Annotated in this window: 53 protein-coding genes and 2 pseudogenes (1 of these 55 only partly in view); 28 read left to right on the top strand and 27 right to left on the bottom strand. The window is 62.2% G+C overall.

Annotated features, from left to right (window positions below; translation table 11 throughout):
* Both RI03_RS19725 and RI03_RS19730 read right to left on the bottom strand, forming a co-directional pair.
* Positions 1 to 266 (bottom strand): helix-turn-helix domain-containing protein (locus RI03_RS19725; protein WP_026046908.1); only part of this gene is annotated, 266 nt, incomplete at its 3' end.
* A 6-nt stretch (positions 267 to 272) separates the two neighbouring features.
* On the bottom strand, positions 273 to 662 hold the full coding sequence (locus RI03_RS19730; protein WP_010219431.1) for a response regulator: 390 nt from the start codon (positions 660 to 662) through the stop codon (positions 273 to 275).
* On the opposite strand from RI03_RS19730, the gene RI03_RS22425 reads away from it, so the two are divergent.
* Both RI03_RS22425 and RI03_RS24205 read left to right on the top strand, forming a co-directional pair.
* Complete coding sequence (locus tag RI03_RS22425) at positions 661 to 1,053, top strand: response regulator (RefSeq protein ID WP_010219432.1); 393 nt, start codon at positions 661 to 663, stop codon at positions 1,051 to 1,053. The two genes, RI03_RS19730 and RI03_RS22425, sit on opposite strands and share 2 nt — an antisense overlap.
* Before the next feature lie 315 nt (positions 1,054 to 1,368).
* A complete protein-coding gene (locus tag RI03_RS24205; RefSeq protein ID WP_170318428.1) occupies positions 1,369 to 1,533 on the top strand; it encodes a hypothetical protein in 165 nt (54 codons plus the stop codon).
* An 894-nt stretch (positions 1,534 to 2,427) separates the two neighbouring features.
* Here RI03_RS24205 and RI03_RS19740 read toward each other — a convergent pair.
* The 10 genes from RI03_RS19740 to RI03_RS19785 all read right to left on the bottom strand — a co-directional run bounded on the left by RI03_RS19740 (position 2,428) and on the right by RI03_RS19785 (position 13,783).
* Positions 2,428 to 3,846 (bottom strand): carbohydrate porin, encoded by a 1,419-nt coding sequence (locus RI03_RS19740; protein ID WP_010219434.1) that lies wholly within the window; start codon positions 3,844 to 3,846, stop codon positions 2,428 to 2,430.
* A gap of 117 nt (positions 3,847 to 3,963) precedes the next feature.
* On the bottom strand, positions 3,964 to 5,499 hold the full coding sequence (locus RI03_RS19745) for an FGGY-family carbohydrate kinase (RefSeq protein WP_010219436.1): 1,536 nt from the start codon (positions 5,497 to 5,499) through the stop codon (positions 3,964 to 3,966).
* Positions 5,496 to 6,569, bottom strand: coding sequence for an alcohol dehydrogenase catalytic domain-containing protein (locus tag RI03_RS19750; RefSeq protein ID WP_026046900.1), 1,074 nt, complete (start codon positions 6,567 to 6,569; stop codon positions 5,496 to 5,498). Before RI03_RS19750 ends, RI03_RS19745 begins: the two co-directional genes overlap by 4 nt.
* Positions 6,570 to 6,577: 8 nt before the next feature.
* A complete protein-coding gene (locus tag RI03_RS19755) occupies positions 6,578 to 7,558 on the bottom strand; it encodes an ABC transporter permease (protein WP_081504296.1) in 981 nt (326 codons plus the stop codon).
* A complete protein-coding gene (locus RI03_RS19760; RefSeq protein WP_010219441.1) occupies positions 7,545 to 9,050 on the bottom strand; it encodes a sugar ABC transporter ATP-binding protein in 1,506 nt (501 codons plus the stop codon). Before RI03_RS19760 ends, RI03_RS19755 begins: the two co-directional genes overlap by 14 nt.
* Positions 9,051 to 9,059: 9 nt before the next feature.
* Positions 9,060 to 10,088: an ABC transporter substrate-binding protein gene (locus RI03_RS19765; protein WP_238542467.1), complete on the bottom strand. Its 1,029-nt coding sequence runs from the start codon at positions 10,086 to 10,088 to the stop codon at positions 9,060 to 9,062.
* Positions 10,076 to 10,987 (bottom strand): AraC family transcriptional regulator, encoded by a 912-nt coding sequence (locus RI03_RS19770; RefSeq protein ID WP_010219443.1) that lies wholly within the window; start codon positions 10,985 to 10,987, stop codon positions 10,076 to 10,078. The genes RI03_RS19765 and RI03_RS19770 overlap by 13 nt, the downstream gene beginning before the upstream one ends.
* Positions 10,988 to 11,787: 800 nt before the next feature.
* The gene (locus RI03_RS19775) at positions 11,788 to 12,159 is read right to left on the bottom strand and encodes a hypothetical protein (protein ID WP_010219444.1); all 372 of its coding nucleotides are present in this window, start codon (positions 12,157 to 12,159) and stop codon (positions 11,788 to 11,790) included.
* A 192-nt stretch (positions 12,160 to 12,351) separates the two neighbouring features.
* The gene (locus tag RI03_RS19780; RefSeq protein ID WP_010219445.1) at positions 12,352 to 12,969 is read right to left on the bottom strand and encodes an FMN-dependent NADH-azoreductase; all 618 of its coding nucleotides are present in this window, start codon (positions 12,967 to 12,969) and stop codon (positions 12,352 to 12,354) included.
* 19 nt (positions 12,970 to 12,988) lie between these two features.
* Positions 12,989 to 13,783, bottom strand: a complete 795-nt coding sequence (locus tag RI03_RS19785; protein ID WP_010219446.1) for a DODA-type extradiol aromatic ring-opening family dioxygenase — start codon at positions 13,781 to 13,783, stop codon at positions 12,989 to 12,991.
* A gap of 74 nt (positions 13,784 to 13,857) precedes the next feature.
* On the opposite strand from RI03_RS19785, the gene RI03_RS19790 reads away from it, so the two are divergent.
* Positions 13,858 to 14,757 carry a LysR family transcriptional regulator gene (locus tag RI03_RS19790; protein WP_026046901.1) on the top strand — a complete coding sequence of 300 codons (900 nt, stop codon included), beginning with the start codon at positions 13,858 to 13,860 and terminating at the stop codon, positions 14,755 to 14,757.
* Positions 14,758 to 14,903: 146 nt separating this feature from the next.
* On the top strand, positions 14,904 to 15,398 hold the full coding sequence (locus tag RI03_RS19795; protein WP_138995766.1) for a hypothetical protein: 495 nt from the start codon (positions 14,904 to 14,906) through the stop codon (positions 15,396 to 15,398).
* 636 nt (positions 15,399 to 16,034) lie between these two features.
* On the opposite strand, the gene RI03_RS19800 is transcribed toward RI03_RS19795, so the two are convergent.
* The 3 genes from RI03_RS19800 to RI03_RS19810 all read right to left on the bottom strand — a co-directional run bounded on the left by RI03_RS19800 (position 16,035) and on the right by RI03_RS19810 (position 19,099).
* Positions 16,035 to 17,039, bottom strand: a complete 1,005-nt coding sequence (locus tag RI03_RS19800; RefSeq protein ID WP_010219449.1) for a glycoside hydrolase family 43 protein — start codon at positions 17,037 to 17,039, stop codon at positions 16,035 to 16,037.
* On the bottom strand, positions 17,036 to 18,028 hold the full coding sequence (locus RI03_RS19805; RefSeq protein WP_238542470.1) for a glycosyl hydrolase family 43: 993 nt from the start codon (positions 18,026 to 18,028) through the stop codon (positions 17,036 to 17,038). The genes RI03_RS19800 and RI03_RS19805 overlap by 4 nt, the downstream gene beginning before the upstream one ends.
* Before the next feature lie 126 nt (positions 18,029 to 18,154).
* Entirely contained in the window at positions 18,155 to 19,099 is a 945-nt protein-coding gene (locus RI03_RS19810) for a Gfo/Idh/MocA family protein (protein ID WP_010219451.1), read from the bottom strand.
* A 215-nt stretch (positions 19,100 to 19,314) separates the two neighbouring features.
* Between RI03_RS19810 and RI03_RS19815 the strand changes: the two genes are divergently transcribed.
* The 5 genes from RI03_RS19815 to RI03_RS19835 all read left to right on the top strand — a co-directional run bounded on the left by RI03_RS19815 (position 19,315) and on the right by RI03_RS19835 (position 27,248).
* On the top strand, positions 19,315 to 21,093 hold the full coding sequence (locus RI03_RS19815; RefSeq protein ID WP_010219453.1) for an IlvD/Edd family dehydratase: 1,779 nt from the start codon (positions 19,315 to 19,317) through the stop codon (positions 21,091 to 21,093).
* Positions 21,090 to 21,941: an SMP-30/gluconolactonase/LRE family protein gene (locus tag RI03_RS19820; protein WP_010219455.1), complete on the top strand. Its 852-nt coding sequence runs from the start codon at positions 21,090 to 21,092 to the stop codon at positions 21,939 to 21,941. The genes RI03_RS19815 and RI03_RS19820 overlap by 4 nt, the downstream gene beginning before the upstream one ends.
* 17 nt (positions 21,942 to 21,958) lie before the next feature.
* Positions 21,959 to 23,107 carry an aldose epimerase family protein gene (locus RI03_RS19825; RefSeq protein ID WP_010219456.1) on the top strand — a complete coding sequence of 383 codons (1,149 nt, stop codon included), beginning with the start codon at positions 21,959 to 21,961 and terminating at the stop codon, positions 23,105 to 23,107.
* A 16-nt stretch (positions 23,108 to 23,123) separates the two neighbouring features.
* Positions 23,124 to 24,260 (top strand): cellulase family glycosylhydrolase, encoded by a 1,137-nt coding sequence (locus RI03_RS19830; protein WP_010219457.1) that lies wholly within the window; start codon positions 23,124 to 23,126, stop codon positions 24,258 to 24,260.
* 153 nt (positions 24,261 to 24,413) lie between these two features.
* Positions 24,414 to 27,248 carry a TonB-dependent receptor gene (locus tag RI03_RS19835; protein ID WP_238542468.1) on the top strand — a complete coding sequence of 945 codons (2,835 nt, stop codon included), beginning with the start codon at positions 24,414 to 24,416 and terminating at the stop codon, positions 27,246 to 27,248.
* A gap of 12 nt (positions 27,249 to 27,260) precedes the next feature.
* Here the strand turns inward: RI03_RS19835 and RI03_RS19840 are convergent, their stop codons facing one another.
* Positions 27,261 to 27,980, bottom strand: coding sequence for a FadR/GntR family transcriptional regulator (locus RI03_RS19840; protein WP_010219459.1), 720 nt, complete (start codon positions 27,978 to 27,980; stop codon positions 27,261 to 27,263).
* A gap of 106 nt (positions 27,981 to 28,086) precedes the next feature.
* Here RI03_RS19840 and RI03_RS19845 point away from each other — a divergent pair, with 106 nt between their 5' ends.
* The 3 genes from RI03_RS19845 to RI03_RS19855 are packed head-to-tail and all read left to right on the top strand — an operon-like array spanning position 28,087 to position 31,188.
* Positions 28,087 to 29,667: a sodium/sugar symporter gene (locus RI03_RS19845; protein WP_010219460.1), complete on the top strand. Its 1,581-nt coding sequence runs from the start codon at positions 28,087 to 28,089 to the stop codon at positions 29,665 to 29,667.
* Positions 29,658 to 30,545 carry a 2-dehydro-3-deoxygalactonokinase gene (locus tag RI03_RS19850; RefSeq protein WP_010219461.1) on the top strand — a complete coding sequence of 296 codons (888 nt, stop codon included), beginning with the start codon at positions 29,658 to 29,660 and terminating at the stop codon, positions 30,543 to 30,545. The genes RI03_RS19845 and RI03_RS19850 overlap by 10 nt, the downstream gene beginning before the upstream one ends.
* Positions 30,535 to 31,188, top strand: coding sequence for a 2-dehydro-3-deoxy-6-phosphogalactonate aldolase (locus tag RI03_RS19855; protein WP_010219462.1), 654 nt, complete (start codon positions 30,535 to 30,537; stop codon positions 31,186 to 31,188). The genes RI03_RS19850 and RI03_RS19855 overlap by 11 nt, the downstream gene beginning before the upstream one ends.
* A 27-nt stretch (positions 31,189 to 31,215) precedes the next feature.
* Here the strand turns inward: RI03_RS19855 and RI03_RS24890 are convergent, their stop codons facing one another.
* Positions 31,216 to 31,767, bottom strand: a complete 552-nt coding sequence (locus RI03_RS24890; protein ID WP_010219463.1) for a hypothetical protein — start codon at positions 31,765 to 31,767, stop codon at positions 31,216 to 31,218.
* Between the two features lie 62 nt (positions 31,768 to 31,829).
* Complete coding sequence (locus tag RI03_RS24895) at positions 31,830 to 32,966, bottom strand: sialidase family protein (protein WP_238542469.1); 1,137 nt, start codon at positions 32,964 to 32,966, stop codon at positions 31,830 to 31,832.
* Between the two features lie 157 nt (positions 32,967 to 33,123).
* Here RI03_RS24895 and RI03_RS19870 point away from each other — a divergent pair, with 157 nt between their 5' ends.
* Both RI03_RS19870 and RI03_RS19875 read left to right on the top strand, forming a co-directional pair.
* Complete coding sequence (locus RI03_RS19870) at positions 33,124 to 33,669, top strand: RNA polymerase sigma factor (protein ID WP_010219465.1); 546 nt, start codon at positions 33,124 to 33,126, stop codon at positions 33,667 to 33,669.
* A gap of 50 nt (positions 33,670 to 33,719) precedes the next feature.
* Positions 33,720 to 34,097: pseudogene (locus tag RI03_RS19875) on the top strand (ROK family protein); the annotation flags it as partial.
* A 371-nt stretch (positions 34,098 to 34,468) separates the two neighbouring features.
* Here the strand turns inward: RI03_RS19875 and RI03_RS24900 are convergent.
* Positions 34,469 to 34,744: a hypothetical protein gene (locus tag RI03_RS24900; protein ID WP_338009646.1), complete on the bottom strand. Its 276-nt coding sequence runs from the start codon at positions 34,742 to 34,744 to the stop codon at positions 34,469 to 34,471.
* Positions 34,648 to 34,959 (bottom strand): TetR/AcrR family transcriptional regulator, encoded by a 312-nt coding sequence (locus tag RI03_RS24905; RefSeq protein WP_238542472.1) that lies wholly within the window; start codon positions 34,957 to 34,959, stop codon positions 34,648 to 34,650. The genes RI03_RS24900 and RI03_RS24905 overlap by 97 nt, the downstream gene beginning before the upstream one ends.
* On the opposite strand from RI03_RS24905, the gene RI03_RS24380 reads away from it, so the two are divergent.
* From RI03_RS24380 to RI03_RS19920, 9 genes are all read left to right on the top strand, one after another.
* A complete protein-coding gene (locus RI03_RS24380) occupies positions 34,949 to 35,194 on the top strand; it encodes a hypothetical protein (RefSeq protein WP_010219468.1) in 246 nt (81 codons plus the stop codon). The two genes, RI03_RS24905 and RI03_RS24380, sit on opposite strands and share 11 nt — an antisense overlap.
* Positions 35,195 to 35,263: 69 nt before the next feature.
* Positions 35,264 to 37,810, top strand: coding sequence for a TonB-dependent receptor (locus RI03_RS19885; protein ID WP_010219470.1), 2,547 nt, complete (start codon positions 35,264 to 35,266; stop codon positions 37,808 to 37,810).
* Between the two features lie 35 nt (positions 37,811 to 37,845).
* Positions 37,846 to 39,672 carry a flavin-containing monooxygenase gene (locus RI03_RS19890; protein WP_010219471.1) on the top strand — a complete coding sequence of 609 codons (1,827 nt, stop codon included), beginning with the start codon at positions 37,846 to 37,848 and terminating at the stop codon, positions 39,670 to 39,672.
* Positions 39,669 to 40,466 (top strand): SDR family oxidoreductase, encoded by a 798-nt coding sequence (locus RI03_RS19895; protein WP_010219472.1) that lies wholly within the window; start codon positions 39,669 to 39,671, stop codon positions 40,464 to 40,466. Before RI03_RS19890 ends, RI03_RS19895 begins: the two co-directional genes overlap by 4 nt.
* Positions 40,467 to 40,740: 274 nt before the next feature.
* A complete protein-coding gene (locus RI03_RS19900; RefSeq protein ID WP_010219474.1) occupies positions 40,741 to 41,952 on the top strand; it encodes an aldehyde dehydrogenase family protein in 1,212 nt (403 codons plus the stop codon).
* Positions 41,953 to 41,961: 9 nt separating this feature from the next.
* The gene (locus RI03_RS19905) at positions 41,962 to 42,351 is read left to right on the top strand and encodes a hypothetical protein (RefSeq protein ID WP_010219475.1); all 390 of its coding nucleotides are present in this window, start codon (positions 41,962 to 41,964) and stop codon (positions 42,349 to 42,351) included.
* On the top strand, positions 42,348 to 43,775 hold the full coding sequence (locus tag RI03_RS19910) for an MFS transporter (protein ID WP_026046903.1): 1,428 nt from the start codon (positions 42,348 to 42,350) through the stop codon (positions 43,773 to 43,775). Before RI03_RS19905 ends, RI03_RS19910 begins: the two co-directional genes overlap by 4 nt.
* On the top strand, positions 43,772 to 45,421 hold the full coding sequence (locus RI03_RS19915; protein ID WP_010219477.1) for an AMP-binding protein: 1,650 nt from the start codon (positions 43,772 to 43,774) through the stop codon (positions 45,419 to 45,421). Before RI03_RS19910 ends, RI03_RS19915 begins: the two co-directional genes overlap by 4 nt.
* Positions 45,422 to 45,536: 115 nt before the next feature.
* The gene (locus tag RI03_RS19920; RefSeq protein WP_010219479.1) at positions 45,537 to 46,586 is read left to right on the top strand and encodes a phosphotransferase family protein; all 1,050 of its coding nucleotides are present in this window, start codon (positions 45,537 to 45,539) and stop codon (positions 46,584 to 46,586) included.
* A 177-nt stretch (positions 46,587 to 46,763) separates the two neighbouring features.
* On the opposite strand, the gene RI03_RS23825 is transcribed toward RI03_RS19920, so the two are convergent.
* From RI03_RS23825 to RI03_RS24910, 3 genes and pseudogenes are all read right to left on the bottom strand, one after another.
* A complete protein-coding gene (locus tag RI03_RS23825; protein WP_010219480.1) occupies positions 46,764 to 46,907 on the bottom strand; it encodes an IS3 family transposase in 144 nt (47 codons plus the stop codon).
* Positions 46,908 to 46,951: 44 nt separating this feature from the next.
* Entirely contained in the window at positions 46,952 to 47,506 is a 555-nt protein-coding gene (locus tag RI03_RS23075; RefSeq protein WP_010219481.1) for an IS5 family transposase, read from the bottom strand.
* 26 nt (positions 47,507 to 47,532) lie between these two features.
* A pseudogene (locus RI03_RS24910) lies at positions 47,533 to 47,709 on the bottom strand (transposase); the annotation flags it as partial.
* 452 nt (positions 47,710 to 48,161) lie between these two features.
* On the opposite strand from RI03_RS24910, the gene RI03_RS19935 reads away from it, so the two are divergent.
* Positions 48,162 to 48,464: a hypothetical protein gene (locus tag RI03_RS19935; RefSeq protein WP_010219483.1), complete on the top strand. Its 303-nt coding sequence runs from the start codon at positions 48,162 to 48,164 to the stop codon at positions 48,462 to 48,464.
* A 69-nt stretch (positions 48,465 to 48,533) separates the two neighbouring features.
* Complete coding sequence (locus RI03_RS19940; protein ID WP_010219484.1) at positions 48,534 to 48,860, top strand: WGR domain-containing protein; 327 nt, start codon at positions 48,534 to 48,536, stop codon at positions 48,858 to 48,860.
* Here RI03_RS19940 and RI03_RS19945 read toward each other — a convergent pair.
* Positions 48,853 to 49,944: a hypothetical protein gene (locus RI03_RS19945; RefSeq protein ID WP_010219485.1), complete on the bottom strand. Its 1,092-nt coding sequence runs from the start codon at positions 49,942 to 49,944 to the stop codon at positions 48,853 to 48,855. The two genes, RI03_RS19940 and RI03_RS19945, sit on opposite strands and share 8 nt — an antisense overlap.
* Before the next feature lie 154 nt (positions 49,945 to 50,098).
* On the opposite strand from RI03_RS19945, the gene RI03_RS19950 reads away from it, so the two are divergent.
* The gene (locus RI03_RS19950; RefSeq protein WP_010219486.1) at positions 50,099 to 51,355 is read left to right on the top strand and encodes a site-specific integrase; all 1,257 of its coding nucleotides are present in this window, start codon (positions 50,099 to 50,101) and stop codon (positions 51,353 to 51,355) included.
* A gap of 369 nt (positions 51,356 to 51,724) precedes the next feature.
* Complete coding sequence (locus tag RI03_RS19955) at positions 51,725 to 52,168, top strand: hypothetical protein (protein WP_010219487.1); 444 nt, start codon at positions 51,725 to 51,727, stop codon at positions 52,166 to 52,168.
* An 874-nt stretch (positions 52,169 to 53,042) separates the two neighbouring features.
* Here the strand turns inward: RI03_RS19955 and RI03_RS19960 are convergent.
* On the bottom strand, positions 53,043 to 54,686 hold the full coding sequence (locus tag RI03_RS19960) for an SIR2 family NAD-dependent protein deacylase (protein WP_010219488.1): 1,644 nt from the start codon (positions 54,684 to 54,686) through the stop codon (positions 53,043 to 53,045).
* A 548-nt stretch (positions 54,687 to 55,234) separates the two neighbouring features.
* Entirely contained in the window at positions 55,235 to 55,933 is a 699-nt protein-coding gene (locus RI03_RS19965; RefSeq protein WP_202949387.1) for a glutathione S-transferase family protein, read from the bottom strand.
* Positions 55,934 to 56,023: 90 nt separating this feature from the next.
* On the opposite strand from RI03_RS19965, the gene RI03_RS19970 reads away from it, so the two are divergent.
* Positions 56,024 to 56,920, top strand: a complete 897-nt coding sequence (locus tag RI03_RS19970) for a LysR family transcriptional regulator (protein ID WP_026046906.1) — start codon at positions 56,024 to 56,026, stop codon at positions 56,918 to 56,920.
* 79 nt (positions 56,921 to 56,999) lie between these two features.
* Here RI03_RS19970 and RI03_RS19975 read toward each other — a convergent pair whose 3' ends face one another.
* A protein-coding gene (locus RI03_RS19975) for a winged helix-turn-helix transcriptional regulator (RefSeq protein WP_010219492.1) crosses the window boundary here: on the bottom strand, positions 57,000 to 57,003 show its final stretch. Its footprint extends 365 nt past the window's final position; 4 of the gene's 369 nt are visible here — the last part of the coding sequence; its start codon lies beyond the right edge, outside the window; its stop codon occupies positions 57,000 to 57,002.

A 57,003-nucleotide genomic window follows, 5' to 3' on the forward strand; every position in this document is an offset into this window, starting at 1 on the left:
GGACCGGGGGCTTTGCCGTCGAGCAAGCCGTCGGGCCCGCTGGTATTGAAGCGCAGCACCCAGTCTCGAACCGTCTGCAAACCAACGCCGCCGACCTGTGCCGCCGCGTGCCGCGCACCACCATCGTAAATCACCGCCAGCGCCAGCAGCCGCCGGACCTGATTGGCGTCACCGCTCAAACGCGCCAACCTTCGAAGACCAGACCCGTCGAAATCGTCCCTTAGCCCAACCGCTGATGCCACCGCCAACCTCCCACCGTTTGCGATGTTGAATCAGATCATGACCGACTTGGGAATCCCCGGCGCTGAGTCACTCCGACTTGGATAAGGCAATAATTCGATTTCGAGTTGACGTATTGTGAAGGGCTTACATAGGTACCGGATACCTTCCTGCAATCCATTAGGCTTTGGATTACCGGACATCAGCACGATAGTGGCAGGCATCTGCATCGTGTCGCTGACTATAAATTCGACGCCTGACAGGCCAGCGCCTAGGTCGTCGTCGCAAAGCAGCACGTCGACATCTCCGCCAGCAAGCCAAGCACGTGCTGCGTCGACCGAAGCGGCTTCGATGACGGACATGCCTAGCTCGCGCGCAAGGCACGCGATCATCTGACGGACTATCGCATTATCATCTACAATCAATAATTTAGCAGTAGCCATGCTCACCGTCCTCGGTTCAGTATGTGTCTCAAAGGCTTTGGGGACGCAGACGATGTCTCGTGACCGTTCAGTTATTCTCGTCGTCGATGATGAGGAGAGGATACGAAAGTTGATCGGCGAGCAGCTGGAGGATGAAGGCTACGAGGTGATGTTGGCGGCTAACGGCGACGACGCCTTCGAGATACTGCAAGGTACGTCCCGCATAGATCTGATTGTGACCGATGTGAGAATGCCTGGCGCAATGAATGGTTTCGACTTGATCGAAAGGGCGCTCGCCAGCCGTCCCGACCTTCGGACGATTATCATGTCGGGTTACACAGGCGAGACACCAACGTCGGGGCTTGCCGACCGTTTTTCAGAAGCCATTCACTTTGAGGTCTCTCGAAACTGAAGTGAAAACCTCTTAGCTGCCTGAGACGATTGCTACGGGGAGTCGCGGCACGAAAGTGAGTTTTTCGTAAACTAGTACGCCTTAACGGCTGGGTTTGGCGGCTTGCAGAAAGTCCGCTTCTCCCCATATTGACGCTGGAGCGGGCCGTTGAACCGCACCGCTAATCGAAGACGAGATGAGCGGGAGTCCCGTATCGATGATAAGATACTTCACAGTCTCGCGAGATTATCGCGACGCACGAAGCTAGTAGCTGACGAGTGGCGTCGGATGGCTTTAGGCCGCCTACAACGAGCCGGATATTCAGCGCCTGCTAAGTTGGATGATCGCCCGACGCACTCGGTCCATGGCAAGCGCGCCATCGACATCATTCGCGGCAATTTTGGAGTTCACCTGGAACGACGCCTCATCAGCCGCTCGCTCAGCGAAGCGATTGATCATTTCGGATGCTCGCGCACGCACTGCGATATCGTTTTTGGCTGACACGAACGAATCAACCAAGGTCTTTTGGTGACGTTCCGATCCTAGCAGTGCTTTGCGGTGGGCGGAGGCATCAGCGTGGCCAACTGGCCCTGCGGTCGATCTGTCTTAGGAATATTGCTAGAGGCGTCCGTGAGGCTTCACGCCTCGGATACCGCGATCCCAACGAACGAGCCGCCTTCGGGGCCGTCGCATCCGGCATCCCTGACGATCGGCGATCTGGGTTTGAACGTCCGTCTCGCGAACACGCTGGGCGCGGCATCGCCGGCCGGACGGGGCGGGGAAGTATTGGACGATGGCGCTCATCCGCTCCGGTCCAAGCTCCGCGCCCGCGATCTCAAAGAGCTTGCGGAAGCCCGGCAAGAGGCGAGGGCCTAACCATAGACGGGAACGTCTATGCAAGATCTGGCGCTCCATAGTCGCGGACGTCTATATTTCCTCGAGGAATATCGGGCTGGCATGATTTGACCTGGCTGTTGGCCTCGGCGTGTCCTTGGCGTTCAATCGGGGGGCGTTGCGGGGGGCTGTGCCCTGCTGAGAAGGTAGAGCAAGACGCCGATCGACGGCTCGATCGTAGGGACAGACTTCTCCCCCAAACTATTTTCGGGACCGATTTGGAATTGGGTTTTCTCGGATTAAAGGCGGTCAACTGGGCCTATCAGGCGGTCATCGCGAACATGCCTCCCCATGATACCTACATCGAAACGCACTTGGGCTCGGGCGTCGTTATGTTGCGGAAACTGTGGATCGGCGCCGATTGGGCCCCCAGCTACGTAAGGCTTCGACGCAGCCTCAATAACTTGGGGAGATTTTACCGGGGTCCCGGTTTTTGGCGCCGATCCACATCTCCGAGCCACCTCCTTTGACCGGAATGCCGCTCGCGACAGCTTGCGGAGGCTAGAACGTGATCACGTTCTTGAGTCCGAGAATTACCGCGTCCTTGTTTGCCGCCGTTCCGCCAGGGTGCCTGACGTATTGGACGTTGGGTCGGATCGCGATCGCCTTGCCGATGTTGAGGCTGTAATACACCTCGACCGGGATCTCCGACCGCTGGACCGGCGCGGCAAGGTTGAAGGTGGCGTTGCGCAGCAGCTGCGCCTGCCGCAGGACGTCGCTAACACGCGAGCGCCCGACCGCGATGCCGATCTCGTCGAACGGACGACTCGCGAAGGCACCTACGTAGAAGAGGCCGACGTTGATCACCTGGTTCACCGCGACGACGCGGTGGTCCGTCTGCACGAAGTTCGCGAACGCCGTCAGTCCTCTGGACGAGCCGTCCCGTCCGCCAGTGAGCTGCTGCTGAGCCTGCAGCCAATATCCGAAATAGCCCTTGTGCGTCAGCGGACTGGTGCCAGTGACGACCTGGGGCAGCCCGTTGGCGTCGAGGAACAGGTCGCTCCGTCGGGCACTAGAATACCAGAACCCGCCCTTGAACGTGCCTGGAAGTCCCGCCGGGCCCAGCTTGGGCGTCCAGGCGAGTTCGGTCATTGTGTCGGAACCGATCGAGCGCGACGTGTTGAAGCTGAAGCCGCCGGACTTGTCGGCGAGCTTCGTGTTGATGTCGTAGACGCCCACCTTGAGCGACACGTCCTTGGCGAGCTTCAGCTTCGCCCGGACGGCCCATTGGCTAACCGGATAGGCGAAGAAGTTGTCGCCGGCGATGTGGTCGGGTGTGAAGTAGCAGAAGGTGAGGTTCTGGAACTTGCACGAGAACGCGACGAAGTCGTCGCCGATGTCCAGACGGCCGCCCTTGACGTTCAAGGTGCCTCCGAACAGGTCCTGCGCGTAGGATAGTTCCGATATGCGAGCGACGTTTCCGCGGCCGAAAATCTCCTGCACCTCCTGCAGCGTTCCGAGCTGCGCGATGTCGCTCAGGTTCTTGCCGTTGCGGTCGCTGATGTTCAGGGTGAAGACGCCGCCGGTGAGCCCGGCGAGCTTGCCCATGTCGGCCTTGACGGCGAACGACAGCTGGTCCGCGTAGGCGACCTTCTCGCTCGTGCCGCCTGCCGGATTGTAGGCCACCTCGTTGACCAGCCCGAACGACAGGCTGACGCCCCGGGCGGCGAGGCTGTTTCGGATGCCACCGAGATCGCCCATCAGATAGTCCGACTGCGGGAACGGCTGCTCGCCTTCCGGCACGCGCGCGGGTGCCGCCGGGGCCGGCAGGTCCTGGACGGGAGAGAGACTCTGGTCCCCCGGGGCTTTGTCACGCGTCTGCGGGGCGGAGGCGGTCGGCGCGACGGTCTGCGCCACGGCGGGCATGGTCGCGCTAACCGCAAGCACCGCCGCCGTCATCGTCATGAGTTCGCGTATCATATCGGGTTTTCCTTCCTGTCGACGACCGGCACGCGAATGCGCTCGCCACCGCGGGGCTTTGCGGCGTCGGTCTATCGTTATGTTTCTGGCTGCCCCGTGGAGGTTGGCGGGCCGGACTCAGCCGTCGGGCAGGTGGAGCGCGTGCATGCTCGGCTTGAGCGACGGATACAGGCCGCGGTAGATCTCAAACTGCCTGTTGTAGGTCTCGACCGCTGATGCGTCAGGCGTCGCGCGGTCGTCGAGAGCGTGCCAGCGGGCGTGGCCAAGCGACTGCAGACCGATGCCCAGAGCGGCGAGACGACCGGCGCCGAGCGCCGCCTCCACGTTCTGCGCGATGGAGCGGATGGGTCGGTTGGTGACGTCTGCGATGATCTGTAGCCACGTGTCCGAGCGCGCCGCGCCGCCGACGACCGTCAGTGCCTCTTCCAGCGTGCCGACAGCGTCCGCGCCGGCCAACATGTTGTGCCGCAGGGCGAACGCCACGCCTTCGAGCACGGCGCGGTACATGTGCGCTCGCGTGTGGAAGAGGCTCAGACCCACGAACGAGCCGCTGGCGCGCGCGTCCCAGATCGGACTGCGCTCTCCCATGAGGTAGGGGAGGAAGACCAGCCCGTCGGACCCCGGCCGGATCTCGGCGGCGGCGGCGTCGAGCGCGGCGAGCGAGGCGGGATGGTCGGGCACGTCGCAGCACTGCGCCTTGAACCAGGTGACTGCGGCCCCTGCCGTGATCGCGCCTCCGAACGCGTAGAGGTCTCGATCCGCGTTGACGACGTTGGGGAAGCTGACGAGGCCGTGACGGGCGTCGATGGACGGGGTCACCGCACCCCAGCACATGCTCGTGCCGATCATCGCGACATGGTGTCCAGGTTCGGTCGCGCCGGCCGCGAAGGTCGCCACCGCCGCGTCCACGCCGCCCGCGACCACGGGCATCCCCTCGGCCAGACCCAGTTCGGAAGCCCATCGGGCCGAAAGCCCGCCCACAACTTCGGCGGATCCCACAAGCCGCTCTGGCAGCTTGTCCCGCCGGATGCCGAGCGCGGCCAGCATCTCCGCGGACCACGTCCGCGCAGCCAGGTCGTAGATGCCGCCGATGTTGCCGGCCGACGAGTGGTCGACGGCCGTAGCGCCGGTCATGGCCCTGATCACGTAGGCGTTCGGAGGAAGGAGCTGATGGGTCCTCGCCCAGACGTCCGGCCGCTCGTCCCTAAGCCAGAGCATCTTCGTGAAGCCGTAGTAGCTGTCGACGCCGTTGCCGGTGATCGCCTTCAGCCGGTCCATGTCGATGTCGCGCCGGACCGAAGCGACCTGCGTCTCCGCGCGCCGATCCATCCAGATCAGGCAGGGATGGATCGGTTCGCCGTTCGCGTCGACGGGAACTCCGGACCCTCCGTAAAGGCTGCTGACGCACAGGGCGGCGATGTCCGCAGGACGCAGGCCTGGCACTTTCGCGCGAGCCCGCTCGACGGCGCCCGCGACCGCGTCGCGAACCGCAGCGAGCCAGACCGTCGCGTCCTGCTCCGCCCAGAGCGGGCGCGGTGTCGAGGGTGCGTAGCCGATGTCGTGGCCGGACACGACCTGACCGGACGCGTCGAGGACCAGCGCCTTGGTGCTCTGGGTGCCGATGTCGACGCCGATGACATAGGTGTCGCTCATGTCGACGGGCTCAGCACGACCTTGATCGACTCCAGGGAGTCGGCGACCGCGATGGCTTCCGCCCATTGGATCAGAGGAAACCTGTGCGTGACGATGCCGTTGGACGTGATCAGGCCGCGTGAGAGCAGGTCGATCGCGATCGGATAGCAGTAGGGGCCCAAATGCGCGCCGCGGACGTCGAGCTCCTTCCGGTCCCCGATGATCGACCAATCGACCGTGGTGTCGCTCCCGAACACGGAGAACTCCACGAACCGGCCGAGGCGGCGGATGAGGTTTAGTCCCTGCACGACGCCGGCAGGCGATCCGGTCGCCTCTATGTAGACGTCGCAGCCGTAACCGTCCGTCAGCCCGTGCACGATCGCGAGTGCGTCGTCCGTCGCGGGGTTGATGACGACGTCGGCGCCGAACGTGGTCGCGAGCGCCAGCCGTTCTGGGACCATGTCGATAACCACCAGCTTGCGCGGGGTCTGGAGCCTTGCCGCCTGCACCATCATCAGGCCGATCGGTCCCGCGCCGGCGATCACGACGACGTCCTCGAAGCCGATCGTTCCGCGCCGGACGGTGTGGAGCGCGCAGGCGAGCGGCTCGATGATCACCGCGTCGTCGTCCGGAATTTCGGCCGGGATGAGGTGCACGCGCGACGTTCGCGGCAGGCGCATGAACTGCGCCATCCCACCGTCGGCCACCAGGCGTTGGAAGCCGAAGATGTTGTGGACCTCGCACATCCAATATTGGCCGGAGCGGCAGTAGCGGCAGCGTTCGCACGGCACGATCTGCTCGGCGATCACTCGGTCGCCGACGGCGACGCCGAAGTGTTCGCCGGCACCTTCGCCGAGCTCGTCCACCACGCCGAAGAACTCGTGGCCGGGTACGACTGGCGCCTTCACCCAGGGATCGTCTCCCCAGAACATCTTCGCCCCCGACCAGCATTTGCAGTCGCTCGCGCAGATGCCGCAGGCCGTCACGCGGATGACGAACTCAAGCGCGCCCGCCGTGGGATGGGCGATCTCTTCGACGCGGTAATCCTTCGGGCCGTGGCAGACGACCGCCGTCATGGTTTTCTGTGTCATTGGGATTCCTAGCGACGCTCGCGGCCGATGTAGATCGCGAGAAGGATGATGAGGCCCTTGGCGACGGTCTGGATGTACGGGTTGACCCCCATCATGTTCAGGCCGTTGTTCAGGACTCCGAGGAGGAGGGCGCCGATCAGGGTTCCGGCCAGCGAACCGCGCCCACCGGCGATCGAAGTGCCGCCGAGGACGACGGCAGCGATCGCGTCGAGTTCGAACCCTTCGCCTGCGTTCGGCTGGCCGCTCATGAGGCGTGATGTGAGGACCAACCCTGCGAGCGCCGCCGTGAGGCCACTGAGCGTGTAGATCACGAGCTTGGTCCGGGGCACGCGTATGCCAGAGAGGCGCGCGGCCTGCTCGTTGCCGCCGAGCGCGTAGACGTGACGTCCGAACGGCGTCCGTCCCAGCACGAAGACCCCGAGCGCGTAGACTAGGATCATGATCAGGACCGGCGTGGCAAGCCCGATGACGGAGCCGTTGCCGATCCAGCGCATCCATTCGGGCAGCCCGGCGATCGGATAGCCGCCGGTGTAGAGCAGCGCGAGACCACGGCAGATCCCCATGGTCGCCAGGGTCACGATGATCGGCGGCATTCCGAGCCGCGCCACGCAGGTGCCGTTGCCCAGACCGACGAGTAGGCCGATGCCGAGCCCCGCGGGGATCGCGACGATTCCGGGCTGACCGCCGGACAGCAGACCGGCCGTCACGGTGCCGGCAAGCGCCATCACCGCGCCGACCGAGAGGTCGATGCCTCCGGTCAGGATCACGAAGGTCATGCCGACGGCGATGAGCGCGTTGATCGATACCTGCCGCAGGATGTTCGCGATGTTGTCCGCCGACAGGAAGGTGGAACTGGCCAGGGACATCACCACGCAGACGACGAGAAGCCCGGCGAGCGCGTACAGCGTGGGCGAGGGTGAGGTAAGGCTTCGCAGCAGGCCAGGGACGCCTGTGCCGGGCGTGAAAGCTGTGCGGTTAGGCTGCGACATGCCGCGCCTCCGCTGTCGCATGAAGCATGATCGTCTCGGGCGAGAGCTCCGAGGATTCCAATGTCGCCATGATGCTGCCTTGTGAGAAGACCGCAACGCGGTCGCATAGCCCGACGATCTCGCCGATCTCGGATGAGATGAGCACGATCGCGTAGCCTTTGGAGGTCAGCTCCCGCAGGAGCCGGTAGATCTCGAACTTGGCGCCTACGTCGATGCCTCGGGTAGGCTCGTCGAAGAAGAGGATCCGCGCGTTCTGGTTGAGCCAGCGACCGATGACGACCTTCTGCTGGTTGCCGCCTGAGAGGTTCTCGACCCGTGCGAAAGGTCCGGACGCCTTGATCGAGAGGCTGTCCATCATCGCCCGCGTGGCCTGATCCTCGCGACCGCGGTCGATAAGGAGGCCGCGTGTCGCATAGTGGCGCTCGTTGCCAAGCGACATGTTGTCCCGGACCGAGAAGCTGGTCACCAGCCCTTGGGTCTTCCGGTCCTCCGGAAGCATTCCGATGCCTACGGACAGGGCTTCGGCCGGACTCGCGATCTTCGCCTCGTGACCATCGACGACGATCCGCTTCCGATGTGCGTCGAGGGCGCCGACGACGGCGAGTGCGGTCTCGGTCCGCCCCGAACCAACCAGGCCCGCGAAGCCGAAGATCTCTCCCCGACGGACGGTGAACGAATTGACGGGCGAGCGTGCGGTGAGTTGCAGATCCTCGACCGAGAGAAGCACCTCGCCGGCGGTGCCGGCGCGCGGAGGGAAGCTCGTCTCCAGCCGCCGTCCGATCATGAGCGACACCAGGTCATCGATGCCGGTCGCGACGACCTCGCGGTGGCCCGCCACGGCGCCGTCGCGCATGACCGTGACCCGATCGCATATCTCGAAGATCTCGTGCAGGTGGTGCGAGATGAAGATGACCGCGACACCCTGGGCCTTCAGCGTCCGGACGGTGGCGAAGAAGTGCTCGGTGTCCGCCGGCGTCAATGTCGCGGTAGGCTCGTCGAGGACCAGGATGCGGGCATCGAGCGCCAGCGCCTTCGCGATCTCGACGAACTGCTGCTGTGCGACGCTCAGGCGTCGGACCTCGACGCCGAGATCCATCGAGACGCCGAGCCGTTCGAAAAGTTCGGTCGCTCGGCGCTTCATCGCCGGCCTGTCGAGTGCGCCGCGGCGCACCTTCTCCCTACCGAGGAAGATGTTGTCGACAGCGTTGAGCTGGGGGATCAGGCTGAATTCCTGGAACACGGTCCCGACGCCCGCCGCGACCGCGTCGCCGTAGCCAGCGAAGCGTCGTTCGAGCCCGTCGATCACGACGGTTCCGGCGTCAGGCTGGTGGATCCCCGATAGGATCTTCATCAGCGTGGACTTCCCCGCGCCGTTCTCGCCGAGCAGCGCATGGACCTCGCCGACCTCGACCTGGAGATCGATGTCCCGGAGGGCGGGCACGCCGGCGAAGGCCTTGCTGATGGACGTGAGTTGAAGCGCGGGGGTGGTCATCGCGTCATATCACCAGTGGAAGGTCTTGGCTTGGGCGGCATCGACGAGCTTGACGTCGAGCGGGACCTCCTTCGGAACGGTGGCACCCCACTTCTTGGCGAGCGCCATGGCGAGCCCGATGCGCACCATGTCGCCCGGGAACTGGGCCGCGGTCACGATGAACTTGGAGTTTGGCTTCGCGATCGCCTGCACTGCCTCTGGCGCACCGTCGACCGAGCTGAGCTTGATGTCCTTGCCGCTCGCGTCGATCGCCGAGAGGACGCCCATCGAGCCGCCGTCGTTGACGCTGAAGATCCCCTTGAGGTTGGGGTGCGACTGAATCATGTTCTCGGAGACCGACAGCGCCACGTCGCGTTCCTGCTTGCCGTTCTGTGTCTCCACCAGCTTCACGCCGGGGAATTTGCCGAGCGCTTCCTTGCAGCCCCGGACGCGCTCCAGGATGGGTACGACGGCGATGCCGTCCAGGATCGCCACCTCGCCCTGTCCGCCGATGGCCTTCGCCATGTATTCGCACGAGATGCGTCCGGCATCGAAGTTCTTGGAGCCGACGAATGCATCGACCGGCCCTGCGGCATTGGCGTCGACCGCCACCACCGGCAGTCCGGCGGCATGCGCTGCTTGGATGGCGGACTGGATGCCGGCCGAATCCGTCGGATTGACGAGCAGAACGTCGACCTTCTGCTGGATCATGTCCTCGACGTCGCTGATCTGCTTGGTAACGTCGTGCTTGGCGTCGGTCACGACGACGGTCGCCCCGACGGTTCCGGCGGCGTCTTCGAGCGCCTTGCGCATCGTGACGAAGTACGGATTGTTCAGCTCCTGGAAGGACATGCCGATCTTGAGCGGCTTGCCCGTCTTCCGTTCCGGCTGACTGCCGGGACTCTGCTGCGAGCAGCCGCCAAGCGCCGACGCCATCAGCGCCCCGGCGGAAATGCCGAACGCGATCCGCGTCGAGCTACGATTTACGATACCCATGATCATCCTCCCTGTTGTCGCCGGTCGGTTCGTCGCCGGCAGATTGATAGTCAGCTGGCCCACTCGGGCTCGGCGGCGTTCTCGCGCCGCAGCTTGCGGTATTCGCGCGGACACATTCCGGTCATCGCGCGGAACCGGCGGTTGAAGTTTGACAGGTTCTGGAAGCCGACGTCGAAGCAGACTTCGATGATCGGCCGCTCGTCGTGCGCCAGCATTTCTCGCGCTCGGTTGATTCGCATCTCGGTAACGTAGGAGACGAAATTGCTCCCAGTCGCGCGCTGGAAATGACGTGAGAACGTACTCGCCGACATGCCCGTCAGCGCAGCCAGATCGCCTTCGCGCAACTCTTCCACAAGGTTGACCGCGATGTGATCGAGAATGAAGTTCATGGGCTGCGCCATGAGACCCTTCGGATCGCGCTGGTAGCTGACGCTCGCGAGCAGACGGTGGTCGGATGACCGGCTGAGCACGTCCATCAGATCGAAGAACGCGCCGAGGCGACCCGGTCCCGACGCATTCAAAAGGCGCCGGAAGACAGGCTCTACCTGGGAACTTGTGCCTGAGGCAAACCGGATCCCCCGCGCGGCGTCCGTGAGGATGCCGCGCATCGCGTCAGTCTCAGGAAAGAGCGCGAGGAACCGGTCAGCAAAATCTTGGGAGAACTGCAGGACGAGCCCACGTTCGGGTATGACGGTCCCGGGTGCGACGTCGCTCAGCCAGTTGTGCGGGACGTCGGGCCCGGTCAAGACGAGATCTCCAGGAGCGAACGGGCCGATGTAATCGCCGACGAACGCGCGGCCGGTCGTCGCCGTCACTAGATGAAGCTCATATTCCGGGTGAAAGTGCCAGCGCACCGTCTTATAGGGGTAGCCGTGCGCCCAGGCTTTGAAGGACTGACTCGTCGAGACGGCAACGACCTCGAGATCGGGTTGGGACGCAACCGTTGCGGGCTGGGCGACCATTAGTTGGTGACCCTCGTTTTGTCGCACGCGCCTGTCCCGAACTTGTCGCTCACGTTCACGAGCCTCTCCCTTGGCGAGCCGGATCTCTCTCCCGCTTCTGCATTGGGACAGTTACGCCTTGATCTTACCCATCCTCTACTGCCCTCTTTGAGCCGCACCGATACTTTTTTGCAGTCCGGTAGCTGCTGATGGCCTCGCCCGGAACGAACGCGTCAGCGCTCGCTGCGGGGACAGTCTGCTCCTATTCCTTGCCCGGAATATGGTTCAGCACCGTCTCTTAACCTCGCAGTCTGATCCAGACGGTATCTGTCTGCCGACAGCATTACGATCTCCGCTGAAGTGGGCAAGGTCCTCGACGTGATACCGGGCACACCGACTACGGGTCGATCTACTCCAGTCTTTAGAAACGCTGATTTCGGACCGCCGAAGGTGTTTACCGCTTTCGAACAGGCTAGATCATCATGGACACGCGGACTGACCTCTATATTTTCCGTGTCGACGCACGTCGGTCAAAATGGATTTCCTCGCGCCGGCTGGATTTTTGTTTGCGGCCTCGGTTCTGTCGCGCATGTAGCGCATGATTGCGGACATTCTTCAGCGGTTGTGCGGGGGAACAATCATCACGGACCAAAGCGGTGAAAGCAAGAGCGGAATCCATCAAGCCGAAACGCCGAACACGCTATACGGGCTCCCAAAAGCGTTCCCAGTATTTTGCCTAGTGGTTGCCGAACAAGCGGTTATTCGCGGAACCGCGGCTATCTTGCGAGCGATCTTACAGACAAAGACGGGCAGCTACTGCGCTATGCATTCAAATGCCGCAGCTGCTTGAACATGTCCGTGTAGCTGGAGAACACGCCATCTACATAATATGCGAGTAGGGGCGTGTCGGAGTGCGCGTGATCCGCGGTCGATGCGAACCGTTCGATAAGATGATCGGTGCCTGTAGCGAGCTTACCGGCTTCGAACTCCACCGCCGGAAACGTCGCGGTCTGGGTCTGCCCTACGGCTTCCATCCGCGCTCGCAGCTGCAGATGAGTCTCGTCGCCGTCGTCGAAGACGATGTATTCTGCGTCTGGCGCAATACGAGACTCCGTCAGGAAGATTCTGAGCTTGAGGCAGAACGGGCAGTTGCGCTTCAGGTATATCGTGGGTTTCGTCGAAGCTGCGGTCACGGGATTGTCCTTTGTCGATGGTTACATTGGCCGACTGAAGCAACAGTTGGAGCCCGGTCAGAGGCATGGGTCTGCGGCAAGCCGAAGGGTGGCCGGCCCGGAGTTTAATGACGTTTCTGGCGCGGACGCTCCATGCACGGCAGGATACGCACGAAGTGTCCGATCGTTTTGGAGGTCCCAAGACGGTCTGGGTCAGGCGCCAGCCGCTATGGCGATCTCGGGTTCGAGGGTTGCGACGAACCCGTCCATCGTCCGCTCGCCCATGTCGACGACCTTAGCTCCGCCTCCCGCAACGATCGTCACGTCGGTGATGCCTATTACGCCGAGAATGAGCCGCAGATACTGGGCGGCAATGTCGCGGTCGCGGATCGGAGATCCTTCGGTGTAGACGCCTCCGGACGCGATCAGCACGGTTGCCTTTTTGCCGGTGACGAGGCCGCTGCCGTCAAACCCGAGGGTCAGGCCCTTGCGGACGATGTGGTCTACCCAGGCCTTCAGCGCGGCGGGCACGTTGTAGTTGTACACGGGCGTTGCGATGACGAGGTGGTCGGTGGCCAGGATCTCGCCGACGAACTCGTCGGAAAGGCGTAGCGCCTCCTTCATCTCGGGCGAGTGCATCTCTGTGGGCGTGAAGTAGGCCTGAAGCCATGGCGCGGTGACGAACGGCAGATCGGTGGTCATGAGGTCGCGTTCGACCACCTGGCCGCCAACATGGGCGGCCTGCCAGTCGGCCACGAAACGACGGGTCATGGTGCGCGAGATGGATTGCGCGCCACGCGGACTGGTTTCGACAACGAGAAGTTGGGTCATTTGTAGTTCTCCTGATAAATTAACCGAAGCGGAAGCCGGAGATCGGCTTGCCAAGAGCGTAGCCATGGAAAGCGATGTGTCCGGCCTCGCCGGACGCGGCGCCGGCCGCCACCATCAGCGGCAGCAGGTGGTCCTCGTGCGGCTGGGCCTGCCGCGCCCCGGGCGCCTGCGCCCATTCGGCCAGCGAACGATCGCGCGTTTCGCCCGTCACCATCGCCCGGCGCAACCAGTCGTCGAAGGCCTCCGCTTGGGGATCGGCTCCGCCGTCCCCGCCCATGAAGCCCCTCATGTTGTGGTAGGTCTGGCCGCTGCCCACGATCAGCACGCCCTCGTCGCGCAGCGGCTTCAAGGCGCGTCCGATCGCGACATGCCGGGCGGGATCGAGCCCGTGCTGCAGGGAAAGCTGAACCGTAGGGATGTCCGCAGCGGGGAACATTACCTTGAGAGGCACGAACACGCCGTGGTCCCAGCCACGCGACCTGTCCGCCCTGCTCTCGATCCCCGCTTGCCCGAGCAACTCGAGGACGCGCAACGCCAAGTCCGGAGAGCCGGGAGCCGGCCAGGTCAGCTGGTAGGTGTGGGCTGGAAAGCCGCTGTAATCGAAGAGAAGCTGCGGCGCGGCGCCGGCGTTCACCGTCAGGCACTGCTCCTCCCAGTGGCCCGATATCACGAGGATCGCGCGCGGTGCCTCCTCCAGCGTGCCGGAGAAGCCGCGAAGGTAGTCCTCCAGCTCGGTCCAGGTATCCCGCATTGGGCCCGGATCAAGGAAGAAGCAGGGACCACCGCCGTGGTTGATAAAGAATGTCGGTTGCATTTGACCGATGTAGGCAGCTGAGCCACAGCTTGGGAGCGATCAATTTCCGATCGTTTCCATCGGCGGAGGTGATAGTGCTTGGTAATCTTAGCCTCGACCAGCTCCGTGTACTTGTCGCCATCGCGGATACCGGGAGCTTCTCCGCCGCAGGTCGCGACCTGAGGCGCGTGCAGTCGGCGATCAGCCAGTCGGTCGCGACGCTCGAGGCGATTCAGGGCGTGGCGCTGTTCGACCGCAGCGGCCACAAGCCGCAGCTGACGGCAGTCGGTCGCGTGCTCGTGGACCAGGCGAGGATGGTGCTGGCGAGCGCCGCCCGCTTCGAGTCGGTTGCGGCAGGCACCCGGAACGGCCTTGAACCCGAACTCGCACTGGCGATCGATCCTCTCGTGCCCACCGCGCCGCTGATCGAAAGCCTCAGCGCGCTCAGCGACACCTTCCCGCACCTTCCGGTCACCTTCTCAACGGAAGGTTTAGGCGGCTCGCTCCGGCGCCTACGCAGCGGATCCACCGCGCTCGCGATCTGCCTGCTCTTGCCCGACATCCCCGACGACATCGCCGCTTACCCGCTGCTCCGGATCGCGATGCAGCCGGTGGTCGGGTCAGAGCATCCCCTGGCATCGCTCGGACGTCCCGCCACGCGCGGCGATCTCGAACCCCACGTCCAACTAGTGCTGTCCGACCCGGTGGATCCCGGCGGGCCGGCCTACGGAGTTGCAGGAGCGCGTCTCTGGCGCTTCGTCGACCTTGGTCGACGGCTCGACTTCCTGCTTGCGGGGTTCGGCTGGTGCCGAATGCCCGGTCACCTCGTCTCGGCTCACGTCGCGGAAGGACGATTGGTCGGGTTGGATATCGAGAACGACTCAACACCTCGCGAGGGACTCACGATCTATGCAGCACACCGGCGGGACCGCGCGCTAGGTCCCGCCGGGCGCTGGCTGCTAGACAGGCTGCGGCAGCGCCTATCGTCGCCGTGAACACCGCATTTGGCCATGCGGCTTATCGCTACTCGCCACCGCGGCGGGGGATGGGCTGAATGAGGGGTTTTGGGGGTAGATCGGCGCCCCGGAGTCCAACCTGTATCGTCATCGACCTTATTCCGGATGGATACCAGTTGGTCAAAATGAAGGAGTTCATTCTCGATCAGCTGGCCTTCGGTGCTCGGAAGGAGGTCATCGCCGCCTTCTGGGAGTACGTCCTCTGGTTGGAAATCGCCTGCAAGATAATCGAGAAGGATAAGGTCAGGGCTTATCGGGATTCAAGGCTCACTGCAGGCTTCCAGAAGCTGGAGAGCGCCTTCATCCGCCTTTTTGAGACGGCGCGAAGGCGTGCCGTCACCTTCAATCGGGAGTCGATAACTGAGGACGACTACTTCGCAGCACTCAACGAGCTGGGGTGGCAAGTCCTTGAGGACCTTGATCGCGAGATTGTTGATCTTCGACCCAAGGGATTGGAGCTGCTGTTCGAGTTGCTTTCCCAGAGCGACGGATTAACGCCTGAGAAGTTTAGGTACTTCTGCGGGAAGAGCATCAATAATGCCGACGACATCAATCGCCTGCTCGACATCATGATCTGGGGCGGAAGCATCGGCGTGATTGAGGGCGGTGTCACGCGGTAAATATTTAATACCGGATACAAGCGGCAGTACCTTCCCGCGAAGATGAAGCCGAACCCTCGGATTGAACTGGTGCTCCATCCGACCCTCATGGCGGCGATCCTCTGACCTCATAACCGCGTCCGTGCCGCATTCCTTACGCAGAAGGCGGCGTATCAGAGATCGAATATCGTGACTTCGCTAAACAAAATCAGATCCATGAGGCATTGGCAATTGAGCGGCCTTGCAGGTATAGAGGGCACCGCATTTTCTAATACTTTGCGCTTAGCGAATGTTACGGCAGAATACTTGTTGGGTTTGTTCGGCACGTTGGTGATGAGTTGATAAGCGCCAAGCTTTCGCTGGCGGATGGCAGCTAACCGCCGTTCCTAGGTCGCACAAGGAGCAAATTCAGCCGTTGGAAAGCTGCTGTTTCACAGATGAATGAATGGCCGGAAGTCGAACGTGGGAAAGGGCGCTCGAATGTCCACAAGTGGGTCGTCGCGGCGGTCGATCAACCTCGCCGCCCGAAGCGCTGCCGAGAAACGGCTTCGTGCGTAACATGATGAGATCCAAAATGGGACAGGTTTGGGGCTTCGGTCGCAACGATGCGCTACAGGCTTGGCTACAGGAGCAACATCGCGGAAGGGAGCGACCACATCAGCGGGGAGGAGCGAAGATTGGCGTTCCTTGCGCAGACCAGCTGACGCGTTGGATCCGGGGCGCGCGTTTTGCCGTGCACTTCATGTCAGGCGCGGGATTGGCATGATAGACGATCCAGGTCTCTCGTCCGCCGGCGGAGGTGAAGAAGCCATTATGGCCCGGCGCGTAGATCCCCGCGGCAGGGGCCTTTGCCACCACCGGGCGGGGTGCCTTGCGCCAGACTACGGGATCGAGCGGATCGCTCCCGCGCGGGGCACTGAGTAAGCCGATCGCGTAATCGTCCGACCAGCACGCGCTGGCGGAGTAGCTCAGGAAGAGGTCGCCTTTCGGTCCGGCCAGAAATTCGGGCCCCTCGAGTATCTGCCGTCCGCCGCGGCGCTCCCAGTCGCGATCGGGGCGCGCGATGATGCTTTCTGCTCCGACCAATGTCCACGGATTGACCATTTCGACGATCGCGAGGTCGCTGTCTGGCCCGACATAAGGCGAATAGACGAAATAGCGTTTGCCGCCATGGCTGAAGGTAGTGCCATCGATGCCGGGCTGCGCCGTCTTCAGGCGGCCGCGGTCGATCCATGTCCCGCGCGTCGGGTCCGCGTCGCTATTCTCCAGAACGAAGATACCGCGATGCGCATCGTCGTCATGGCCGCTCTCGGCGGCGGTATAATATATGTACCAAGCGCCGCCGATACGATGCAGTTCGGGCGCCCAGATCGATTGCGCGTTCGGGCCGGTCTTGGGCGGCGTCCACACAGTAACTTCCGGCGCGTCCGCCAGTCGCGCGAGGTCCCTGGTCTTGCGGATCGCCAGGCGGTCGCCGAGCGTGTTCATGTAGAAATAGGTGTCGCCCTGCCGGGCGATCCACGGATCGGGTCCCGACGGCAGCAGCGGATTGGTAATTTCCGTTGCGGCGGCTCGGGCCTCGGCGGCCGTCGTGGGCGGAGCCAGCGCCGCCAGCCCGGCGATGCTCAGCAGCGCAAGCGGGCGGATCCGAGTCACGTTCATTTGTCCGGGAATGCGGCGACGACCGCGTCATATTGCGCGCGCGAGATGCCGATCATTGATCCGTGGCGCAGCCCGGCGGGCATCTCGTAGCGATTCCATTCGGGCACGCCGCTATTGCCCGACACCTGGAACCACGGCCCGGCGAGCTTCGGTGCCATCGACAGCCCGTAGCTGGTCCCGGCATATTGCTCGTAATACAGCATCCACTCCTTCCCGCTCGGCGCCCGGATTAGCGTCGGCGCTTCGCGGAAGTTGGGGCTGAGCGGGCGACTGGGCAGCGGATAAGGGCCAAGCAGCTTGGCCGCGCAGCTCATTCGTACCGTCTTGCCGGTGGTCCATGCGTAGGATGGGTAGCGTTCGTCCTTGATGATCGCGCAATAGCCGCCTTCGACATCGTCGTTCGGCGTGATGATCGTATCGATCGTCGCCATGTTCCAGGCGAACAGCCGGCGTGGCGGCGCGGCGAAGGTCTTGAGGTCCTTCGACTGGACGTACAGCGTGCGCTGGCTGCCCCAATAGCGTTCGGGATCTTCCTCGGAGCCTTCGAGACTGGGCGTGTGCCAGGTCAGCAGGAACTGACCCGACGGCTTGTCGAAGAAGAGCTTCGGTGCTCCGATCCGCTGCAGCGGGTGCGGATACCCAGGGACCGCCTGCAAGTCCGGTTGATAGGTGCCATAGGGCGTCCAGCGCACCAGATCGTCCGAGACCCAGAAGTGGATCAGGGGATCATCGTCGCCCTTGTTGCCGACGAGATAATAGCGCCCGTCGCCGCCCCGCGCCACCGAGGCATGGCCATGATAGTCGGCCGAGACGGGCTTGCCGGCGTTGACCTGCCGCCAGTGCAGCCCGTCGAGGCTGACCGAATAGTACAGGACGCCGTAGTGTTCCTTGGTCATGTGGAGAAAGAGATAGGCCTTCGCGGGATCGACATACGGCGTGACCGGCCCGCCCGGAGCGACCTGGGCGCCCACCCCGCTGCCGGAGACCACGGCCAAGGCCAGACCTACGCCCAACCCGGCGTGCACGATCGATCGAACCAGACGCATCGCTCCAAATCGCTCCTCTATCTTTAAGTCATACAAATACGATTATATGGGTCATGTCTAGCGTGTCTGTTAGAAATCGAAAGGCTGGGCACGCTCTTGGCGCGATACGAGAAAGGCGTCCGCGACAAGTTGTAGCGGACGCAGATCGACGTCGCTTTGGCCGGCGCGGACGAGCGCAGCGAAGCGGTCATAGAGGCGCGGATATTCGCCAGCGTCGGCGCCAAGGGCTATCTCGGCGTTATCGATGAAGAGGCGCTTGCCGCCCTCGTTGAGGTGAAGCGTTCCGCCGGTCGTCTCGACCGTGATAGTCCAGCTTTGTGTGCCCGTTTGGAGGAAATCGAGATCGAGAAGCACCGGCGCGTCGTTGGTCAGGCGCAGCGCGATCTGCGCGGCGATCGGGGACGCGCGATTGGCGGGGACGAAGATCGTGCCGCTCTCGACGATGAGATCGTGCGGGAGGATCCCGGTCGCGATCGACACAGCGTTGATACCGGGATCGAACACGCCGAAGCCGCCGGCTGCAAGGATCCACTCCTGTCCGGGATGCCAGACGCGAATGTCTTCGCGCCAGTGGATCGCGACGTGTGTCACGGTGCGCCGTGCGAGCCAGTCGCGGGCTGCATCCACGCCCGCGGCTTCACGCGAATGCCAGCTGGCAAAGAGGGTCACCCCCCGTTCGGCGGCGAACCTGCGCAACGCAGCGACCTCGCTCACCGTTGCGCCGGGCGGCTTTTCGATCATCACATGCTTGCCCGCCGCGATCGCCGCGCGGACGATACGATCACGACCATTGGGCGGCGTGCAGATTGACACCGCGTCGAGCGGGGGCCCGTCGGCGAGCATCGCTTCGATGCTTGCGAAATCAGGATGGTCGTCGAGCGCGGCATGGCGGCTCGCGGCGGCGACGAGGACGAAGTCGTCGGAAGCGGCGATCGCTGGGAGATGCTGGTCGCGCGCGATCTTGCCTACGCCGACGATACCGAGTCGCCACGGCTCTGCTCGAAGAGGCGTCATCTTATGAACCGATCTCGCGGGACTCGCTCGGCAGCCGCATTATCTCTCTCCGCGATTTTCTTTTATCCGATAAATCGGCTTTCTATCGATTGGTCGCTGGGCTATCAACCGCAAAAGCGTTGCCGCGCGCTCGGCACGCAGGTGTAGCTTGGGGAGGCGAAGATGGTCGGCTATTCAACCGCGCGGCGCGGGAGCGTCGTAAAGTGAGCGACGGAATGGTGAAGTTGCGGTCGCGCGCATGGTTCGACAACACCGCCAATCCCGACATGACCGCGCTCTATATCGAGCGGTATCTTAATTACGGGCTTAGCCTGGAAGAGCTCCAGTCGAACCGGCCGATCATCGGCATCGCGCAGTCGGGCTCCGACCTTGTGCCGTGCAACCGCCACCATCTGGTGCTCGCCGAGCGCGTCCGCGACGGCATTCGCGATGCGGGCGGTATTCCGATCGAATTCCCGACGCATCCGCTGCAGGAGACGGGCAAGCGCCCGACCGCCGGGCTCGACCGTAACCTCGCCTATCTGACGCTGGTCGAAGTGTTGTTCGGCTATCCGCTCGACGGCGTCGTGCTGACAATCGGGTGCGACAAGACCACGCCTGCCGCGCTGATGGCGGCGGCGACGGTCAATATTCCTGCGATCGCGCTGTCGGTCGGGCCGATGCTCAATGGCTGGCACAATGGCGAGCGCACCGGATCGGGCACGATCGTATGGAAAGCGCGCGAGCTGCTCGCGGCGGGCGAGATCGACTATAAGGGCTTCATCGAGCTCGTCGCTTCGTCGGCGCCTTCGACCGGCTTCTGCAACACGATGGGCACCGCGACAACGATGAATTCGCTGACCGAGGCGCTGGGCATGTCCTTACCCGGCTCGGCGGCGATCCCGGCGCCGTACCGCGATCGGCAGCAATGCGCCTGGGAGACCGGGCGGCAGATCGTCGAGATGGTCCATGCGGACTGCAAGCCCAGCGACATCCTCACCCGCGCCGCGTTCCTCAACGCAATCAAGGTCAATTCGGCGATCGGCGGATCGACCAACGCGCCGATCCACCTCAACGCAATCGCGCGCCACATCGGCGTCGAGCTGACGCTGGCGGACTGGGAGGTGGTGGGGTCGGACGTGCCGTTGATCGTCAATCTGCAGCCGGCGGGCCAATATCTCGGCGAGGATTATTATCGCGCCGGCGGCGTGCCCGCTGTCATGGGGATGTTGCTCGCCGCGGGCGAGATCGACGGCGAAGCCGTGACCTGCAACGGCAAGAGCGTCGCCGAAAATGTCGGCGGCAAGGCGACTGTGGATGTCGACGTCATCCGGACGCTTGCCGACCCGCTCATGCCGGCCGCGGGGCTATCGGTGTTCGGCGGCAATCTGTTCGACGGCGCGGTGATGAAGCTCAGCGTCATTTCAGAAGAGTTTCGCGACCGCTATCTGCGCAATCCGGCGGACCCCGAGGCGTTCGAAGGCCGCGTCGTCGTATTTGATGGGCCCGAGGATTATCATCACCGGATCGACGATCCGACACTGGAGCTAGACCAAAACACTGTGCTGATCATGCGCGGGGCAGGGCCGGTCGGCTATCCCGGCGGCGCCGAGGTCGTCAACATGCGACCCTCCGCCGCGCTGATCCGCGCCGGCGTCCACGCGCTGCCGTGCATCGGAGATGGGCGGCAATCGGGGACGAGCGGATCCCCGTCGATCCTCAACGCGTCGCCCGAGGCTGCAGTCGGCGGGGGACTGGCGGTGGCCGAGACCGGTGATCGGATCCGGATCGATCTCAAGACGCGGCGCGTCGATCTGCTTGTTTCCGAGGCGGAGATGATGCGGCGCCGGAACGCGCTCACGGCCGTCGAACAGACGCTCGCCCCGGCGTCGCAAACCCCGTGGCAGGAAATCCAGCGTGGTATCGTCGGCCAGTTCGATACCGGCGCGGTACTCGAGCCGGCGGTCAAATATCAGCGGATCGCGCAGCAGGGACTGCCGCGGGACAGCCATTGATCGCGCCGCGCGTGATCCCACGCGATCGGCGCGACGTGCTGGGCGAGGGGCTGTTATGGTCGGAGCGCGAACAGGCGGTGTATTGGACCGACATTCTCGGGCGCCGCGTCAACCGCCTGCGGCTCGCGGACGGCCGCGTCGATAGCTGGGAGATGCCGGGGACGATCGGCTGGATCGTTGAGCGCGAGGACGTGCCCGGTTTCATCGCGGGGCTGGACCGCCGCATTGTCGCGCTGACACTCGATCCGCTGACGATCGTGCCGCTCGCCGATCCCGATCGAGGCGGCAACCGCATGAACGACGCCACGGCCGACCCGGCCGGGCGGCTGTGGGCCGGTACGATGGCGCTCGACGGCGCGCAGCCGACCGGCGCGCTCTACCGGATCGACCAGCAGGGTACCGTGACGCGGGTCGACGATGGCTATCGTATCGCAAACGGTCCTGCGATCACGCCCGACGGCCGCACGCTCTTCCATACCGACAGCGCGGTGCGCACCGTATACCGCTTCGTCGTGGATGCCGATGGCGGGCTCGGCCCGCGCGAAACCTTCATCGCGTTCGAGGCGGGCTGGGGTGACCCGGACGGCATGACGCTCGACGCCGAGGGCGGGCTGTGGATCGCCTGCTGGGGCGCGGGCTGCGTGACGCGCTTCGCCCCCGACGGGCGGCGCGACCGTTCGATCGCGCTGCCCGCGTCGCAGATCACCAATTGCCTCTTTGCCGGGCCCACGCTCGACCGCATGTTCGTGACTTCGGCATCGGACGGCGTCGACGAGCCACACGGCGGCGCGCTGTTCGAAGTTCATCCCGGCTGTATCGGCACGCCGACCCAACGCTATCGCGGATAAGATCAGAGGAGAGCAATGTGAAACGACAAAATGGTGCGGCACTGGCCGCGAGCGCGCTGGCCCTGGTTCTGGCGAGCCCTGCGGTCGCCGGCGAGGCGAAGCAGAGCAGCTTCGGCACGCTGCCCGACGGCCGCCCCGTCGCCGCGGTGACCTTGACCAATGCGCACGGCGTATCGGCACGCGTGATCGCGCTTGGCGCCGCGCTGCAGTCGATGATCTTGCCCGATCGCAACGGCAAACCGATCGATGTCGCGGTGGGGTACGACACGCTCGAGGGTTATGCCACCAAGCCCGAATTCTTCGGGGCGACGGTCGGTCGTGTCGCCAATCGCATCGCCGGCGGCCGTTTCACCTTCGACGGCCACACCTATCACACGCCGGTCAATAACGGCCCTAATTCGCTGCACGGCGGAACCAAGGGCTTCGACAAGGTGCTGTGGGAGGTCGTCAACGTGAAGAGCGGCCCGACCGCTTCGGTGACGTTGTGCTATGTCAGCCCCGATGGCGACATGGGCTATCCCGGCACGCTGACCACCTTCGCCACTTACGCGCTCGACGAGCGCAATCAGCTGACGATCGAATATCGCGCCACCACCGACAAGCCGACGCTCGTCAACATTTCGAACCACAGCTATTGGAACATGGCCGGCGCGGGCTCGCCCGGCGGCGCGATGGGGCATCTCGTCACGATCCCGGCCGAGCGCTACACGCCGACCGACGCGACGTCGATCCCGACCGGCGCCCTGCCGAGCGTGGCGGGCACGGTGTTCGACTTTCGCACGCCGCATCCGGTCGGCACGCGCGTGCGCGACGGGCGCGATCCGCAGATCGTCTATGGTCGCGGCTATGATCACAATTGGGTGATCGGCACCGCCGTCACGGCGCAACCGCATCTAATGGCCAAGGTGACCGAGCCGCAGTCGGGCCTCGGCTTCGAACTGTGGTCGAACCAGCCGGGGTTGCAATTCTATTCGGGCAATTTCTTCGACGGCACCGTGGTCGGCAAGGGCGGGCAGATCTATCGCATGGGCGATGCGATCGTGATGGAGCCGCAGCTCTTCCCCGACGCGCCCAACCAGCCGAAATTCCCGTCGGCACGGCTGGATCCCGGCCAGACCTATCGCAACGTCATCATCTACAAATTCACCCTCGATGCGAAACGCTGAGGTGCGGGAGGCTATCATGACGAGATTCACCGTACTCCTGTTCGGCACGGCGGCGATCGTCGCCGCGGCGAGCGCCCCCGCGGAGGCGCGCGAGCGCTGGACGCCCCAGCAGGCCAACGGCTGGTACGCCAAGCAGCCCTGGCTGGTCGGCTCCAACTACACCCCCGCCTCGGCGATCAACCAGCTCGAAATGTGGCAGGCCGCCACCTGGGACCCGAAGCGGATCGATGCCGAACTGGCCCTGGCGCAGGGCATCGGCATGAACACGATGCGCGTGTTCCTGCACGATCAATTGTGGGAGCAGGACCCGGAGGGCTTCAAGCGCCGCATCGAACAATTCCTGACGATCGCCGCGCGGCACAAAATCAAGCCGCTGTTCGTTTTGTTCGACAGCTGCTGGGATCCCAATCCGGTGCTGGGTCCGCAACATCCGCCGATCCCGGGCGTGCACAATTCGGGTTGGGTCCAGTCGCCGGGCCTGCCAGGGCTGCGCGACCCGGCGCGCTACCCAAAATATCGCGCTTATGTCACGGGCGTAATCGGCGCGTTCGCCAAGGACGACCGCATCCTCGGCTGGGACCTGTGGAACGAGCCCGACAATCCCGCCGATCAATATAAAGGCCAGGAGGGCAAGGAGCCGCTGGTGCGCCACCTGCTGGCGCAAGTGTTCGACTGGGCGCGCGCTGCGGAACCGATCCAGCCCGTAACGAGCGGGGTATGGTGGCACGACGACTGGTCGCCGGGTGCCAAGCTGACCGCGATGGAGAAGCTCCAGCTCGAACAGTCGGACGTCATCACCTTTCACGACTATGGCTGGCCCGAGCAGTTCGAAGGCCGCGTGAAGCAGCTCAAACTTTACGGTCGCCCGGTGCTGTGTACCGAGTTCATGGCGCGCGGCAACGGATCGACCTTCGACGGATCGCTGCCGATCGGCAAGCGCTACAATGTCGCGATGATCAACTGGGGCTTCGTCGATGGCAAGACACAGACGCGCCTTCCGTGGGACAGCTGGAAGAAGCCCTATACGATGGATGAGCCGACCTTGTGGTTCCATGAGGTGTTTCACGCCAATGGAACGCCGTATCGCCCGGCCGAAACCGCCTTGATCCGGCGCCTTGCGACCGCGTCGAAGACGGTCGTGCCGCCTCAATAAGCGCAAGTCAGCGGACGTCTTGAAAACGGCGTCCGCTGCACCGCCAACTATTGCCGTGGTCTGACAAATATGACTTGTCCTATCGAAGCCGTTTCGATAGGCACAGGCCTCAGCCGAATGGAAAAGTCGGCGAGTCCTTCAGGAGGGGTAGAAATGATTTCGAAAATCGTGGTACTTTCGTCTGTTTCCTTGTTCGCCCTGATTCCCGCGGCACCCGCTTTCGCTCAAGAGCAAGCACCGGCGCCATCTCAAGCCGCTGCGCAGGAAGATAGCGCCGCCAGCGACATCGTCGTAACCGGAATCCGCGCCTCGCTCGCCAAGGCGGCTGACATCAAGCGCGATTCCTACAACGTCGTCGATTCGATCGTCGCCGACGACATCGGCAAGCTGCCCGATCGCACCGTCGCCGCCGCGCTCCAGCGCGTCCCTGGCGTGCAGGTCACGGTCGGCGACAATAATGAAATCGTTAACCCGATCATCCGGGGTCTGCCCGACATCCTGACCACGCTCGACGGGCGCGAGATTTTCACCGGGACGGGTCGCGGTTTCAGCTATCAGGATCTGCCGGCGGAGGCGTTGGCGGGTGCCGACGTCTATAAGTCGAATTCGGCCGAACTAATCGAAGGCGGCGTCGCCGGCGTCATCAATCTGCGCCTGCACAAGCCGTTCGACTTTAAGGGCTTCACGCTCGCCGGCAATGCGCGCGCGGTGTATAGCGGCAATGCGCAGGAGGTTAATCCGGTACTCGGCTTGCTCGTTTCGGACCGCTTCGAAACCGGACTCGGCGAGATGGGCCTGCTGGCCGACGTGTCCTATTCACACAACGTGTTCGACCGCCCGGTTGCCTTCAATTGCGATTTCCGCAGCGGCACGCAGGGCCCTTCAGGAGCCGCCGGCGTCATCGCGCCGACGTGCGTTGGCGGCGTTGAGCAGCAGGGCACGTACGAGCGCAAGCAAGCCAACGTAGCCTATCAGTGGAAGGCCGCGCCGGGCCTTGAGATCTATGCCAACGGCCTATACACGCGCTACAGCAACAAGTCGGCAAGTTATTTTCAGATCGACGATGTGTTCAGCGGCACCTCCTTCAGTAATGTACAAAAGACGAACGAGTGCAAGAATTATGCTGTCAACAGCGCGGGTTTCTATGATCCCGCCGGCACGGTTCAGAACCTATGCACCGCCAGTTCGTTTACTTCGACCGGGCACGGCGGCTTCACCAGCACGCAAGCGCATTACGATCGAACCTCGGTGTATATTATCTCAGGCGGCGCCAAGTATACGTCGGGCAATCTGAGCCTAAACGGCGACGTTTCGTACCAGCATTCGCAGGTGCGCAACCAGAACTTCATTCTCGACATCTTTAAATCGGGCAACGGCATCACCACCGACGTGGCGACCAACGTCAACGGCGGCACCGTCTACACCGACACGGTCAACGGCCTGGGCGACCCGACGAATTTTGCGCTGTCGCCGCTGAACCAGGACAACATCCGCGATCGCGGCAAGGAGTTTGCCGCAAAGATCGACGGAACCTATCGGGTCGGCAGCATCCTGGACAATATTCAGTTCGGGGCGCGCTATGCCGATCACAGCGCGACGCATCAGCAATCGCTCGGCGGCGTGTGCCCCGTCGGCGTGTGTGGGACGCTCATTGCGAACGTACCGTTCCTTGATTCAAACTTCCTCGTCCACGCGCTGGGTACGCCGACGATCAACAATGGCTTCGGCATCATCGTTCCGAACCAGGACGAACTGCGTGACCCTGCCGTTCAAGACAAACTGCGGGCGCTTTATGGGCTCAATGCCGGCTTCCCCAATTTCACGCCAGATCGCTCCTTCTCTGCGTCCGAAAAGACTTATTCGGCCTATCTCCAGGCCGCTTACAAGGTCCCGATCGGCGGACCGATCACGCTTGATGGCCAGATCGGTGGGCGATACACGCGGACCGAACGTCAAATCGCGGGTGCGTCGTTCGTGACCCCGGCGTCGACGACGGCGGTGCCCAACCCGGTGCCCGTTTTGACGCCGTTCGGTGCGAGCACCACCGACAACGACTTCCTGCCGAGCGCGAGCGCGCGATTGCGGTTCGGCGGTGGCCTGCAGGCGCGCGCCACCTACTCGCGCGCGATTGCACGGCCGAGCTTCGGCGATCTCAACCCCGGGCTGAGCTATCTGATCTCGACCAACAGCCTGATCCTGCCGGCCGGGTCGGGCGGCAATCCGGATCTGCGACCGCAAAAGTCGGACAGCTACGACGCCACGCTCGAATATTACTTCTCGCACAATGGCTTCGTTGCCATTGGTGGCTATTACAAGGACATCAAGGACCGCGTGATCAGCCAGAGCCAGGTCGAGATGATTAACGGATTCAACTATAACATTACCCGCCCGCGCAACGTTGGCGCCGTGACGCTCAAGGGGATCGAGGTCAGCGCGCAGACCTTCTTCGATTTTCTACCCGGCGCGCTGAACGGCTTCGGGGTCTTCGGCAACTTCACGCTCGCGGACAGCAAGGTTAAGACCGTCGGCGATCCGCTGTTCGGCCAGAACATACAGGGCGTATCGAAGTACAATTACAACATTGGTGGACTGTATGATAAGAAGGGCCTGACCGGCCGGGTCGTCTATACTTATCGAGGGAGCTATTATGACGAGAATTACGGCGGAACCAACGTCCGCCCGGTCGGCCAGTCACTGATCCTCAATCAGGTGCGTCCGAACGGCCGTCTCGATGCCAGCATCGGGTTCGAGTTTCGCAAAGGCGTCACGCTGTCGATCGATGGCACCAACCTGACCCGCGCCAAATATCGCAGCTATTATGGCGATTCGAACCTGCCGCGCGATTATCGCTACGACGATTCTCCTACTCGCTGGGCGTCGCAGTACGTTTCTGAGGTCGCTTCACGATGTCCCTGTCATCCGGTCGATGTGGATAGACCCGATGCCCCTTCGTCGCGGAGGTGGTCAAGAGCGGTTCCGTTTTTCTAGGTTACCTGCCGTTCAGTCGGTGGACGAGCGGACGATCAAGTCCATCACGTCGTCAATGATGCGCAGCATCGCGATGCGTGACGCTTCAGGGTCGCGCGCTTCGATTGCGAAAAGTACCGCTTCGTGCGCTGCGAGATCGGCGGTCCGGCCCTGGATACGGTTGGTAAAGCGGATAGAGGTGCGGAGCGCTGTCGCCACGACATCGCAAAATTGCGCGAAGAACGGATTGGTCGAAGCGCGCAGGATCGCGACGTGAAACGCAATGTCTGCCTCGAGCGTGTCGTCCTCGCCGGTTTCGGCAACGCGCATCCGGTTGAATCCGGCCCGGATCAGCGCCAGCCCGTTCTTGTCGGCAAAGGTCGCGGCGAGCGCCGCGGCGGCAGGTTCGATCGCGACGCGCAATTGATTGAACTCGCGCAGCAATTTGATCGAGAATTTGCGGTCGAGCAGCCAGCGCAGTACGTCGGGGTCGAAGAGGTTCCACGCGCTGTCGGGTTGAACGATGGTGCCTTGGCGCGGTCGCGCGCTGAGCAGGCCCTTGGTCGTCAACATCTTCACCGCCTCGCGTGTGACCGAGCGGCTGACGCCGTGCTGCTTCGACAATTCCGCCTCGGTCGGAAAGGCTTTCTTGGCATAACCACCGGTTACGATGGTCTTGCCCAGATGATCGAGCAGCCCGTACGTCAAATTACGTCCGAGCGAGATCCGGATTTCACCTGGATCGGTAGACATCGCTTGCACTCCCTGCGGTTCGCCTTGTAGGTATCATAGATCATATAAATGGCCCGGCCGCTATGCCATGGTTAGCTGGCGGACCGAATTAGGGGAAGGGTTCGAGATGCAGCTTGCCACAATTGACGTCATCGTCGTCGCGGCTTATTTCATCTGTATCTTCGGACTGGCGCAATATGTCTCACGCGACCGGGTCGGTGCAGGGCCGAAGAACACCACCGATTATTTTCTGGCATCGAAAAGTCTGCCGTGGTGGGCGGTCGGCGCTTCGCTGATCGCCGCGAACATTTCGGCCGAACAGATTGTCGGCATGTCCGGCTCAGGTTATGCGATCGGCCTGGCGATCGCATCGTATGAGTGGATGGCGGCGCTGACGTTGCTGATTGTCGGCAAATTCTTTCTCCCGATCTTCCTTAAGAACCAGATATACACTATGCCGCAGTTCCTCGAGCGGCGCTACGGTCCGTCGGTCCGTACGCTGATGGCGCTGTTCTGGCTGGCGCTGTACATCTTCGTCAACCTCACCTCGATCATTTGGCTGGGCTCGATCGCGGTAACCAAGGTCGCGGGTATCAACCAGGATCTCGCGCTCGTGCTACTCGGCACCTTCGCCTTGCTATACCAGATCCGCGGAGGCCTGAAGGCCGTCGCGCTGACCGATATCGTGCAGGTTACCTTGCTGGTGCTCGGCGGCCTGATCATCGCCGCGTTGACACTCGGCAAGCTGGGCGAAGGGGCAGGGCTTATCGCCGGCTTCCATCGTCTGACCGCGGCGATCCCCGACCATTTCCACATGATCCTCAAACGAAGCGACCCGCATTACATGGATCTCCCCGGCCTCTCGGTGCTGATCGGCGGGATGTGGATCGCCAATCTCAGCTATTGGGGGTTCAACCAATATATCATCCAGCGCGCGCTGGCGGCCAAGAGCATCGGCGAGGCGCAGAAGGGCATCATCTTCGCGGCGTTCTTAAAGTTGCTGATGCCGCTCGTCATCGTCCTGCCGGGCATCGCCGCGGTGGTGCTGACGCCCGGCCTGGCAAAACCCGACGAAGCCTATCCGACGATGATGCGGCTGTTGCCGAGCGGTCTGCTCGGGCTGGTCTTTGCGGCATTGATCGCCGCGATCGTCGCGTCGACTGCGTCGAAGATCAATTCGATCGCGACCATCTTCACGCTAGATCTTTACGCCAAGCGGCGCGGCGGGGTCGATCGCGGCGAGGAGCAGGAGCGACACCTCGTCTTCGTTGGCCGGGCGGCGGCGGTGGTCGCAATCCTGTTGGCGATCGTCACTGCGCGGCCGCTGGTCGGCAGTTCGGAACAGGCATTCCAGTTCATCCAGGAATTCACCGGCTTCTTCACCCCAGGAATAACTGTGATCTTCCTGCTTGGCCTGTTCTGGAAGCGCGCCAACGAAGCCGGTGCGCTCACCGCCGCGGCGGCATCGGTGATCCTGTCTTGGGCGTTTAAGGCGCTGCTGCCGACCTTGCCCTTCATGAACCGGATGGGGCTGGTGTTCCTCATCGCGCTCGGTCTGGCAGTGATCGTCTCGCTCATCACGCGGCCGCGCGGCGCGACCGATACGATCGACACAAAGTCGGTCAGCTACGCGACCGAACCGTCGTTCAACGTCGGCGCGATCGGCGTGTTGCTGATCCTCGTTGCTCTGTACGGGACGTGGTGGTGAGCGCACCCGCCTTCATCGCGATCGACTGGGGCACGACCAATCGGCGAGCGTATGCGATCGATGCCGCGGGCGGCGTAATCGAAACGCTGCGCGACGACCAGGGCGTGCTGAGCATGGCGCAGGCTTCGTTCGCGCCCGCGGTCGCGGGACTTCGCGCGCGCTTTGGCGACGTGCCGGTGATCTGCGCGGGCATGGTCGGATCGACGCGCGGCTGGGCCGAAGTGCCGTATCGGTCTTGCCCGGCCGGGATCGAGGATCTGGTGGACGGGATATTCTCGGTCGAGCCCGGCAGGACCGCGATCGTGCCCGGTGTCGCGATCCGCAACGCGCGCAGCGACGTTATGCGCGGCGAGGAAGTGCAACTCCTGGGTGCCGTCGCCGCCGGAATGGCGCCTGCCGAGGCGACGCTGTGTCAACCGGGCACGCATTGCAAATGGGCGCGGATGGAGGCCGGCCGCATCGCCGGCTTCCGCACTGCGATGACCGGCGAGTTGTTCGCGCTGCTGCGCAATCACAGCGTGTTGAGCGAATTTCTGAAAGGGGAGGTGATCGACGGGGCGGCCTTCCGGGACGGTTTGGCGCTCGCGAGCGAAGGTCATCTCTTGTCGGACCTGTTCGGCGAACGTGCCGCCGCCGTGGTCGGATTGCGCGACCCGAGCGAAATTGCCTCGCGGGTGAGCGGCCTGCTGATCGGCACCGACGTGAACGAACAGGCGATCGCCATGGGGGAACCGGTCCATATCTTGGCCGATCCAGCGCTTGGATCGCTCTACGCCGCCGCGGTGGTGCAAGCTGGAGGGGCGCCGATCCTGCTCGACAGCCACCGTGCGTTTCTCGCTGGCATCACGGCAATCTGGGACAAAATCGATGACCGCTAACCCGCTGTTGACTGCGGCGCTGACGCGCTGCCCGCTTGTGGCGATTCTTCGGGGTGTCAAACCCGACGAGGTCGAGGGCATTGTCGAGACAGTGCTCGCGGCCGGGATCGGCATCGTCGAAGTGCCCCTGAATTCGCCCAAGCCGTTCGAGAGCATTACGCGGTTGGTGAAGCGCTTCGGCGGCGAGGCGTTGATCGGCGCAGGCACGGTGCTTTCGCCCGACGATGCCCGGCGTGTCGGCGAAACCGGCGCCAGGCTTGTGATCTCGCCCAATGTCGATGTGACCGTTATCGTCGAAACCGTGCGGCTCGGCCTGGTGTCCCTGCCGGGCTATTTCACGCCGAGCGAAGCGTTTGCCGCAATCAACGCGGGCGCATCGGGCCTCAAATTGTTTCCTGCGGAGGCCGCGTCGCCGAAGATTCTGAATGCCCAGCGCGCGGTCATTCCGCGGACGTGTCCGATCCTCGCCGTCGGCGGCATCACGCTTGCGACGATGGAAGACTGGCACGACGCATGCGAGGGTTTCGGACTGGGTTCGGCCCTGTACAAGGCCGGGATGGATGCCGCGCAGGTCGGGTGCAATGCGGAGGCATTCGTGTCAGCGGCGAAGGCTTGCGCTGCGCGATCGGCGGAGCGCGGCTGATCGACGGCAGCCGGGGCGATGGCGCCATCATGCGGTCCGCCGATAATAGAGCGTATAGGCATGCAAACTGTGGCCGCTGCCGAAGCGCGATGCCGTCGATATCAGCTCTAGTTCATTGAGTGCAGCACTGCCGGTCGCGCGCTGCAACGCCTCCCACGCGCGCGCCAGCGTTTCCGGCGGCGCATCGGCGGCGGCAACGCCCGTCGCCTCGCAGATGCTCACGCCACACAGCACGTCCAGCGGCCCATCCCGCCCGATATCGGCGACGCTGGCGATCCGATCCTTGATCGCGGCTTCGGCGCGGCTCGCCCAGAGCGGGTCGCGGCGCTCCTGGCGCACCAGCGCATAGAGCTGACGCGGGTCTTGCGCGCTTGCATCCGTGGCGATGCCGGCCGCGCTCGATGAGAGGCGCGCTGCTGCGTCGGCGCCGGGCGCGCGCAGGACTGGCGGAGGAGGATCGCTTCGGATGACGATGATTCCGGTGTCGCTCCGACCCTTCGTCGGTCGAGCGCCCGGCCAGAGCATCGCCGCGACACACAGGCAGCCGACAATCAGACCCGCAATGATACCCGCTCTCATCCTGTCCCTCCGCCTCGGGGCAGCAATCGCGCCGGACGACGGATGTCGCCCGGCCCGATCGTTCAGTTCGCCGAACCGCGTCCGAAATACATCAGGCAGTGGCTGGTCTGTACGCGACTGGCCATCTCAAGCACGCTGGCGCCGTTCGAGACCGACAAGAGCGGCGAAGAGTAATTGGGGCAGTAATTGTCAAATGCGCCAAGGACAGAAACGGGCGCGGTGATCGTCGTCCACGGCCCGGTGACGCTTCCGCTCGCGCTCTTGAAAATGGTCGACCCGTTGGCCGCAGCGACCGAGCCGTCGCCGTTCATCAGCACTTGCCCGACCACCATGATCGCGCCGTTGGGCAGCACGGTGTTGGTGGGGGCGTGTGCGAAAAAGCGCCCGTCGGCAAGGCGAATGGCCGAACCGACATTGTGCGCATCGCCCCAATCCCACCCATCGGTGGAGGTTTTGTAGAAGGCCGTACAGGCGGCGGGGCCACACAATTCGAAGGTCATGATGCGCGACCCGCTGGCGAGTTTGGACACCACCGCCATTCCCGGCCGGTCGGCCTGTACGCTGCTCGACACCAGGTCGCCAAGGTCTTGCCATGCAGTGCCGGTGTAGCTGCGTGTCTTGACAAGACGCTGGCTGTAGGCGGCATTGGTTTCGTCCGAATACATCATGACCAGGGCGCCGTCGTTGGCGATCGAGAATTCGGGCTCCCAATAGCCACCGGTGTTCGCCGCGGTGACGGCCGACAGATAGGACCAGCTGCGCCCGTTGTCGGCGCTCTTGTAGATCTTGATCTTCATGCGGCGATTGGCGGCGTCCTGGCCGACCGAGCAGGCCCACAGGATCGTCCCGGCCGCGAGCGCTCCGACCGCGCGGGGCAATTGGAAGATCGTTCCGCAGCACAGACCGGTGGCGAACTCGGTATCGGTGATCGATCCGACCTTGCTGAAGGTCGTACCGCTGTTGCTGCTAGCATAAAGGTCGATGTGGTTGCCGCCGGTGAACGCGACGACCGAGGCCAGCACTTCGCCATTGGAAAGTTGGCGCGTACGCGCATAGATCGTATCGTCCGCGCTAAGCTGCGTTTGCGCTTGCGCAACCGTGCTGGTCGCGAGCGGCACGAGCGTCGCCAAGATGCCCAACGCGCTCAAGCGCGTCATTCGCTTGGCGAGAGTTTGTATCCGCGCTTTTGGGGTCTTCATCCTAACCTCTCCTCAGTGGTTCGAACGCGTGGCCATTGCCATCTCTATCTCTAAAGACGGATCAACCTCTCTGATCCGCAATAGAAATGCAAATATTTATGTGATAAATAGGTTTTAGGCGCTCGCCTTGTTCCGGGTGACCGAGATGGAGGTTCGGATGGTGACTGCCGACCAAGCGCCTACGGCGGTTGGCCGTTGTCACCAGCTTCGAAAACAGCACGCAACGAGCCTATATTTCGATCTCCTCGGCGCGGTGCGGCGCCGCTGGCCGGGCGAGGATGCAGAAGATGTGGTCCAAGACGCGTTCTTGCGTCTCGCGATCGCGCAGACACGATGCGAGGTGCGAAACCCGGCCGCGCTCTTCCACGTCGTGGCGCACAACCTGATCCGAGATCAGTACCGCGCCGCTGCAGCGCGCGGCACCGTCTTGCGACAGATGAACGACGTCGACCAGATCGCGATCGACAGGCCCTTGCCCGATCGCGCGGTCGCCGCCCGTCAGCGCCTGGCGATCGTCTCCGCTGCGATCGCCGAATTGCCGCCCGATGTGCAAGCCGCGGTGATTCGGCACCGCTGCGATGAAATTCCGCAGGCCTGGATCGCGAGCGAACTTGGCGTGTCGGTGTCGATGGTCGAAAAGCATATCCGCCGGGCTTTAAAGCACTGTAGACGTCGCCTGGCGGAGATCGAGGAAGAGAGCTGATACGAACACGATATTTTTGAGATGCGCACAACTAGCAAGCGTGCGCGTTTCACGGCGACTGCATGGAAAAGTTGGCTTCTGGCCGTGCGATCGGCCCAAGGGCTAGGCGGCCTGCGTATGATGTTGTTAGCGACGACATCATCTGGGAACAGGTCACGCACGCGTTGACAGGATTGGTGGAGAACTTGTTCCTGACGGAGTCTCCTGAACGTACTGTGCCGGGCGGCAGCGTGATGATGCGGCAACCGCAGCTACTAACGATGGTGCGCCAGATGCTGTCAGAGCGTCTCGGCGGCTATGGGTTCGCCCGGCAAACCGCAGACAATCTTGGAGAATTTCTCGTCACGCCCGTGTTGGGCGACGATGCAGGACCAACGGGCGCGGTGGCGGTTGGCCTCGAAGCTCTTCAAGACCAACCGCCAAGCTAAACGGCAGTAATTTTGCTAATCGTCATTGAAGCGCGTCTCCAACCGGTCCCGAGACAATGACTTAAAGGCCGAATAAAATAAAGTTTAGGGAATCGCGATCGACTATTATTGCAAGGCTTTATGATATCAGAACTTTGGGTTTCAAAATTACCTACCAGGATTTTGGTGGCCTCCAACTTTGACGTATATCAACATGATCGACTGGCTCTGGCGTATATCCACCAGCCGATAAGTATTCTCTTGTCGGGACTTGATAAACCTCTTGCTGCGATGCACAACCACATTGCCTTTCAGGCATCCTCTCTTAACTATTTGGGCCGGTTTACCGGTCCTTTTTTTTAGTGAGGATGCGGTGCCGGTCTGCTTGAGCTTCAATCCCTGCTTTCAAGCCCGTGGAATGAGAACGCCTCGATTGCGGCCATCAGGCGTTCGGGCGTCAGCTTATGAATATCGGGCACCCATTTTGCCAGCCAAATGAGCATACCGAGAATTAGCTGCACGATCAGGTCCGTCTCGCCCTGCACGATCGATCCATCGGTCATCCCCTGCTTTAGAATAGCCTCAAGCATGTCCCGCAGTCGATTGGCCCACGTTGCGATATTATCGCGCTGGATCGGCTCAAGGTACGAATAGTCTCCAAAGTACAGTTGGGGGCCGTTCGCGAATGATCGTCGATGAGGGTGCGCACAAATTGCTTGATACGCTCCAAACCATTCCCATCGAACGCAGTCGCATCGACGATAAGACGTTCGAAGCGCTCAAGCGATCGAACATGGCAATCGTAAACTAGCGCCTGCTTGTTGGGAAAATAATAATAGAGGGTGGCATCCCTGAGATCGATACTGGCGGCGATGTCGGACATCGTCGCAAGTGCGAAACTCTTTTTATTAATGATTTCGATTGCCGCCCTGATGATCGTCTCTCGCTTCTTCGTGGATTTTCGGCCTCGGGCTAAGGGCTTGCCGTCGAGCGCCTGCGCCTCATTTCGTGGTATGGATGTTGGTTTCAATTCTGGACGCCTCGACTTGAATTTTTATGATTTTACGTCGTTCGGCGCGTCACACAACCGGCACATTCGTTTTTCTATCTTGAGTTAGAAAGTCTAGCGTGCGATAGAAGGTTGATTGAGACCCGACATAGGCGGGCGGAGCAGGAAAGGAATCAACATGGCGAGATTCGCGCTTTGTGGTGCGTCGGTCGCGGCGATGATAGCAGCTATGCCAGCTACAGCGCAGGTAGCACCCGAGCCGTCGCTTGCGGCAACGCCGCAGGTGAAGGGGGCCCGGCAGGCGGATACAAACGACGACATCGTCGTCACCGCATCGAAACGCGAACAGACATTGCAGGATGTGCCGATCTCAGTCGCCGTCACCAGCCAGCAAACCATTGATCGTGCGCAAATCCGTGATCTCGTCGATCTCCAGTCGGTCGTTCCGTCTTTAAAAGTCACGCAGTTAAACACGGTTGGCCAAACTAACTTCATCATTCGCGGATTCGGCAACGGCAACGGCAACGTCGGGATCGAGGGCTCAGTCGGCGTGTTCATCGACGGCGTTTACCGATCACGTAGCGCGGCTTCGTTGAATGACCTCCCCGAGGTTGAGCGCATTGAGGTGCTTCGCGGGCCGCAGTCGACATTGTTTGGGAAGAACGTGTCGGTCGGCGCCATCAACATCATTACAAAGCGTCCGCAGTTCGACTTCGGCGGACGGGTAGATCTTACGGTTGGCAATTACGGCCAGCTTATTGCTAAGGCGACTGCGACCGGCCCTCTGAGCGATACCGTGGCTATCCGGCTTTCCGGGTCCGTGGACCAGCGCGACGGATATGATCACAATGTGGTAACCGGTCACAGCATCAACGACCGTAACCGAGCATCGGCCCGTGTGGACGTTTTGTGGAATCCGGTTGATCGGCTGTCAGTTCGGCTGATCGCGGACTACAATGAAATAAACGAGCGGTGTTGCGGCGCTGTCCAGCTATTTAATGGTCCGGCCACGCAGCTCATTGCAGCTCCGCCGCCTTTTGGTCTCGGTGCTGCGGTTAGCAATCCGGCAACAAAATATAGTCGCGATATCGCGTTCGACCGGGATCCCACGAACCATATCGTCGGGAAGGGCGTATCGGGCGAGATCGATTACGATCTGGATTTCGCAAAGGTGACGTCGATCACGGCGTACCGCGATCAGCGCAACAACAGCACGGAAGATGTCGACTTTACCGGTGCTAACCTGTCCTACCGCTCAGACCAAACCCGTACCAAGACGTTCACTCAGGAGGTGCGGCTGACCTCAAGCGGCAAAGGTCCGTTTAGTTGGCTGATCGGGGGCTTCTACGACCACGAAAATCTCGACACGAGCAGTCAGATTAGTTTTGGATCGCAGATACGTCCGTTCGCCGACGCACTGAGCGGCCAGGTTCCCGCGGCGTTGATCGGTGCACTTCCGGCCCCGCTTCGCCCCGCTCTGACGGGACGTTCGAACGTTTATGCTCTGGAGTTTTTGCAGAGCCTTGTCACCCCTTCGATCAAACCGGGCGCTACTTATTTTGGGGCCGGGCAAGGCGTCATCGCGCCGTACACGATCAAGCAGGACTCTTTCTCTTTCTTTGGTCAGGCCGACTACAAACTGTTCGACAGACTGACTTTGACGGGCGGTGTCGCGTATCTCAGCGACCACAAAGCGTCGACGGCAAACGTGGCGCTGACCGACCAGTTTTCGGCGTTGAACCTTCAAGCAGTTCCACAGTTCACGGCCATAGGTCTGCCGGGCAATTTATACGGCCCGCTTGGTGCCCTGCAATTCTTCTACGGCAACGCGCCCACCCATGGACCGGTAAACTATCCCAATGCCAACGAGTCCGGCATATTGAAGGGAGATAAGGTTACCTATCTGGGTCGCGCGACTTACGACCTCGGGCCGGTCAATCTTTATGCAAGTTACTCGACCGGATGGAAGGCGGGTGCCTTCAATCTCTCAACAGATGCGCGGTCGCCGGACGCGAACGGCGTTGGACGGACAGCTGCTCCTGAAAACGTGCGGCTCTACGAAATCGGGGCTAAGGCGGTATTTCGCGGCGGATATCTGAACCTTTCGGTGTTTAAGCAGACTATCAAGGGGTTCCAATCGAACGCCTTCACGGGCACGGGCTATAGTCTCGTCAATGCCGGACAGGAGTCGGTGAAGGGCGTCGAGGTAGAAGCGGCCTATCGCCCGATTTCCTGGCTGTCGCTCACCGGGGCGGGGACGTATCTCGACCCGAAGTACGACTCGTTCTTGCGGGCACCCTGCGTTAGCTTCGACACGGGCCAATGCCCACTAAACCCAGCAAACGGGCAAATCCCACCGTTTCGTGATCTGTCCGGGCAACGACCGGCTGGTATTCCCAAATGGAGCACCTCCGTATCGGCCACGATCAATCATGACTTCGGCAGGCTCAGCGCTTTCCTACGCGGGGAATACGATTATTCTAGCCGGACTCAGCTGATCGACGTCGTGCCCGCTCAATATGGGAGTACAGAAACTAGCAATGTGAACGCGAGCCTGGGCTTAGCTTTGCCGCCGCAAAAGATTGAGTTGCTGTTCTTTGTCCGCAACTTGACGAAGCACAACACGCTTGTTGGCGCTTTCCCGACAGTCGCGCAGAGTGGAAGCTACACCGGGTTCACGAACGATCCGCGCACGTACGGTGCGACGCTGACCAAGCGCTTCTGAGACCGACGGAAACAACGAGAACGACGAGGAACATCATGACGGACCTGCCGGCCACGACCGCTGCGCTCGATATTGATAAGACGCGCGCACGTTACCAGGCCGAACGCGATAAGCGCTCGGTAAGTGACGCAAGGCAGCGCCAATACCGGGATGTCGAGCAGGGCTTCGCGCACATGCTCGACGACCCGTACGGTTCCGCCCTGCCGCGCAAGCCGCTGACCGACGAGGTCGACGTACTGGTGGTCGGTGCGGGATTTGGCGGTATGATGGTAGCGGCAAGGTTGCGCGAAGCGGGCGTAGCGAAGGTTCGTATCGTAGACGTTGCAAGCGATGTCGGCGGGACGTGGTACTGGAACCGCTATCCCGGTGCCGCGTGCGACGTGGAATCGTACATCTACTTTCCGCTGCTGGAAGAGACCGGTTACATGCCGGTCGAACGATATTCCAAGGCGGCTGAAATCCGTGCGCACACGAAGCGGATCGCCGAACGCTACGACCTCTACCGCGACGCGCTCTTCTCGACGCAGGTAAAGTCGCTGGAATGGGACGGCGGTACTGCCAGGTGGACCGTTCAAACGGATCGCGGCGACGTCATGTCGGCGCGGTTCGTTGTCCTGACCACTGGACCGCTCAACCGGCCGAAGTTGCCGGAAATCCCCGGCATCGACGAGTTTGCAGGTCACAGCTTTCATACAAGCCGTTGGGACTACGCGTACACCGGCGGTAGCGCGACCGAGCCGCTTGTTGGCCTCGGTGACAAGCGTGTCGGGCTGATTGGCACCGGCGCCACCTCGGTGCAGTGCGTCCCCCCACTCGCGGCTTCCGCAAAGCATTTGACCGTTTTCCAGCGCACGCCCTCGTCGGTCGACGCACGCGACAATAGTCTAACCGATCCCGCATGGGCAGCGAGCCTACAGCCAGGATGGCAACAGCGGCGTATGGAGAACTTCACCGCGCAGTTCACCGCCGCACTGCCGCCGCATGATGACGTTGCCGACGGATGGACGGTGCTGGCGCGCGCGGTACGTAAGAAGCTGGCTGACAATCCGCACGGCCTCGACCCCGGCACTCTCCTGGAGCAAGCCGATTTCGAGAAGATGGAGCAGATCCGCGAGCGCATTGGTAGAATCGTCGAAGATCCTGCCACGGCCGACGCTTTGAAGCCTTGGTTCAGCCTTTACTGCAAGCGGCCCTGCTTCTCTGACCTCTATTTGCAGGCGTTCAACCTCCCGAACGTGTCGCTAGTCGAGACGGCGGGGTATGGGATCGACCGCATCACGCCTGGCGGCATCGTCGTCGGCGACGTGGAATATCCACTCGACTGCCTAATTTTCGCCACGGGGTTCGAGACGTCGACAAGTTACGAGAAGCGGTCGAGCATGACGATCAGCGGCGTTAGCGGCCAGTCGCTCAGTGAAAAATGGGCCGACGGCATGTCGACGCTTCACGGGATGCATACCCGCGGCTTTCCGAATTTGTTTGTGATCGGGCCGGCGCAGGCGGGCATGTCGCCCAATTTCCCGCACATGCTGAGCGAACAGTCGCTGCACATCGCGCACATCGTCGCCGACTGTGCTGCAAAGGGCATTGGGGCGATCGAGCCGACCGAGGAAGCCGAGGGCAACTGGGTGGAGACAATCGTTCGAATGGCCGAGGGGCGTCGCAAATTCATCGAAGCGTGCACTCCAGGATATTACAACAACGAGGGCAGGGCTACTGGCGCTGCAGCGCGCGGCTCGCCATTCGCAGCGGGTCCAATCGAGTTCGTCAAGTTGCTCCGCTCTTGGCGCGAGGTGGGCGACTTCGCCGGCATGGAGCTCGATGGCGAGCATGCCCGTCGGACCAGGGGAACAGCATTATGACCAGTTCGAACGGCCGCAAGTCCATCTTCATTACCGGGGCGGCGTCCGGGATGGGTAGAGCTACAGCTTTATTGTTCGCAGAGAAAGGTTGGTTCGTCGGTGCGTACGACGTCAATCAGGCGGGGCTAGAGACGCTGCAAGAGGAGGTTGGCGATGCCAACGGGTTGTTCGAAATCCTCGACGTTACGGACGCCTTGGCATGGAAGTCGGCGATGGACCTATTCGCGATCGCGACCGGCGGCACCCTCGATTTGCTTTTCAACAATGCCGGTATTGGCGCCAGTGGCCTCCTTGACGAGCAGCCGTGGGACGACGTGATGCGCATCGTCAACATCAACTTTATCGGCGTGATGCTCGGCGTGCGCGCGGGCGTTCCCTTGCTGAAGAACACTCCGGGTTCGTTCTGTCTTATCACCTCGTCGTCGTCGGCGATCTTCGGCACGGCCGGTATCCCCGTCTACTCGGCGACCAAGCACGCTGTCAGAGGGCTCACGGAGGCGCTGTCGATCGAATTGAAGCGCTACGGCGTTCGTGCTGCCGACCTGCTACCTGGCTTGATCGATACGCCTTTGCTGTCCGACGGGATGCGCCAGATGGCCCCGAGCGAGGGAATGTGGCGATTGGTCAAGCCGCGCGAAGTCGCCGAAACCGTATGGGAGGCCTACGGCGCTGACCGCGTCCACTGGTACATCCCTGAGGAACTGCGCGAGTTCCATCTGCAAGTCGTCGCTGAACCGGAAAAGGTTCGGGAGGAGCGGACAGCGCTACTCGCTGCGATGACCGCAGCCGGCTGATCGATCAAGAGCAAGGACCAACCATGTCGATACTTGAGACCCCCGCTACGAGCGTGCCGACAGGAACTGACGACGCCGGAGCGATCGCAGCCCTTCAAGCTGCCTTCGCCTCGCAGCGCGCGGCATTCGCGAAGGACCGCCGTCCGTCGATCGAAGCGCGCCGGGAGCGCCTCGGCGCGCTGATCGGTATGATGCTTGCCAATCGTGAGCGCATCTCTGCGGCTATCGCGCAGGATTTTGGCGCCCATCCGGTTCCTGCCTCCGACCTCATAAGGTGCTTGGCGTCGTCGGCCGTGCGCAGCACGTCCTCGAGCATCTCGAAGAGTGGATGGCGGCCAGCGCGCGTCACACCGATCCGGCGATGCTCGGGACGGCCACGGCCTACATCGAATACCAGCCCAAGGGCGTCATTGGGAACATCGTTCCCTGGAACTTCCCGTTCGATCTATCAGTAGGACCGATGGTCGACATGCTGGCTGCCGGCAACCGGGTGATCGTAAAGCCATCAGAGTTCACACCGGCCTGCGCAGACCTGCTTGCCGAAATGGTGGCCGCAACGTTCGATCCGGACCTGGTCACAGTCGCTGTCGGCGGCCTCGAACTCGCGCGCGCCTTCTCCTCGATGCCGTGGGACCATTTGCTCTACACTGGAAGTCCAGCGGTTGGTCGACAGGTGATGCAGGCAGCGGCCGCCAACCTCACGCCCGTCACGCTCGAACTGGGTGGCAAGTGCCCCGCCATCATGACGCCAGGTTCCGTCACCGAAATTAATGTTGAATCGGTCATCGGCACGAAGATCATTAAGAGCGGGCAGATGTGCGTATCCGTCGATTACGCGCTGGTGCCGAGAGCGGACCTCGATACCTTCGTCGCGCACGCCGCGAGCTTCATGTCCCGGGCGGCGCCCAACTATTCGCGCGGTGAGGAATGCACCGGCATGATCTCGCCGCGGCACCTGCAGCGTATCGAGGACATGTTGGACGAGGCACGTGCCTCTCAGTGTCGCATTGTGACGCTCGAGGAAGACGGCCAGATCGACTTAGAGACGCGGCGCATGCCGATGTCGTTGGCGATCGATCCATCGCGGGACCTACGGATCATGCAGGAGGAGATCTTTGGCCCGATCCTGCCGGTCGTACCGTATGACGATCTGGAGGATGCGCTCGGGGCGATCAACGTCGGCGAGCGACCGCTTGGGCTGTACGTTTTCGGGGATGACGCGGTACTGACCAACCATGTCCTTGCGTCGACGCATTCCGGCGGGGCGGCGGTCAACACATGCGCGATCCAAAGCGCTCTTCCATCGATGGGGTTTGGCGGCTCGGGGATGAGCGGCATGGGGCGTCATCACGGCATCGAAGGGTTTCGCGAGTTCTCCAACCCGCGCGGCGTGGTCGTACGCGGCGAGGGGGATCTGATCGATGTCTTCTACGCGCCGTATGCAAAGGCGGCTGGATTGGTACAGGCCGTCCTTGCCGGTTCGTGAGGCGAACGCATGCACGCTGAGCACTTCGATATTATGATCGATGCAAGTCGAAGTCTGTTGCACGTGACGATGCGCGGCCACTGGATGACCGAAACGGTCGATCGCTACGAACAGGCGGTTGGCGTCGCGGCGGCGGGGATGTTGTCCGCGGGCTGCCGTCGCGGCAGCCTTATTGCACTCGTGGACGCCCGTGAGCTGAACGCACAGTCGCAGAATGTCATCGTCGAATTTAAAGCCCGCATGCACCGCGAGGGACTGCTTCCGCGCCGGCTTGCAACAGTGCTCTCAAGCACGCTTTTTAAACGACAGGTGGAACGCATCGCTATTCCTAATCAGCGCCTGTTCGTCGACGAGTCCGACGCTTTGAGCTGGCTCCTAAGCGAAGAGGCCGAAACATGACGCCTACCATTGAGCCTCCCGTACGCGGGCTGGGAAGATCTGCATGGTTCTGGGCATTGTTCCAAGGCGGCCGGGATCCATACATCATTCTCGTCACCATCTACGTCTTTGTGCCCTACATCGTGACGAGCGTGGTGGCCGATCCTGTGCATGGTCAGGCGCTTGTCGCAGGCGGCGCCAAATATGCCGGCTGGATTGTCGCGCTGACGGCTCCACTCCTTGGCGCGGTGGTGGACCGGATGGGGCCGCGTAAGCCTTGGCTTGGCGCTACGGTCGCATTGATGATCCCGCTGATGGCAGCGCTCTGGTGGGCCCTTCCCGGGGGTGCGGGACTTGGCATCAGCACAATTATCGCGGTGCTCGCCGCGCTATCGGTTTTGTTCGCTTATACCGAAACGCTCCATAACGCACTGCTATTGCCGGCAGCGGGAATGGGGAAGGCCGGCGCTGCTTCCGGTCTGGCATTGGCGTGCGGCAACTTCGTATCTGTTGCCATGCTCGCGTTCGTTTTATGGGGGTTTGCGCTGCCTGGTAAGGTCACTTGGGGTTTCGTGCCGACAGCACCATTGTTCGGACTGGACGTCGCCAGCCACCAACAGGACCGGATCGTGCCCGTGTTGGCCGCAATTGCGCTGGCCTTAGGTACGCTGCCGCTGCTCTTCTTCGTGCCAGACGTCGAGAAAACCGGCATTCGCATCGGTGCAGCAACCCGGCTTGCGATTGCCGATCTGAAAGAGCTTGTTCTCGAAGCGCGAGGGCATCGCGACGCGCTTGTCTATCTTGGGGCCAGGATGCTCTTCACTGATGGGCTAACCGGAATTCTGATTTTTACCGGCGTCTATGCGGCCGGCATCATGGGATGGCAGACGCTCGAGCTGCTCGCCTACGGCATGATCCTTTGCGTGTTCGCAGTCGGCGGGGGTCTGCTTGCCGGTTGGCTCGATCAGCGCATCGGTCCCAAGCGCGCCCTGACGCTGGAGATCTGCGGTGTGGTAGCATCGCAGCTGCTCTCACTCGGCAACACGAAGGCGCTTCTGTTTTATCAGCCGTTCGATATCGAAACGCATGCACCGATCTGGAGTGGCCCGATGTTTCGTACCGCGCCCGAACTTGGCTTGCTCGCGTGCGGCATGCTGGGAGCGGTTACTGTGACGGCTGCCTACGCTTCCAGCCGCACAATGCTTACGCGCGTCGTGCCCGCCCATAAGGTCGGCATCTTTTTCGGACTGTTTGTCATCGCAGGGACGGCGACGATGTGGCTCGGCCCGTTGATGGTTCAGCTCGCTACTGCGGCAACAGGATCGCAGAGGGCCGGGCTGCTGCCAATCTCAGGTCTGCTGGTTGCCGGATTGATCGTTTTGCAGTTGGTGCGTGGTGGCTACCGTGTGCATGAGCCCCAGCGCGTTGAGGGTAGGACAGCATGACCGATCACATCCTATCTCGCCCCTGGGAGAAGCTGTATCCCGCGCATCTGCGGGGTTACCAGCTGGACGTCACGACGAGTGTCGATCATCCTGCTGATCTGCTCACCCATGCGGCAGAGCGCTTCGGCGCACTTCCCGCCTTCACGGTCGCACATCCCGATGGCACGACCGAAAGCCTGACTTTTGTCGACGTCGTACGACTGTCCGATGCCTTTGCTGGTTTCCTTGAGACAGATCTGAACATGTCGGCTGGCGACGTGCTTGCCGTCAAGATTCCCAATGGCCTAGCATTTCCAATCGTCATTTTCGGCGCTTGGAAAGCCGGGTTGATCGTCACTCCGGTTAACCCGTTTTACACAGCTGTCGAAACGAGCCACCAACTTCGCGACAGCGGTGCCAGGGTGATTGTGACGGAAGGCGCCATGGCCGATCAACTGGGGGGTGATCTGCTCGGAATGGTAGTCGTCACAGTTGGTGCCGCTATATTGCTGGATCGAAATGCTACGCCTTCCGGGCGTGATGATGCGGCCAATGCCTCAGACGGCGCGCAAAACCGATGGACATTGAACGCGGCTCTAGCGTCTACCGATATTCCATCTGGGCGGCGAAGCACCGTTGCGCTCTACCAATACACCGGAGGCACGACCGGGCGCAGCAAGGGGGCAGTAATTACTGCCGCAAACCTGTTAGCAACTGCCGCAATCGTGCGCGACTTCTTTAAAGAATTTGGCTCGCCGATTGAGCGAGGCACCGCCTTGACCGCACTCCCACTTTACCACATCTTTGCCTTCCTGTTCGGCATGCTGGTCTACGTAGAGGCCGGCACGCAAAACGTGATCGTGCCGCTTGCGCGTCCGGTGTCGAACCTTCGATCGGCTTTCGAGAAATTTAAGATCGACTGGATGGCGGGCGTGGACACGCTCTATGCTGGCCTGCTGGCAGAACCCTGGTTTCGGGAAAAGCCCCCGCGCTTGCGCTTCGCGATCGCTGGTGGCGCTGCGCTTCGACAATCCGTTGCGGCTGACTGGGAACAGCTCGTCGGGCCCGTACTCGAGGGCTACGGCCTTACCGAGACGACCGGCATCGTCAGCTGCAATCCCCCGACGGCCGCGCACCGCAGCGGATCGGTTGGCCTACCCGTTCCCGGAACGGACATTCGGATCGTCGACAAGCAGGGGCGCGATGTGCCGATCGGCGAGTCCGGGGAATTGCTCGTCCGCGGGCCGCAGGTCGCGCCAGCCTATCTTGGTGGCGAGGCCGAGATGTCGAAGAGCTTTGACGGCGGATGGTTGCGCACCGGCGACGTCGCCGCGTTCGAGGCATCCGGTATGATCGTAATCCGGGACCGCACCAAGGACATGGTGCTTGTGTCGGGATTCAACGTCTATCCAAACGAGGTCGAGGCTGTGTTGACCAGCCACCCCGGTGTAGCGGAGGCGGCGGTGATCGGTGTGCCGGACGATCACACCGGCGAATCCGTGAAGGCTTTTGTTGTCTTGCGTAACCCACCTCCTTCTGTCGGAGAGCTCGATCGGCATTGTAGGGCCTCGCTTGCTGCCTACAAAGTGCCTCGAGAATTTGTGACGCGAGTTGAACTCCCGAAATCGGCGGTCGGCAAAATTTTGCGCGCGGCGCTCCGCGGGTGACATCGGGAATTGGCAAACTAAGGCGCTTCAACGCCTTGGGCGAGGGACATGCCCGCGCCATTGCCAACGCCCAATTCGGGCGCAACGCGCTTCAGGCCGCGATGCACCTGAAGCGATGATAAGCAGCACTGTCGATCTAGATGAAATCGCGCTGTTGCGCTGGCTGGAAGCAAACGCCGAAGGGTTCGCCGGACCGATTGCGGTCGCAAAGTTTCCCGGCGGTCAATCCAATCCGACATACCGGATCGATGCGGAAAGTGGTGCGTATGTGGTGCGCCGCAAACCGTTCGGGGTGCTTTTGCCGTCCGCCCACGCCGTCGACCGAGAATATCGGCTTATCTCGGCGCTGCACGCCACCGGCTTCCCAGTGCCCCGTCCATTCGCGCTATGCGAAGACACAGCAGTGATCGGATCAATCTTCTATGTCATGGAGATGGTAGAAGGCCGCATATTCTGGAATGGTGCGCTGCCAAATGTCGCGCCGGCTGAGCGGCGCCCAATCTACGACGCAATGATCGATACGTTGGCAAAGCTGCACGCAATCGATCCCGCTACGATCGGCCTTGGTGGCTTCGGGCGGACTGGAAACTATTTTGTGCGGCAGATCGATCGCTGGACGAAGCAATATCGTGCGGCGCAGACCGACGATATTCCGGTAATCGAAAGACTGATTGAGTGGTTACCACGCACCGTGCCTGAGCAGGGGCGGACATCGGTTATCCACGGTGACTACCGAATCGACAATCTGATATATGCATTCGACCGGCCTCAGGTCGCGGCAGTCCTCGACTGGGAACTCGCAACAATCGGTGATCCGCTGGCGGATTTCGTCTATCTCGTGATAAACTGGTCAATGACGGCGGACGGCGGGCCGGGACTTTCCGGGCTCGATCTGGCCAGTCTTAACCTGCCGACGATGGAGGACGCCGTTGCGCGTTACTGTGCTGCTACGGGTCGGGACCGGGTGCCCGATCTCAACTGGTATTTCTCGTATAATCTATTCCGATTAGTCGGCATCGTTCAGGGCATTAAGAAACGGCAGATCGAAGGCAATGCATCAAGCGCGAAGGCAGAGGCAATAGTGTCGCGGCTAATCCCGATCGCAGAGCGCGCGTGGGACTACGCCGAACAGTTGAGCCCGATTAGCCGGGCTGAAAAGCCTTGAACGGCCCTCAGCTTATCCACCGCAGCGTAACGCTCCGCAGACCGGGCCGGTTTTTCCCCAGCAAAGCCATTTAACGCCGACACGTCCAGCATCGACCCCGCTCACAGCTTCCTTCAGTCGCAAGTTCTCGTTGTCGAGCGCCCGCAACCGCGCCGCATCGGACCCCGTCGGGCCGCCCTACATGGACTTCCAGTTGAAAAAGATCGCATCGCTGATCCCGTGCTTTCGGCACGGGTCGGCGATCTTCACGCCAGCCTCGTGATCGCACAGCACGCTGATGATCTGATCATCCAAATAGGCCTCGCTGGAGCTCGCCGCCATCTGAAGAGCTAACTTACCAATGGCATGAATTCTAGGGTCAGGACTCATAACCACCAGGTAACGGCTGCCACGAGGTAGATCGCGCCGAGGAAGTTTGTGGCGAGCTTGTCGTAGCGCGTAGCGATGCGGCGATAATCCTTCAGGCGGCAGAACATGCGCTCGACCGCGTTTCGGCCTTTATAGAGCGAGCGCGAGAAGCAGCTTTTCCAGCGCCGGTTCGCCTTGGAGGGGATGTTGGGCACGGCACCCTGGCGCTCGATCAGGTCGCGGATCGCGTTGCTGTCATATGCCTTGTCCGCCAAGACGATGGTGCGCGGCGCGAGATCGTCGAGCAGGACATCGGCAGCACGGCAGTCGGCGACGTTACCACCGGTCAGCAGGAAGCGGAGCGGGCGACCTTCGCCGTCGGTGAGCGCGTGAAGCTTGCTGTTGCGACCACCTCGGCTGATCCCGATCGCCTGGACGAGCGCCCCCCTTTTCCGCCGCCCGCTGAGCGGTGGGCCTTCATATGCGTGCTGTCGATCAGAACTTCGGCAGGCGGTCCACCCGCTGCCGCCAGCGTGACGAAGATCTCTTGCCAGATGCCTTTCGCCGCCCACCGGACGAACCGGTTGTAGAGCGTCTTTCTCGAACCGTAGCAGGCCGGTGCATCGACCCAGCGACCGCCCGATCTCACCACATGGATGATGCCGCTGATCACACGCCGGTCATCAACCCGCGCAACCCCTCGAACCTTGTCCGGCAGCAACGGCCGTAGCCGCTCGAACTGCTCTTCACTCAACCAGAACTCGCTCAAACTCACGCTCCCGCTGTCGCCGAGCCTGAATCACATTCGCGCCGCCAAGGGAATACCGTTTATGGGTCCTGACCCTAGGAAGCAGGTCACCGAGCACCTAATTAAGCCCGATGAGTTTATCCGCATCAAATCGTCGAAAACGTTGAAAACGCTGCCACGAGCGCTCGGCGCTTGCGTGGCCATCCAGTGTACAGGGATAGCCTGAGCTGAAGGACGGAGCTTCTTTGAGAGGTGCGGCGCGCGCGTAAGAATCTATAAGGGCCACAATTCCGCGCGCTTGAGGCCGCAATCCTGATCCTGGAAGGGGAACTTGCCGACCGCCCCGCGTGATGCGGTAAGATCGTTGTCTTTGCCTTAACGACGGACAATCGACTGACTGCTCTGTTCGATCGGGCACCCGTCGAATAGATTTGCTAGGCGCTGCTGCCGAATCGCTGCAATTGAGAGGAACGGGATACATGGGCGGCTGGCATCCGGACCGAAACAAGTCTTTAACCCGCAGCGAGCCATCGAACAACAACGCTCAGCGGCTCCGGCAGCTGGCAGACGCAGAGTGGGCAGCCGCCCTAAGCGAATCCTTGCCGCAGCGCCGCCAGCAGCGCGAGCGCTCCGCGATGCGCTGGGACGAGATGGCGGAGGCGGCTGAGGCTTTTGTAATCAAGGCAGACGTCAATGCGCGCGCCAGGGAACCTCGTTCTGGCTATGCCGCCGTAGCGGATAGTGCAGTCGCCGTGATCGTATCGGAAATATCGCCTGAGTGAATCACCCACCCAAGACTGATTCAAATTCCCGGTTGGACGCCGTCGCCTGTCCGCTGCCATGTTCCCCTCATGTTCGAATATCCCACTCAGCTGATCGACCACCGGTGCGAGCTGGAAGCGGTCGACGAACGCCGTAACATCGCGCGAGCCTACCAGATCGACGCAACGCGGGATTTATTCGGCCATGTCATAGTAGCCCTGCGATGGGGCCGCATTGGTAAACGCCTTGCAGGTTTGACTGTCTCCTTCGAGAGCGAGGCCGCGGCATCACGGTTCATCCAGCGCGCGCTGACAAAGCGGGCGAGTGCCCCGCGACGGATCGGCGTTGGCTATTGCCGCGTCGGTAGCGACGCCACTTCGCCGAGCAAGCCGCTGGCAGCCAACGATTTCAGGTAGCGGCGCGAGCTAGCAGCCGATCAATCTCGGCCATGCTCGCGTCGAGATCCGAGACTGCATTGGCAAGCGGGCCCTGATCGATCGGCGCCGGCGCCCCAGGCGGAGACGCTGAGAATTCGCTCCATGTAACCAAACCCCCAGCGCCAAGCGCGACCAGCCCCGCATCGGCAAGCGCATGTGCTTGAATATCCGCGCCAGCCCGGGACACGTCAAGCGCCCTTCGCAGCTGCGCGCGCGTACATGCGCCGAGCGCGGCGACTAGCAGCCAAGCGTCCCGTGCACGGGCGTTCCGCGACAGATGAGCGAGAGCGTCGCGCCCCCGAGCGAGTTGCTCGGCCGTACGAATTAAAGTCGCATAGGTCCGATTGCACGTAGCTCCCGCGTTCTCGATAAGCTGCGTCTTGATCTCGTCTGCCTCAAGATCAGCCCGAAACAGCGCGCGGGTTACCAGGCCGGCTGACGGCAGTGCGAGGGACGGCTGCACGCTCGAGGTCAGCAGGGCAAGATTGAGCGCCCAGCAGCCGGCAGGCTCCGCGGCGACATAATGATTCAGCGTGCCGCGCGGGAGCGCGTGGCGAACCTCACTGCCTTGGCCTTCGACAAAATCGGCATCGCCGCGCAGACGCTCGATCGCGGCTGCGAGCGAACCCAGGAGTTGCATGGCCGAACCTTCGACGTCTCGATCGCCAAGCACGGCGGACCGGCGCGCCAATCCGGCCTCGGCGAGCGCATCACCCGCGCGCGCGAGCATATGAAGTTGTTTGGAGCCAAACCGCTCCGTGGCGGCGACCATCGTCGCGATCGTGGCGGCGGCCTCGGCGATCGGTGGCGCGCCATGATCGGCGAGCCACAGTAGCACTGCTTCTCGACGAGGATCCTCTGTGCGCAGCAGCGGCATGGCGGCATTTGTCGCATGCGCCGGGCCGATCTCGCCGGCGCCGGCGTCACGGCGATATGCCTTCCAAGCCGTCGACACAGCGGTCAACGCTGCGGCTTTTCGCAAAGCCGGCGAGGCAAATCGCCAGCCCGCCTCGGCGCGTCCGAGCGCCTGACCATAGCGGCAAAAATCGGTGGACTCCTCCATGGCGACGGAGCCTACACTAGTGATTAAGGAATCACTAGGCACCCCCCTACCCGCTCATTATGCACTTTCCATAATCGATGCTTATGGTAACAACAGAAGCAGGAATTGAGGACTGGGTGGCTCTCAGCCGGCGGCGCGAACGAAGGCTATCAGCATGGCAAATGGCAACACTGGCGAGATCGTCCTCCACCAGCTCGACGGGAACGCATCGCCGCAGCGTCGCGTTCGCGGCTCCGCCGAACCCGTCGACGCCCGGCTGCTGCGCACGATCGCGGCTGCGCTCCCGGCGGATATGCCGCCGGTAAGCGCACTCGGCGTCGAGATCGCCTTCGAGGCAATGGCCGACGCCACAAAGGCGGCGATCGCCGCCGACCTCGATTGCTTCGTCGCGTGGTGCGTCGATGAGAAGCGAGCCCCCCTCCCTGCCGACCCCGAAGATCTGGTGCGCTATCTCCGCCACCTCGAGGCGCAGGGAAAGAAGCCGGCGACACTGTCCAGGCGCATGGCGACGCTCGCCAGCGCGCACCGATTAGTCGGGCTCGGCGACAAAACTGGCTTGCCAACCGATCATCCGATGGTCCGAAATGCGCTGCGCGCCAATCGCCGCCGTAAAGGTGCTGTCCAGCGCCAAGCAGCGCCGTTGCGCTTTGGTGGAGCGCTGGACGAGCATGGTGAGGTCAAGGGCTTCACGATCACGGCACTACTCGAGGCGTGTGGCGGTGACGCGCAGGGACTGCGCGACGCCGCCCTCCTCTCAGTCGGGTACGATGCGGGGCTACGCGTCAGCGAGCTCACCGCCGCCGCGGTGAAGCATCTCGAGCCACAGCCTGATGGCTCGGGGCTGCTCGCCATCCCCCGCTCCAAGACCGATCAGGAGGGACAAGGCAGCTGGGCGTGGCTGTCCCCCGAGACAATGCGGCGCGTGCAGACTTGGCTGGTGCAAAGCGGCATCGAGGATGGCCCTTTGTTCCGGCGGGTCGGGATCGATCGGCGTCGTGCGCGCGCCGCGGTGCCCCCGCAGTCCTATCAGTCCATCCCGGGAAACACCCGCCACTGGCAGGAGCGGCTGCGTGGAGCGCCTGCGGTGCAGGCAAAGGTGACTTACACGATCGGCGAGTTCCCCCTCACACGCCAGGGCGTGTGTGCGATCTACCGGCGGATCGCGCTAGCCGCGGCGGACGCAGGGCTGGTCGAGATCACGGAGGATAAGCTGTTTGAGGCGCTTGCGGCGCTGTCGACGCACTCGCTTCGGGTTGGACTGACCCAAGACCTGTTCGCCGCCGGCGAGGACGGGGCGGGGATCGCGCTCACCTTGCGGTGGTCGTCGCCGGCGACGGCACTACGGTATGGTCGAAAACTTGCGGTTCGGAGCAACGCCGCTTCGCGGGTTCTGAGCAAGGTACGGCGCTAAAACGGCGGGTCCTCACCGCCTATACTCCTCTTTTCGGCGGTGGAGACCCAGTCCCAGCCATTCGCGGCGCGATTGCCGCCGCCTAGAGCAGACATCGGTTCACGTGCTAAGGGCTCGCCGTTCTGCGGGCCAGCGCGAGCGCTGTGGGGGCGAGGTTTAAGACTTTGCCGTTATTCCTGCCGCAAGTGTCGAACGGCAGCCTCCGACAGAAGCCGACATTTGCAAACGTGGCCATCCATCGTTGCGCCGCCCGCTCGGGCGCTGTCGCAAAAATTACAAGTGGTGAGACACGCGACAATCGCCGTTTGCTCCCTTCCGCCACCTATAATGAAAGGTCGGACCCGCCGACCTTTGGAAAGGACGCGTTCTATGGCGATCGGTTCTGTGTCGACGGTGCCCTACGTGGCCCCGCTTTTGCCTGCGCGAACGGATCAGCTTGGGGCGGATGTCACAACAGTTGGGGCAGCAACGTCACCGTCGCTCACCAGCCAGCCCTTGCTTGTCTCGGCGACGACGGCCGTACTGATCAGTCAGCAAGGGGCGGGTGCCAAGGCCCCGACCACGGCCAGCGCGGTCTCGACGACGCAGGCGTCCCGCGCGGCGACGGCGAAGAAAGCGGTAGACAGCCTCCTGGCGTCCAGCGGCGAGGCGATCTATGGCGCGGCGATCAGCAGCCTGAAACAGTCTCCCCCTAATCTCGCCAGCCAGCTCGACAATCCGAAGCTCGCGGACGCGGATCGGAGGGTTATCTCCGACCAGATGATCGCCCGCGAGAAGGCGGCATTCGGGACCTTCACCGATGGCGTCGACTAGGCAAAGAAGTATGTCGCGTACTACGACAGCCTGTCGCCCGAGAGCAGAACTCCTCCCGCTACCGCGGGACCCGTGAGAGCACGGTGGCCTACGGAGCTACGGAGGCGGCGAAACTTGGGCAAGAAGATCCGAAGCTCTCGGACACTCAGGATCCGTTCGTCAAGCTATTTTAAAATATCAAAGCGCAAGGCTTCAACGTCAATGATGAGGGCGCGAAGTCTGTCCTGAAAGACTACAAAGACAGCGTCGCCAAATTAGTAAGCAGCCAGACCGATCCGGAAGGCAATGCGGCGCTGGTTGCCCAAGCGTCGAGCAACTTCAACGCAGTGCAATCGGTCGTCGACAAGGCGCGATCCGGCGACGGCGACGCCTTTGGTCAATTGCAATCTCTGGGCAATCATCCGAGCGCCTTGGGTGCGTTCCTGACCTACGCACAGTCCCTGGCCAAAAGTTGACGCCCGTAGCTGTAGCCGCGCAATGTGATGATTGCCTCGACGCAAAATAATGCGTGCTTCCGACGTAGATTATCAAGAGACCATGATTCGCTTTCATGCATGATTGTGCGTTCGGTCTCTTCTGCGCGGCCGGCGGCTTTTGGCAGTAGCGGACGCCCATAACCGGTTCGACGAATGGCCTGAATTGGTCGACGCCCGCCGATGGCCTCGCTGCCGCGAGGACCCAATTGCGGCCGTTCAGGAGCTTCGGTGAGGTGCCCAGCTTCGGACGCTCGTTAATGTGGGTCGTCCAGGCTTCAGATCCTGCATTGAGAGCTTAGAGTGGAACGCACCACTTGCCGGGTCGCAGAGACGATCGCCCGCTGGGACCGACGTTGGGACTAAGGTGCCCGATCAAGCGCTCCGGCCGGCAATAAGGCTCATATCTGGCCAGTGATCTTGCCGACGATCCGGTTCACGCCATCGACGATGGACTTCGCGACCTTGGCCGACACCGCCTCCCCTTCGTGGATTGCGGTGTTGCGCACGCCCATCCATTCACGGATGTGCCGCTGTTCTACCTCGCTGATCAAACCCATCTCTAGCGCGTGATCGAGCATCATCCTCATTGGCAGGGGACGGTGACTGCTGATCGACATGGTCGGGCTGATCGCGGAACCGACATATTTTTGAAGGATCACCTCGAGCCCGCTCATCGCCGCGATGACGGCCGCGCGGTATTCGCGTGCGACGAGCAGGCGCTGGGCCTCGCTGCCCCTACTTGGCTGAGCGTCCGCGGCGTATGCAAGCTGACGCACAAGCTCGGCTGCGAAGGTGTCGAGCGCGTCGTCAGAGAGGCCCAGGCGGTAGATGATCGGGTAAGGCTCGCTAAGGTTCGGCACCTGCGCTTGGTCGTTGGCAACGATGACCACTGGCAGGTGCGCGCGGTCGCGGCCGGCGGACCGGTTGCGCGCGACCGCGATGTCAAACTCGGCTCGTGTCCAGGCCGATGTCATTTCGACGACCATCGCTGACGACCGGTCGATCAGCGCGTCGATCTTCGCGCTGATATTCTTTCCGGGTGAAATAACGTCGTCGGCAACAATGGGTACGAACCCGAGCTCTTCCACCCGAGGAAAGACTCGGCTGCGGTAGAGCGATACCAACTCGACTGGGAGCGAGAAGAAGCAGAGCCTCGTCAGTGCATCGCGCGGCAAGCTCAATTCGCGAAGCGGTTCCTCCTCGGTCACCTTGCTCACCGACATCACGTTGTCGCGAATATGCTCGCGCAGCTCGTTGAAGGCATCGGCCAGGATGCTGGGATAGCGGCTTTTGGATCCAGGCAGGTTGATAATCTTGACACCGCGTCGCTCGAAACGCGCGACGTCCGAGTTGCTCGCATCAACCATGATCGCATAGGCCATGCGCCGCGTTTTGCCGAGCCGGTCGGAAACGATTGTCCAGATCTGCCGGAAATCGGGATCGTCTAGGCTGTAACCGATAAAGACGGCGGTGTTGGTGATGAGCAGATTAGCGAGGTAGGTTGCGATCAGGGGATAGCGCGAGAGGAAGCCGTCATAATCCTCTTCAGTCACGACCAGCCGACTGGGATGACGTAGATCGCCATGGAGCTTGAGCAGCTGGGTGCCGGCATGGGCGCCGTTTATCGAGAGCTGCTCCTCATCGATCACAGGATATACGTAGCGCGGGATTGCGTCATATTGGCGCTCGAGCAGAAAATCGAAGTTCGTCGTGCAGACGATATCGAACGGGATCGAGCAAAAGGCACGGTGCGCGTCGCCAGGCTCGGCCTGCTTGATCAGAAGCAGCTGTGTCAGCCGCTCAATGAGCTTGGCGCGGCCATATTCATGCTGGTAGGCGGAGATGGAGTCGAGCGCACCGGCGCTTGAATAAGAGGCCATCTCGCCGGCGAGCGCGGTACCAAGGTCCGGCCACAAGGGCATTTTGGCGCCGGGGGGGAGCGTGGCGTTCATCGACATACCGGCGCCAAGCACCGGTAGCCAGCGTCCGGCAACCAGATCGTCGAGCAGCGGTTTCGGGAAATGTTGAAGATACTTGGCCATGTGCACCGCTTTGCGAGGATCGAACTCGCCTTATGCCCGACTTCGCAACCAACGGCAGCCATCATGATTATGACCGTCACCGATCAGGATGGTCGCTTGGCGAAAGGGCCGCCAAAGTACAGCGACGGGGGCATTGCGGCCCAGCGAGTTTAGGTGCGGCGAGCAGTAGGTTTAAGCAGACAATCGACCGTCCATACCCTACGACCGAAGGGCGTGATCTGGCCGCTAGCTGCCGCGATGCATCCTGCTGCAAGACCCACAAGTGGACGTTCAGGCCGCCCTGCTCGCTTCCCAGCTTTGGTCATTCATTCATTTAGACTGATCCGCTCGCCGTAAGCGACGTATCGAGGATGCGGAACGGCGAAAAGTCGGACATTTCTGACATTCTCGCCGTCGGCGACGGATGACCGCTGTTGGCAGGAGCGCCGTCCGTGAGCTTCCTCGTACGGCATCTTCTCACAAAGCGAGACTGACCGGAGGTCAGTCTGGCAGTTTCCAGGCCGCGCTTTCGGAACGGCCGGGTTAGTCGAGCCCTGATGCGGCAGTGCTTACAATACGATGCCGGCCATCTGCAAAGCGCCATCCATTCGAGCATCGACCTCACGCTTCGTGTCCGCCCAACCTGGCACCGTCTCCAGCAGACGCTGCTGCCATGTTACCAGATTTGGAAATTCGCCGAACGGCACCTTCGTTCGCTCCCATTGCGAGAAGGGTGCCGCGATATCGATGTCAGCCAATGTTAGGCGATCGCCGACGACAAAGCGCCGGTCCGCCAAATGCGTGTCCAGCACGGCGCCCGCCGCCCGGATGCTGGCGAACGCCAACCGGACAATGCTCGTATCCTCGGGCTTGCCCATGAAACGCTTGCCGATCCGCTCGTTGAACGTGAGCGTCGAATAAATCCGCCACTGCTCGCCGGACCAGAACATCCATTGAAGCACCTCATACCGCTCGCGCGTAGAGGCGCCGAGCAGATCGCCGCCTGCCTTCTCCGCGAGATATAGGTTGATCGCCGACGCCTCGTAGAGGACAATATCGCCGTCCACCATCACCGGCGTCAGCCCATGCGGGTTCAGCGCCAGAAAATCGGGCGTATGGCTCTCGCCCCTGAATAGATCGATGGTTTCGCGCTTGATGGCGATGCCCATGACCGCTGCTGCGGACGTGACGCGGCGCAGGCTCCCGGAACCGGGATCGCCGTAGATTTTGATCGAAATAAGAAAAGTGATCCTTTGACCGTGGCACACGGCAGCAGCATCGCCGTGACCATGAGAACTAGGTCATCCGCAAAGTTCGGTGTATCTCTTCAAATTGAACAACATATATCCGGATATCGAATGAGTGATCACTGGCGGGAAATGGCCGTATTCGTCCGCGTCGCGGAGAGCGGAAGTCTTTCGCGCGCGGCGCGCGAACTGAAGCTCTCGCAACCGTCGGTATCGCGGATCGTCGGGTCGCTGGAGGCACGGCTCGGCACCACGCTACTGCTGCGTACTACCCGCAGCCTGTCGTTGACCGAAGCCGGCTCTCTGTATCTGGAACGCGCGAGACACCTGGTCGCGGAGATGGAAGAGGCCGAGCAGGCAGTCCGGGGGGTGGACTCGCTGCACGGAGTGATCCGCCTGGCGATGCCGGTGCTCTACGGTACGCGAGCGGTCATTCCGGCGCTGCCGACGTTCCTGGCCCGACATCCGGATCTTCGGGTCGAGATCATCATGAGCGACGCACGCCAGAACCTCATCACGGAAGGGGTCGATGTCGCCATTCGCCTGGGCGTCGGGCAGCTCGACGACTCAACCTTCGGCGCACGCAAACTCGCGCTGGTCGAGCGACTTGTAGTCGCGGCACCGACTTATCTTTCAGCCCGGGGCGCCCCTGCCACTCCAGCCGATCTCGCTCGGCACGATTGTATCGTCCAGCATGGCCTGTTTGGCCATGAGAGTTGGCGCTTCACGCGTGATCAGGCGGTCACCTCGGTCGATGTCACCGCGAAGATTTGGATTAACTCAGCGCCAGGAGTCCTTGCGGCCGCGGTATCGGGACTAGGCATCGCGCTCGCAACCCGGGTCATGGCCGGAGAGGAATTTAGCACGGGCCAGCTTACACAGTTGCTTGCGCCCTACCGGCTCGATCCGGCCGAAGTTTATGCGGTTTTCCCGGCAGGTCCGAGACCCTCAGCAAAAGTCCGAGCGATCACGGATCATCTGGCAGGGTCTCTCGACCCTTCGAGATGATCAGCACTGGCAAGCAATTGTCGATCCATTACCCGACATCTCAACTGCCTTTGGCGGCCTCCGACAAGCGGAAATCCATTCAA

Origin of the sequence: Sphingomonas sp. PAMC 26621, from assembly GCF_000251145.1 — a bacterium.
Taxonomy (GTDB): domain Bacteria; phylum Pseudomonadota; class Alphaproteobacteria; order Sphingomonadales; family Sphingomonadaceae; genus Sphingomonas.

Coding starts and splice junctions, on each gene's coding strand:
- RI03_RS22425 (WP_010219432.1), top strand. CDS start 661: ATGCTCACCGTCCTCGGTTCAGTATGTGTCTCAAAGGCTTTGGGGACG.
- RI03_RS19730 (WP_010219431.1), bottom strand. CDS start 662: ATGGCTACTGCTAAATTATTGATTGTAGATGATAATGCGATAGTCCGT.
- RI03_RS19740 (WP_010219434.1), bottom strand. CDS start 3,846: ATGATACGCGAACTCATGACGATGACGGCGGCGGTGCTTGCGGTTAGC.
- RI03_RS19745 (WP_010219436.1), bottom strand. CDS start 5,499: ATGAGCGACACCTATGTCATCGGCGTCGACATCGGCACCCAGAGCACC.
- RI03_RS19750 (WP_026046900.1), bottom strand. CDS start 6,569: ATGACACAGAAAACCATGACGGCGGTCGTCTGCCACGGCCCGAAGGAT.
- RI03_RS19755 (WP_081504296.1), bottom strand. CDS start 7,558: ATGTCGCAGCCTAACCGCACAGCTTTCACGCCCGGCACAGGCGTCCCT.
- RI03_RS19760 (WP_010219441.1), bottom strand. CDS start 9,050: ATGACCACCCCCGCGCTTCAACTCACGTCCATCAGCAAGGCCTTCGCC.
- RI03_RS19770 (WP_010219443.1), bottom strand. CDS start 10,987: ATGGTCGCCCAGCCCGCAACGGTTGCGTCCCAACCCGATCTCGAGGTC.
- RI03_RS19780 (WP_010219445.1), bottom strand. CDS start 12,969: ATGACCCAACTTCTCGTTGTCGAAACCAGTCCGCGTGGCGCGCAATCC.
- RI03_RS19785 (WP_010219446.1), bottom strand. CDS start 13,783: ATGCAACCGACATTCTTTATCAACCACGGCGGTGGTCCCTGCTTCTTC.
- RI03_RS19795 (WP_138995766.1), top strand. CDS start 14,904: ATGAAGGAGTTCATTCTCGATCAGCTGGCCTTCGGTGCTCGGAAGGAG.
- RI03_RS19800 (WP_010219449.1), bottom strand. CDS start 17,039: ATGAACGTGACTCGGATCCGCCCGCTTGCGCTGCTGAGCATCGCCGGG.
- RI03_RS19810 (WP_010219451.1), bottom strand. CDS start 19,099: ATGACGCCTCTTCGAGCAGAGCCGTGGCGACTCGGTATCGTCGGCGTA.
- RI03_RS19815 (WP_010219453.1), top strand. CDS start 19,315: ATGGTGAAGTTGCGGTCGCGCGCATGGTTCGACAACACCGCCAATCCC.
- RI03_RS19830 (WP_010219457.1), top strand. CDS start 23,124: ATGACGAGATTCACCGTACTCCTGTTCGGCACGGCGGCGATCGTCGCC.
- RI03_RS19835 (WP_238542468.1), top strand. CDS start 24,414: ATGATTTCGAAAATCGTGGTACTTTCGTCTGTTTCCTTGTTCGCCCTG.
- RI03_RS19840 (WP_010219459.1), bottom strand. CDS start 27,980: ATGTCTACCGATCCAGGTGAAATCCGGATCTCGCTCGGACGTAATTTG.
- RI03_RS19845 (WP_010219460.1), top strand. CDS start 28,087: ATGCAGCTTGCCACAATTGACGTCATCGTCGTCGCGGCTTATTTCATC.
- RI03_RS19855 (WP_010219462.1), top strand. CDS start 30,535: ATGACCGCTAACCCGCTGTTGACTGCGGCGCTGACGCGCTGCCCGCTT.
- RI03_RS24890 (WP_010219463.1), bottom strand. CDS start 31,767: ATGAGAGCGGGTATCATTGCGGGTCTGATTGTCGGCTGCCTGTGTGTC.
- RI03_RS24895 (WP_238542469.1), bottom strand. CDS start 32,966: ATGAAGACCCCAAAAGCGCGGATACAAACTCTCGCCAAGCGAATGACG.
- RI03_RS19870 (WP_010219465.1), top strand. CDS start 33,124: ATGGTGACTGCCGACCAAGCGCCTACGGCGGTTGGCCGTTGTCACCAG.
- RI03_RS24380 (WP_010219468.1), top strand. CDS start 34,949: ATGTCGGACATCGTCGCAAGTGCGAAACTCTTTTTATTAATGATTTCG.
- RI03_RS24905 (WP_238542472.1), bottom strand. CDS start 34,959: ATGTCCGACATCGCCGCCAGTATCGATCTCAGGGATGCCACCCTCTAT.
- RI03_RS19885 (WP_010219470.1), top strand. CDS start 35,264: ATGGCGAGATTCGCGCTTTGTGGTGCGTCGGTCGCGGCGATGATAGCA.
- RI03_RS19890 (WP_010219471.1), top strand. CDS start 37,846: ATGACGGACCTGCCGGCCACGACCGCTGCGCTCGATATTGATAAGACG.
- RI03_RS19895 (WP_010219472.1), top strand. CDS start 39,669: ATGACCAGTTCGAACGGCCGCAAGTCCATCTTCATTACCGGGGCGGCG.
- RI03_RS19905 (WP_010219475.1), top strand. CDS start 41,962: ATGCACGCTGAGCACTTCGATATTATGATCGATGCAAGTCGAAGTCTG.
- RI03_RS19910 (WP_026046903.1), top strand. CDS start 42,348: ATGACGCCTACCATTGAGCCTCCCGTACGCGGGCTGGGAAGATCTGCA.
- RI03_RS19915 (WP_010219477.1), top strand. CDS start 43,772: ATGACCGATCACATCCTATCTCGCCCCTGGGAGAAGCTGTATCCCGCG.
- RI03_RS19920 (WP_010219479.1), top strand. CDS start 45,537: ATGATAAGCAGCACTGTCGATCTAGATGAAATCGCGCTGTTGCGCTGG.
- RI03_RS23825 (WP_010219480.1), bottom strand. CDS start 46,907: ATGGCGGCGAGCTCCAGCGAGGCCTATTTGGATGATCAGATCATCAGC.
- RI03_RS19935 (WP_010219483.1), top strand. CDS start 48,162: ATGGGCGGCTGGCATCCGGACCGAAACAAGTCTTTAACCCGCAGCGAG.
- RI03_RS19940 (WP_010219484.1), top strand. CDS start 48,534: ATGTTCGAATATCCCACTCAGCTGATCGACCACCGGTGCGAGCTGGAA.
- RI03_RS19945 (WP_010219485.1), bottom strand. CDS start 49,944: ATGGAGGAGTCCACCGATTTTTGCCGCTATGGTCAGGCGCTCGGACGC.
- RI03_RS19950 (WP_010219486.1), top strand. CDS start 50,099: ATGGCAAATGGCAACACTGGCGAGATCGTCCTCCACCAGCTCGACGGG.
- RI03_RS19955 (WP_010219487.1), top strand. CDS start 51,725: ATGGCGATCGGTTCTGTGTCGACGGTGCCCTACGTGGCCCCGCTTTTG.
- RI03_RS19960 (WP_010219488.1), bottom strand. CDS start 54,686: ATGGCCAAGTATCTTCAACATTTCCCGAAACCGCTGCTCGACGATCTG.
- RI03_RS19970 (WP_026046906.1), top strand. CDS start 56,024: ATGAGTGATCACTGGCGGGAAATGGCCGTATTCGTCCGCGTCGCGGAG.